The organism is Psychrobacter sp. ANT206, assembly GCF_056880555.1.
The window spans coordinates 1,441,789-1,499,459 of the sequence record NZ_CP096271.1 but is presented as its reverse complement, the minus strand read 5'-3'; the positions used below and the strand labels follow the sequence as shown (position 1 = coordinate 1,499,459).

General features: G+C 41.9%; 49 protein-coding genes (1 of these 49 running past the window's edge). 25 read left to right on the top strand and 24 right to left on the bottom strand.

All coding sequences use genetic code 11. The features are described 5' to 3' along the window. Positions 1 to 555: 555 nt before the first annotated feature. Positions 556 to 1,374, bottom strand: a complete 819-nt coding sequence (locus M0221_RS06300) for a DODA-type extradiol aromatic ring-opening family dioxygenase (RefSeq protein ID WP_483284735.1) — start codon at positions 1,372 to 1,374, stop codon at positions 556 to 558. Positions 1,375 to 1,592: 218 nt separating this feature from the next. Continuing rightward, positions 1,593 to 2,045, bottom strand: coding sequence for a DoxX family protein (locus M0221_RS06295; RefSeq protein WP_483284734.1), 453 nt, complete (start codon positions 2,043 to 2,045; stop codon positions 1,593 to 1,595). Positions 2,046 to 2,218: 173 nt separating this feature from the next. Here M0221_RS06295 and M0221_RS06290 point away from each other — a divergent pair, with 173 nt between their 5' ends. Next, positions 2,219 to 3,130, top strand: a complete 912-nt coding sequence (locus M0221_RS06290) for a LysR family transcriptional regulator (RefSeq protein WP_483284733.1) — start codon at positions 2,219 to 2,221, stop codon at positions 3,128 to 3,130. A 96-nt stretch (positions 3,131 to 3,226) separates the two neighbouring features. Here M0221_RS06290 and M0221_RS06285 read toward each other — a convergent pair whose 3' ends face one another. Continuing rightward, a complete protein-coding gene (locus M0221_RS06285; RefSeq protein ID WP_483284732.1) occupies positions 3,227 to 3,823 on the bottom strand; it encodes a LysR substrate-binding domain-containing protein in 597 nt (198 codons plus the stop codon). Between M0221_RS06285 and M0221_RS06280 the strand changes: the two genes are divergently transcribed. The 7 genes from M0221_RS06280 (at position 3,824) to mtnP (ending at position 9,024) form a co-directional block, all read left to right on the top strand. Then, complete coding sequence (locus M0221_RS06280; RefSeq protein ID WP_483284731.1) at positions 3,824 to 4,462, top strand: IS1595 family transposase; 639 nt, start codon at positions 3,824 to 3,826, stop codon at positions 4,460 to 4,462. It begins immediately after the preceding gene. A 188-nt stretch (positions 4,463 to 4,650) separates the two neighbouring features. Then, on the top strand, positions 4,651 to 4,806 hold the full coding sequence (locus M0221_RS06275) for a hypothetical protein (protein WP_188004043.1): 156 nt from the start codon (positions 4,651 to 4,653) through the stop codon (positions 4,804 to 4,806). A 111-nt stretch (positions 4,807 to 4,917) separates the two neighbouring features. Continuing rightward, positions 4,918 to 5,454 (top strand): peroxiredoxin-like family protein, encoded by a 537-nt coding sequence (locus tag M0221_RS06270; protein WP_263242419.1) that lies wholly within the window; start codon positions 4,918 to 4,920, stop codon positions 5,452 to 5,454. Positions 5,455 to 5,566: 112 nt separating this feature from the next. Then, on the top strand, positions 5,567 to 6,256 hold the full coding sequence (locus M0221_RS06265; RefSeq protein WP_263242420.1) for a glutathione S-transferase family protein: 690 nt from the start codon (positions 5,567 to 5,569) through the stop codon (positions 6,254 to 6,256). Positions 6,257 to 6,446: 190 nt separating this feature from the next. Beyond that, the gene (locus M0221_RS06260; RefSeq protein ID WP_263242421.1) at positions 6,447 to 7,358 is read left to right on the top strand and encodes a haloalkane dehalogenase; all 912 of its coding nucleotides are present in this window, start codon (positions 6,447 to 6,449) and stop codon (positions 7,356 to 7,358) included. Positions 7,359 to 7,609: 251 nt separating this feature from the next. After that, a complete protein-coding gene (locus M0221_RS06255; protein ID WP_483284730.1) occupies positions 7,610 to 8,083 on the top strand; it encodes a GFA family protein in 474 nt (157 codons plus the stop codon). A gap of 47 nt (positions 8,084 to 8,130) precedes the next feature. After that, entirely contained in the window at positions 8,131 to 9,024 is an 894-nt protein-coding gene (gene mtnP, locus M0221_RS06250; RefSeq protein WP_483284729.1) for an S-methyl-5'-thioadenosine phosphorylase, read from the top strand. 132 nt (positions 9,025 to 9,156) lie between these two features. Here mtnP and M0221_RS06245 read toward each other — a convergent pair whose 3' ends face one another. The 5 genes from M0221_RS06245 to arsS form a co-directional block, all read right to left on the bottom strand. Beyond that, on the bottom strand, positions 9,157 to 10,212 hold the full coding sequence (locus M0221_RS06245; protein WP_201551299.1) for a methyltransferase domain-containing protein: 1,056 nt from the start codon (positions 10,210 to 10,212) through the stop codon (positions 9,157 to 9,159). Positions 10,213 to 10,321: 109 nt separating this feature from the next. After that, a complete protein-coding gene (locus M0221_RS06240; protein WP_483284728.1) occupies positions 10,322 to 10,945 on the bottom strand; it encodes a TIGR04282 family arsenosugar biosynthesis glycosyltransferase in 624 nt (207 codons plus the stop codon). Positions 10,946 to 11,047: 102 nt separating this feature from the next. Next, the gene (locus M0221_RS06235) at positions 11,048 to 11,788 is read right to left on the bottom strand and encodes a TIGR04283 family arsenosugar biosynthesis glycosyltransferase (RefSeq protein WP_483284727.1); all 741 of its coding nucleotides are present in this window, start codon (positions 11,786 to 11,788) and stop codon (positions 11,048 to 11,050) included. Positions 11,789 to 11,805: 17 nt separating this feature from the next. Further along, complete coding sequence (locus M0221_RS06230) at positions 11,806 to 12,615, bottom strand: DUF547 domain-containing protein (RefSeq protein WP_149408330.1); 810 nt, start codon at positions 12,613 to 12,615, stop codon at positions 11,806 to 11,808. An 83-nt stretch (positions 12,616 to 12,698) separates the two neighbouring features. Beyond that, on the bottom strand, positions 12,699 to 13,667 hold the full coding sequence (gene arsS / locus M0221_RS06225) for an arsenosugar biosynthesis radical SAM (seleno)protein ArsS (protein WP_483284726.1): 969 nt from the start codon (positions 13,665 to 13,667) through the stop codon (positions 12,699 to 12,701). A 670-nt stretch (positions 13,668 to 14,337) separates the two neighbouring features. On the opposite strand from arsS, the gene M0221_RS06220 reads away from it, so the two are divergent. The 4 genes from M0221_RS06220 (at position 14,338) to M0221_RS06205 (ending at position 18,507) form a co-directional block, all read left to right on the top strand. After that, positions 14,338 to 15,813 (top strand): DUF4331 domain-containing protein, encoded by a 1,476-nt coding sequence (locus tag M0221_RS06220; RefSeq protein WP_483284725.1) that lies wholly within the window; start codon positions 14,338 to 14,340, stop codon positions 15,811 to 15,813. 27 nt (positions 15,814 to 15,840) lie between these two features. After that, positions 15,841 to 16,122, top strand: a complete 282-nt coding sequence (locus tag M0221_RS06215) for a hypothetical protein (protein WP_149408333.1) — start codon at positions 15,841 to 15,843, stop codon at positions 16,120 to 16,122. Between the two features lie 76 nt (positions 16,123 to 16,198). After that, positions 16,199 to 17,365: a tetratricopeptide repeat protein gene (locus M0221_RS06210; protein ID WP_483284724.1), complete on the top strand. Its 1,167-nt coding sequence runs from the start codon at positions 16,199 to 16,201 to the stop codon at positions 17,363 to 17,365. After that, entirely contained in the window at positions 17,362 to 18,507 is a 1,146-nt protein-coding gene (locus tag M0221_RS06205; protein ID WP_483284723.1) for a HupE/UreJ family protein, read from the top strand. Before M0221_RS06210 ends, M0221_RS06205 begins: the two co-directional genes overlap by 4 nt. 199 nt (positions 18,508 to 18,706) lie before the next feature. Here the strand turns inward: M0221_RS06205 and M0221_RS06200 are convergent, their stop codons facing one another. From M0221_RS06200 to M0221_RS06185, 4 genes are all read right to left on the bottom strand, one after another. After that, a complete protein-coding gene (locus M0221_RS06200; RefSeq protein ID WP_483284722.1) occupies positions 18,707 to 19,108 on the bottom strand; it encodes an ExbD/TolR family protein in 402 nt (133 codons plus the stop codon). A gap of 54 nt (positions 19,109 to 19,162) precedes the next feature. Continuing rightward, positions 19,163 to 19,774 carry a MotA/TolQ/ExbB proton channel family protein gene (locus M0221_RS06195; protein ID WP_483284721.1) on the bottom strand — a complete coding sequence of 204 codons (612 nt, stop codon included), beginning with the start codon at positions 19,772 to 19,774 and terminating at the stop codon, positions 19,163 to 19,165. A gap of 112 nt (positions 19,775 to 19,886) precedes the next feature. Continuing rightward, positions 19,887 to 20,960, bottom strand: coding sequence for an energy transducer TonB (locus M0221_RS06190; protein ID WP_483284720.1), 1,074 nt, complete (start codon positions 20,958 to 20,960; stop codon positions 19,887 to 19,889). 439 nt (positions 20,961 to 21,399) lie between these two features. Beyond that, positions 21,400 to 22,395: a phosphatase PAP2 family protein gene (locus M0221_RS06185; RefSeq protein ID WP_483284719.1), complete on the bottom strand. Its 996-nt coding sequence runs from the start codon at positions 22,393 to 22,395 to the stop codon at positions 21,400 to 21,402. A 180-nt stretch (positions 22,396 to 22,575) separates the two neighbouring features. On the opposite strand from M0221_RS06185, the gene M0221_RS06180 reads away from it, so the two are divergent. From M0221_RS06180 to M0221_RS06160, 5 genes are all read left to right on the top strand, one after another. Then, positions 22,576 to 24,294: a phosphoethanolamine transferase gene (locus M0221_RS06180; RefSeq protein ID WP_483284718.1), complete on the top strand. Its 1,719-nt coding sequence runs from the start codon at positions 22,576 to 22,578 to the stop codon at positions 24,292 to 24,294. A gap of 42 nt (positions 24,295 to 24,336) precedes the next feature. Beyond that, the gene (locus M0221_RS06175; RefSeq protein WP_149491567.1) at positions 24,337 to 25,023 is read left to right on the top strand and encodes a response regulator transcription factor; all 687 of its coding nucleotides are present in this window, start codon (positions 24,337 to 24,339) and stop codon (positions 25,021 to 25,023) included. 93 nt (positions 25,024 to 25,116) lie between these two features. Continuing rightward, positions 25,117 to 26,448: a sensor histidine kinase gene (locus M0221_RS06170; RefSeq protein ID WP_483284717.1), complete on the top strand. Its 1,332-nt coding sequence runs from the start codon at positions 25,117 to 25,119 to the stop codon at positions 26,446 to 26,448. Between the two features lie 173 nt (positions 26,449 to 26,621). Continuing rightward, on the top strand, positions 26,622 to 27,065 hold the full coding sequence (locus M0221_RS06165) for a diacylglycerol kinase (protein ID WP_483284716.1): 444 nt from the start codon (positions 26,622 to 26,624) through the stop codon (positions 27,063 to 27,065). A 47-nt stretch (positions 27,066 to 27,112) separates the two neighbouring features. Further along, entirely contained in the window at positions 27,113 to 27,832 is a 720-nt protein-coding gene (locus tag M0221_RS06160; RefSeq protein WP_483284715.1) for a PAP2 family lipid A phosphatase, read from the top strand. A gap of 190 nt (positions 27,833 to 28,022) precedes the next feature. On the opposite strand, the gene M0221_RS06155 is transcribed toward M0221_RS06160, so the two are convergent. The 7 genes from M0221_RS06155 to M0221_RS06125 all read right to left on the bottom strand — a co-directional run bounded on the left by M0221_RS06155 (position 28,023) and on the right by M0221_RS06125 (position 36,702). Next, positions 28,023 to 29,162 carry a M14 family metallopeptidase gene (locus tag M0221_RS06155; protein WP_011513573.1) on the bottom strand — a complete coding sequence of 380 codons (1,140 nt, stop codon included), beginning with the start codon at positions 29,160 to 29,162 and terminating at the stop codon, positions 28,023 to 28,025. Positions 29,163 to 29,497: 335 nt separating this feature from the next. Further along, on the bottom strand, positions 29,498 to 30,529 hold the full coding sequence (locus M0221_RS06150) for a hypothetical protein (RefSeq protein ID WP_483284714.1): 1,032 nt from the start codon (positions 30,527 to 30,529) through the stop codon (positions 29,498 to 29,500). Between the two features lie 116 nt (positions 30,530 to 30,645). After that, on the bottom strand, positions 30,646 to 31,116 hold the full coding sequence (locus M0221_RS06145) for an acyl-CoA thioesterase (protein ID WP_483284713.1): 471 nt from the start codon (positions 31,114 to 31,116) through the stop codon (positions 30,646 to 30,648). Between the two features lie 97 nt (positions 31,117 to 31,213). Continuing rightward, the gene (locus tag M0221_RS06140; protein ID WP_483284712.1) at positions 31,214 to 32,908 is read right to left on the bottom strand and encodes a fatty acid--CoA ligase; all 1,695 of its coding nucleotides are present in this window, start codon (positions 32,906 to 32,908) and stop codon (positions 31,214 to 31,216) included. Positions 32,909 to 32,956: 48 nt separating this feature from the next. Next, the gene (locus tag M0221_RS06135; protein WP_483284711.1) at positions 32,957 to 34,159 is read right to left on the bottom strand and encodes a 3-oxoadipyl-CoA thiolase; all 1,203 of its coding nucleotides are present in this window, start codon (positions 34,157 to 34,159) and stop codon (positions 32,957 to 32,959) included. 81 nt (positions 34,160 to 34,240) lie between these two features. Beyond that, entirely contained in the window at positions 34,241 to 35,836 is a 1,596-nt protein-coding gene (locus tag M0221_RS06130; RefSeq protein ID WP_483284760.1) for a 3-hydroxyacyl-CoA dehydrogenase, read from the bottom strand. 89 nt (positions 35,837 to 35,925) lie between these two features. Further along, on the bottom strand, positions 35,926 to 36,702 hold the full coding sequence (locus tag M0221_RS06125) for an enoyl-CoA hydratase (RefSeq protein ID WP_483284710.1): 777 nt from the start codon (positions 36,700 to 36,702) through the stop codon (positions 35,926 to 35,928). A 313-nt stretch (positions 36,703 to 37,015) separates the two neighbouring features. Between M0221_RS06125 and M0221_RS06120 the strand changes: the two genes are divergently transcribed. From M0221_RS06120 to M0221_RS06105, 4 genes are all read left to right on the top strand, one after another. After that, the gene (locus M0221_RS06120; protein WP_483284709.1) at positions 37,016 to 38,170 is read left to right on the top strand and encodes an acyl-CoA dehydrogenase family protein; all 1,155 of its coding nucleotides are present in this window, start codon (positions 37,016 to 37,018) and stop codon (positions 38,168 to 38,170) included. A 109-nt stretch (positions 38,171 to 38,279) separates the two neighbouring features. Next, positions 38,280 to 39,545, top strand: coding sequence for an MFS transporter (locus M0221_RS06115; protein ID WP_483284708.1), 1,266 nt, complete (start codon positions 38,280 to 38,282; stop codon positions 39,543 to 39,545). Positions 39,546 to 39,742: 197 nt separating this feature from the next. Continuing rightward, the gene (locus M0221_RS06110; RefSeq protein ID WP_011513564.1) at positions 39,743 to 40,588 is read left to right on the top strand and encodes an IclR family transcriptional regulator; all 846 of its coding nucleotides are present in this window, start codon (positions 39,743 to 39,745) and stop codon (positions 40,586 to 40,588) included. A 448-nt stretch (positions 40,589 to 41,036) separates the two neighbouring features. Further along, positions 41,037 to 42,713 (top strand): chromosome condensation regulator RCC1, encoded by a 1,677-nt coding sequence (locus tag M0221_RS06105; RefSeq protein WP_483284707.1) that lies wholly within the window; start codon positions 41,037 to 41,039, stop codon positions 42,711 to 42,713. Positions 42,714 to 42,884: 171 nt separating this feature from the next. Here the strand turns inward: M0221_RS06105 and M0221_RS06100 are convergent, their stop codons facing one another. Next, on the bottom strand, positions 42,885 to 43,811 hold the full coding sequence (locus M0221_RS06100) for a bestrophin family protein (RefSeq protein ID WP_483284706.1): 927 nt from the start codon (positions 43,809 to 43,811) through the stop codon (positions 42,885 to 42,887). 281 nt (positions 43,812 to 44,092) lie between these two features. On the opposite strand from M0221_RS06100, the gene M0221_RS06095 reads away from it, so the two are divergent. Further along, on the top strand, positions 44,093 to 44,797 hold the full coding sequence (locus tag M0221_RS06095; RefSeq protein ID WP_181210487.1) for a hypothetical protein: 705 nt from the start codon (positions 44,093 to 44,095) through the stop codon (positions 44,795 to 44,797). 250 nt (positions 44,798 to 45,047) lie between these two features. Here the strand turns inward: M0221_RS06095 and M0221_RS06090 are convergent, their stop codons facing one another. Continuing rightward, a complete protein-coding gene (locus M0221_RS06090; RefSeq protein ID WP_149491552.1) occupies positions 45,048 to 46,598 on the bottom strand; it encodes an acetyl-CoA hydrolase/transferase family protein in 1,551 nt (516 codons plus the stop codon). Between the two features lie 615 nt (positions 46,599 to 47,213). Between M0221_RS06090 and M0221_RS06085 the strand changes: the two genes are divergently transcribed. Further along, positions 47,214 to 48,077: a universal stress protein gene (locus M0221_RS06085; RefSeq protein WP_483284705.1), complete on the top strand. Its 864-nt coding sequence runs from the start codon at positions 47,214 to 47,216 to the stop codon at positions 48,075 to 48,077. A 156-nt stretch (positions 48,078 to 48,233) separates the two neighbouring features. On the opposite strand, the gene M0221_RS06080 is transcribed toward M0221_RS06085, so the two are convergent. The 3 genes from M0221_RS06080 to M0221_RS06070 form a co-directional block, all read right to left on the bottom strand. Next, positions 48,234 to 53,681, bottom strand: coding sequence for a YadA-like family protein (locus tag M0221_RS06080; protein WP_483284704.1), 5,448 nt, complete (start codon positions 53,679 to 53,681; stop codon positions 48,234 to 48,236). Between the two features lie 312 nt (positions 53,682 to 53,993). Continuing rightward, entirely contained in the window at positions 53,994 to 55,685 is a 1,692-nt protein-coding gene (locus M0221_RS06075) for a sensor histidine kinase (protein ID WP_483284703.1), read from the bottom strand. Further along, a complete protein-coding gene (locus M0221_RS06070; protein WP_483284702.1) occupies positions 55,685 to 56,377 on the bottom strand; it encodes a response regulator transcription factor in 693 nt (230 codons plus the stop codon). The genes M0221_RS06075 and M0221_RS06070 overlap by 1 nt, the downstream gene beginning before the upstream one ends. A gap of 290 nt (positions 56,378 to 56,667) precedes the next feature. Between M0221_RS06070 and M0221_RS06065 the strand changes: the two genes are divergently transcribed. Together M0221_RS06065 and ggt are read left to right on the top strand one after the other, a co-directional pair. Continuing rightward, the gene (locus M0221_RS06065) at positions 56,668 to 57,189 is read left to right on the top strand and encodes a Spy/CpxP family protein refolding chaperone (RefSeq protein WP_483284701.1); all 522 of its coding nucleotides are present in this window, start codon (positions 56,668 to 56,670) and stop codon (positions 57,187 to 57,189) included. 272 nt (positions 57,190 to 57,461) lie between these two features. Further along, positions 57,462 to 57,671 carry the 5' end (the start) of a gamma-glutamyltransferase gene (gene ggt, locus M0221_RS06060; protein ID WP_483284700.1) on the top strand. It continues 1,722 nt past the right edge of the window, so the window shows 210 of its 1,932 coding nt (coding positions 1-210); the start codon lies at positions 57,462 to 57,464; its stop codon lies beyond the right edge, outside the window.

The following is a 57,671-nucleotide window of genomic DNA, read 5'->3' as shown; positions in this document are numbered from 1 at the left end:
AAGTCGTTGAATAGAAACTTATAAATACAAGGAAGCTGATGATGGGCATAAGGCCTATTAAACCTTAACTTTAACCCATCTGCGCTTAAACAATTCTAGACAGGTGATGTCACCTATATTTGTATCAAAGACGGCTAGTGTTATCTAGCCGTCTTTAGGTTTGTATGCCTGTCGTGTGATGGGATTTGCCATGTCAGACTCGCCTGATAGTATGCTGACCACTATAGACTGATTGTTGATTTTTGTGTGCTGAGAACCTCCTAACCATGACACTCATTTGCATTGATTTATGATCGATGCGCTATACAGGTATCGAACTACTCATTTTAGATATGGATTGCATGATTACGAAATCGATAGCATAGGTTATGATTAAGCAGTATGCCTAAAACCTCCCAAGTTGGTTTCTACCTGACTTACAGCGTAGACCACATAGCTGCGTTATGTATAAAAAACCCACTAAGCATCTACTGAGGAATTTTAGCGGGCTCTCATTAATTTTAGAAACATTTAGGTAGCTTGATTGATATTGAGGTTTGATAGAAGAATCTGAGCTTAGCCAAACCGAAAGGCTGATATCTGAGTCTTCATTACTTGCTGAGAATAGACCTTTTGCCCTTGATCTGTTCCTGCTGCGCCCGCGACAACCATCAGCGGGATCAAATGCTCTTCGCTTCCTAATAGATGAGACTCGATAGCATGGGGCGCTTTAGACCAATCACTAAGCGCTGCAAATCGCGCATCTTCATCGGCTGCAACCGTCTTAGTTAACCAATTATCAAATGCCACTGATGGAGCCGTGAATTTTTTATCGCCATAACCGCGCATATTATGAAAACTCATACCGCTGCCCACAATTAGTACCCCTTCATCACGTAATGCCGCAATTGCTTTACCTGCCATTAAATGGGCTTCAGGATCAAGATCCTGACGTAGCGATAACTGCACTACTGGGATATCCGCATTAGGAAAGATGAGTTTCAACGGGATGAATACTCCATGATCAAAGCCTCTTGTAGCATCTTGTGTATTGTTTAAACCTGCATCAGTGAGCATATTACCTATCCGTTCAGCCAATACTGGCGCGCCCACTGCTGGATAAGTCAGCTGATAAGTATGCTCAGGGAACCCATAATAATCATAAATTAGATCAGGTTGCATACTAGTGGTGATACTAAACTCAGGTGCTTGCCAATGTGCGCTGATGATCAAAACAGCTTTGGGACGCCGTGGCAAGCGACTTGAGATATCTTTTAAAAATTCGGCCATTTGATCCCAAGTATCAGTTGGCTGCCACTCCATAAAAAAACAAGGACCTGCACCGTGAGGTATAAATAATACTGGCTGCGTGGCTGAAATAGACTCATTATTCATTAGCTTCACTCCATTATCTTTACTAAATACTGCTAGGATGAACAGGCACAATTCTACTGGAATTCAGTGCTGTTAAATAATAATAAGCCACATGGAAGCATACTAAAGTCACAAGCCAGCGAACATTGCCTTCTTTATCTTATATATGTTGCCAGTTTTTAGTCCAATTGCCATTATTTAAGATGGACACTTACTATTAGCGAGTAAATATTGATTTATTAAACATTATCTAGTTTTTCTGATAAAGCATTATCCATACTGAGATAACCGCCACCTTGTATTGCCAAAGCAATCGAAGCGACCATCAAGGTCAAGGCATATTCGTAGCCACCATCAGCGACAAACAGCCCATTATTTATATGAACAGAAAAAATAGCAACGAGCATAGTGAATGCAGCGACTAATGCAGCTGGTCGTGTCAATAATCCTAATACTAAGGCAAGACCACCAAAGAACTCAGCACTCCCTGCCAATATTGCCATTAGAAAACCAGGTTCCATACCCATACTGCTTAACCACCCAGCCGTGCCAGCCAGCCCATTGCCACCAAACCAGCCAAATAACTTTTGAGCACCATGCGCTGACAAAATCAAACCTACGGGTACACGAAGGATTAAAGCGGCAGCGCCCGCTTTAGATAGCAAAATTCTATTCATTACTGACATTTTCATTGTTATTACTCCATTAGGTTTATTTTAGGAAGGGTATTTAATTCCTGGAATAACCATACTTTACTATCAACACAGTAAAAGAGTAAGATAGATAATATTGAATAATTAACAACATATCATTGATAATTGTTTTGGCGTTGAATTTTGATGATTAAATAGAAATAGGGCAAAATATGGATAGAATCGATGCAATGCGCGCCTTTGTGGCAGTGGTGACCGAAGGCAGCTTTAGTAATGCGGCAAATACCTTGCAGCTGTCACCGCAGTTGGTGAGCAAATATGTCTCTAAGTTGGAGGAGCAGCTAAATACACGCCTGCTTAATCGCACCACTCGTAAAGTCAGCCTTACCGAAGCTGGCAGTCATTACTTCGGACATGCACAACAGATTTTACTTAGCATTGATGATATGGAATCAAAATTAGGTGGTTTACAACAGAATCCCAAAGGCGTCTTAAGAATCAGTGCACCAGTATCGTTTGCCTTAAAACATATAGCTAAGTTAATCACTGACTTTCAGATCCATTATCCATTGATCAAAGTCGACCTACAATTGACTGATCGCAAAGTCGATATTGTCGAGGAGGGTTTCGATGTGGCCTTGCGTATCGGGCAGCTAAAAAGCTCGTCACTGATTGCTAAGAAGGTCGCACCCATTCGTGTGATGTTATGCGCTGCACCTGATTACCTGAACAAACATGGCACGCCTACTCAACCTGAAGATATTGCCGAACACCGCTATTTGCATTACAGCTATATGAATATGGATGGTAAGGACGATATCTACCAATTATTAAAAGCAAAATACCTCAAGCAAGGTAGCGAGCTTCGTAGTAATAATGGCGATGTATTGGTGGACGCGGCTATTGCAGGCGCAGGAATAGTATTACAGCCGACTTTTATTATCAGCGAAGCGCTTAGTAGTGGCAAACTAGTCGTAGTGTTGCCAAAACTTGAGCCTGAGGCTTTGGGCTTATATGCAGTGTATGCCCATAGAAAATTACTGCCACATAAAGTGAGGTGTTTTATTGATTTTGTGGAAGGCTATTATGGCACGCCACCGTACTGGGACGAGTCCATACCTTAGCTTTTATTGGGCTTAACGGCAATGACTCGTTTATTAAACTAGCACTCGTAAATGCTCACGCATAGGTTTATATTCTATATTAACACTATGATGTATTCATATTTTCTCACGCTTATAATCAAACCCTTCTTCATCATAAATCTGATAAGTCACGTCTAACAATGTTTTTAACAATTCTGATTTGTCAAAATGCCTGACACTCATCACAATCGGTGAGGTTAAATGACCATCCTCAAATGGAATATAAGTCACTTCTTGACTACGCAGATGCTCAAGCGTCTTTGGCACAATAGTCAGGCCTTCACCGGCTGCTACTAACCCTAACGCAACATGTAACTCACGTACTTCAGTCAGATAATTGGCTTTTAAGTTACGGGCTTCAAACAATTCCAACACATAATCAATAAAGCTGGGACGCGGCGCTGTTGGATATAACAATAGATTTTCATTGGTTAAATCCATTAGATTGATGCTAGTACGATTCTCCTTTACAAGCACGTGACTGACAGGAACTGCAACAACCAAACTCTCCTCTCTAAGAACCATTCTTCTGATAGAAGCATCTTCAAATAATAGCCTGCCAAATCCTACGTCTATTTTACCATCTACCAATCCTTGCGTTTGCTGCCAAGAGTTTAACTCATATAATTTAAGGGGCTGTCCTAGATAATTAAAACAATCTAGGATAGTCACATGAGAATCAGTAGATTAAGTTGGTACAAAAATACCAAGCTTATCGAACTATTTGTTGCTAGTTCTACCGTAAGAACAGTAGCAAGCTTAGTGGATGTTAATAAAACAACAGCCAGCTATTACTTTCACAGGCTAAGACTACTGATTTATGAAAATAGTCAGGAGCCTGACCTTCTAGAAGGCAAAATAGAAGTTAATGAGAGCTACTTTGGCGGCAGACGCAAAGGCAAACGTGGTCGCGGTACTGGTAACAAAGTTCCTGTTTTTGGACTGCTGAAGCGCAATGGTAGCGTCTATGCTTGTATCATCCCTAATGCCAAAGCCGATACCTTAATCCCTATTATAAGAGAGAAAGTAAAGCCTGATAATATCGTTTATACTGACTCATTCAGAAGTTATAACGCCCTTGATATCAGTAAGTTTACCCACTATCGTATCAATCATTCAAAAGAGTTTGCACAAGACAGTAATCATATTAACGGAATAGAGAACTTTTGGAGTCAAGCAAAGCGTCATATGCGTAAATATAATGGCATTCCAAAAGAACATTTCCATCTGTTTCTAAAAGAATGTGAGTGGCGTTTCAACTACAGTAATCCAAAACGTCAATTACATCAGCTAAAACAATGGGTTAAATAGGAACTGAACTGGTTATCTAGGACAGCCCCTAGCTCTATATTCAATAGTAGCCATCATTCTGACTATGTGTTGTAAGCTGGGCTGCAAGTGGTACAGTAAAGAGGTATAGGCAATAGCTTTAAGGTAGTTTTTAGGATAGAAATTTTAATTCTATTCAAAGGGATTTTATTCAAAGGAGCTGAACACCAATGAGTATAACTAAACAGGCATCCATTCATATTCGTTGTGATGGTGAATCTACCACATTACCTTCTATTTTAAATAATGCCTATCCTATGCGCCCATACTCTTTTACTACACGCTTAGTAAACTGGATATTAGCATCTGTAGATTGGAATGATTAATTAACTTGAGTGATTGCTCAAATATATCTTGAACATTTATTTTAGTCCAGTTAAGATGATCATTGCTATATAAATTACTCCTACTTATAAAACACTTCTAAAGGATAAATCATGCCATCAAATTACGCACAAAAAATTCAAGCCGGTGTCAAATTCCCCGATATAGACGTACAAATGCTAAATGGTGATATAAAGTCACTAGGTACGCCTGATAACGGTCATGACTGGAAATTGGTCGTGATGTATCGAGGTCAACATTGTCCGATATGTACTAAATACCTCAACCAGTTAGAAACCGTAAAATCGTCATTTGCTGATGCGGGTGTCGATATCATTGCAGTATCAGGTGATAGTAAAGAGCAATTAGAGAGTCATTTAGAAAAATTAGATATCGACTTCCCTATTGCCTATGGTCTGACTGTTGAGCAGATGAATACGCTAGGACTTTATATCTCAGAGCCACGTTCAGAGAAAGAGACCGATCATCCCTTTGCAGAGCCTGGTGTATTTGTGATTAATGCTGATGGAGAAATTCAAATCGTTGATATCTCCAACGCACCTTTTGCTAGACCTGAACTTGAAGCCCTTGCGAATGGTTTAGCCTTTATTCGAAAGAATGACTACCCTATTCGCGGTACGCATCGTTAGGCTCACTGTAAAAAATAATCCTTGATGACTGCATGAGTCTTTAAGGATTATTTGTATTTTTCATTGCTTTTATGATTGTCAAACTAAGACCTCCACAGGATAGGATCAGGTTATGCTCAAATTTTATTTTCATCAAACCCCAAACCCGATGAAAGTAGCTGTCTATCTCGAAGAGACTGGCTTGCCATATGAGTTGATCGCTATAGATACCTTAAAAGGCGAACAACATACCTCTGAGTATCGCGCTATTAACCCCAATGGTAAAACCCCGGCCATCGAAGATGATGGCAAACGTGTATTTGACTCTACTGCTATCTTGATGTATCTCTCCGAAAAAACAGGGAAATTAGCCGGTAAACCAGAAGATCGTGGCGAGATGCTGTCATGGTTGATGTTTATAGCGACAGGGTTAGGGCCGTTTTCTGGTCAATCTGTGCATTTTAGACATAAGGCACCAGAGAAAACGCCTTATGCTATCAATCGTTATCTTCGTGAAGCCGAACGTCATTACGAAGTGTTAGAGACCCACATGGAAGGTCGCGAGTATCTGGTTGGCGATGAGTATTCCATCGCTGATATTTCAGCTTGGGGGTGGATTGATAAAGCAACCGTAGTCTTAGGTGAAGAAGGTTTAGACAACTATCCTAATCTAAAGCGCTGGTTTGCAAATATAAGTGCTCGCCCTGCGGTCCAAAAAGCCCGAAATATTCCTAAAGGCATCGAGTTTAAGACCGAGTTTGATGATGTGGCAGCACGCGCGCTATACCCTCAAAACTTTGCTAAACCCGATAAGAATACCTAACAGCCAAAGAACGACTATCAAGTTAGAGGAATAATTGGCATAGGGTAAGAGTACGGAATATGATGCTCACATGATTAAGATTGGTGACAGCGATCCATTCTCATCGGGTTTTGTGGAGATCCACCCTAACTCTAAGATTCCATCAGCTGTGTAAGAATACGCGCTCATTTACCTAACTCAAGGACGAGACATGAAAATCCTCAGAACTCCCGATTCGCGTTTTGCAAACCTACCAGATTACAACTTTGACCCGCACTATCTAATGGTCGACGACAGCGAAGACAATGAGCTGCGTGTGCATTATTTAGACGAAGGACCAAGAGACGCTGATCCAGTGTTACTGTTGCATGGGGAGCCTTCATGGTGTTATCTATATCGTAAAATGATTCCGATACTGACTGCAGCGGGACACCGCGTTATTGCGCCAGACCTCCCCGGTTTTGGGCGCTCAGACAAACCCACATCTCGTACTGACTATACCTACCAACGTCATGTCAACTGGATGCAATCCGTACTCGACCAATTAGATCTGAATAACATCACTCTGTTTTGTCAGGATTGGGGTGGACTGATTGGTTTGCGTTTGGTTGCAGAAAATCCAGACCGATTTGCTCGGGTAGCAGCTGGCAACACCATGCTCCCTACCGGCGACCACGATCTAGGTGAAGGTTTTCGTAAATGGCAGCAATTCTCGCAGGAAACACCTCAATTTCATGTCGGAGGGACCATCAAGAGCGGTACCGTTACCAAGCTGTCACAGGCGGTGATCGACGCCTACAATGCACCATTTCCTGATGAATCCTATAAGGAGGGCGCTAGACAGTTTCCACTGCTTGTACCCTCGACGCCGGATGATCCTGCTTCAGAAAATAACCGCGCTGCATGGATTGAGCTGAGTAAATGGACAAAGCCCTTTATCACGCTGTTCAGCGATTCTGACCCAGTGACTGCTGGTGGCGATCGCATTATGCAAAAAATCATTCCCGGAACCAAAGGTCAAGCACATACGACTATTGCCAACGGCGGACATTTTCTTCAAGAAGACCAAGGTGAAAAAGTGGCTAAGCTTTTGGTCCAATTTATTTATGATAACCCGAGATAATTCATCATCACCCTAAGTGACTTAAAGTAAAAAATATAAAGAACTTTGCGCTATTTTCTATAATTTTTTGACAGCTTTTGCTTTTTGTTAGTCATGCTAAATGCTTCATTAAACCACTAGTTTATCTCTGCATCTTCTTTAGCATAGATCCTATTCGTTCATGATACTGAAAGCGACTACACTAATACGCTAGGATAGTGCTATATTTCAAAACAATAAATATCCACGCCCCTACTATTAAGGACTGACCAATGAGCAGAGAATTTACCCCACAAGAAGGCTCTTGCTCCTGTCATAGCAATACTTATACGATCAATAATCAGCCCATTGGACGCTTTATCTGCCACTGCACTATTTGCCAAGAATTCACTGGCCAAGCTTATAATGATGTGACGATTTTACTTAAACCCGATGTGAGTTCATTAAACCTTATCAGAACCAAATTTCGCCGTTGGAAACTCCCACCAAATATTAGCCGCGGACTTTGTACCCGTTGCAATAAACCCAGTATAGAAATGGCGTTGGGCGGCAATCTAATATTAATACCCACAACAAATTATCCTGATGTGGCGGCACTACCCAAGCCAACTATGCATCTATTTTATAATCGCCGCACCAGCGATATAGAGGATGATTTGCCCAAGTACAACGGCTTTGTGCAAAGTCAGGCGATGATCTTGAAGGCGCTTGCTCAAGGTATGTATAAGAGAGTCAGTAAACGCTAGTAGTATTAGCTCTGATAGACTCTACCAATGATCATTTGGAACCCAATATGACTTCAACCGCAGTAGAAATTACGGTAAAAAACGCTGCCGATATCGCTATTATCGGCGGTAGCGGTCTATATCAAATGCAAGCTTTGTCCAATAAGCGTAGCGTTAAAATTGAGACACCCTATGGTGAGCCATCTGATGACATCGTGCTCGGTGAACTTAATGGCGTCACAGTTGCATTCTTAACGCGACATGGTCAAGGACACAGGTTAACCCCCTCTGAGGTGCCTTATCGTGCCAACATCTATGCCTTAAAGACTTTAGGTGTACGCTATATCGTCTCAGTATCAGCGGTTGGCTCATTGCAAAAAACGCTGAAACCACTAGATATGGTCATCCCCGATCAAATGATTGATATGACTAAGCAGAGAGTAAGCACGTTCTTCGGAGATGGTGCGGTCGCCCATGTGTCAATGGCTGACCCTTTATGCCCTGAAGTAGCAGACATCTTGATGCGAGCTTATGGCAACGCAAATATTGCGGATGGGCAATGCCACGCAAAAGCGACCTATGTGTGTATCGAAGGACCTCAGTTTTCAACTCGCGCAGAATCACACTGGTATCGGCAGATGCAAGCGGACATCATCGGTATGACCAATATGCCAGAAGCTAAGCTGGCACGCGAAGCCAGTATCGCCTATGCCACATTGGCGCTAGTGACAGATTTTGATTGTTGGCATCCAAATGAGCAAGCCGTCAGTGCAGATTATGCTATACAAAATCTAATGAAAAATGCAGATAACGCGCAGCAAGTCATTAAGCAAGCCGTGGCATTAATTGCATCCGAACAGCCGAAATCTATCGCTCATACTGCTTTGACCCAAGCATTAGTCACGCCTGTTGAAGCGATGAGCGAAGAGACTAAGACAAGGCTTGCAGCATTGCTTCTGTAGAGGTTAAAACCTTAGACATCTATAATGTTTTTTCATATAAAAGAGGCCTTCTAACTATTTGAGGGCCTCTTTTATTTTTGACAGATAGATTTTTGGAGAGATAGCTTTTTCAACATCATACAGGTCTTACTTTTAGCAACAGCTTCCTGAATTAACAAACGGCCCAGACACTATATCCGCTTGATGACCAAACGGTAAGATATCACCACAACCTGCAAAAATACCATAGTGGCGACTATCATCGCCAATAAAATCAAAATGCTTAGCAAAGCGTGACTCTTTTAGCATACGAAAAGTATTACCACAGACAGGGAAAACGCGACCTGTCTCAATCGTATGATGTTTATCTAAATTAAAATGATGCGGTAGCTGGTCAATGGTTCCGTAATAAATGACTGCTTGACCGTGGTCTTCACAAGCATCTTCCAGCGTGGCAATCTTGAATAATCGATAAGTAGCGGAAAAAAACTGAATATCGCCAATCTTAGCAGCAAGTAGCGAATCGGTGATTTCAAGCGGACGATCTTCAACCAAACGCGGGTCTAAAAAATCAGCATGTCGTGCTAAGCGCTCAAAATCCTTCCAATATAAGGCACCACTTAAACACTCTCCATAAAGGACAGGATCATTGACTAAATGCTGCGGGATACGGCGGTCTGCATAGACATCAGAGAAATAAAACTCACCGCCAGGCTTGAGCAAACGCTGCACACTGGCCATCACCGCTGCTTTATCAGGCGATAGGTTAATAACACAATTTGAGACAATGATATCGAAGCTATTGGGGTCTAAATTGAGCTCATCTAGCTTTTCGATGTAGCCCTTGAGAAAAGTCACATTGTCGTAGCCAAATTTATCCACATGATAATTTTGATGCTGCTTTGCAATGGCTAGTTGTTCATCCGTCATATCGACACCGACCACATGACCTGTACGTCCAACCAATTGTGCTAATGCATAGACATCACGGCCCGAACCGCAGCCCAAATCTAGGATACGGCAGCCTTCAAGTAGCGCTGGGCAGACCAAGCCACAACCATAATATCGACTTAGAACCTCATCATGAATATTCGCTAATAAAGGCTTTAACCAACTTGGCATATTGCTAATATCACAGCATGCTGACGTTTTTAAATCCTCAGTACTTTGTAGCTGCTTGCCATAATAATCTTGAACAACCTCATGCATAATAACTTCCTTGTTAATAATAAAACGGCTTAAGCAACCTTATTCAGCACCCTATATCAGGGTCATCCTAAAGATAAGAAATATGAATCATATTTAAAGAACCAGCTAATCAAGAGCCTATTTTTTGAAGCCAACCTACGGGCAAATGTTTTAAATCTGCAGGCTCATCAATGTCATGCAGTGGGTCTAATAACGCCAATGTCCAACCCAATGCTGCAATACGTTGTCGAGTCACTGCTGCCACGCTGGCAGTGCTCCACTCAACATCCGAAAATAAACTGGCATCAACTTGCTTAAACCCTAAGAGCACGTAACCGCCATCTGAGGCAGGAATCATGACCGTATCAGACTGCTCTAATTGCTGCACTGCCTCTTGAATACGCACTGGCGTTAAGCTTGGACAATCCGTACCAATCAATACCACTTGTTTAAAAGTATTTAACGCTTGCCTGCTAGCAGCTAACATGCGTAAGCCTAGGTCATCATTTGCTTGCGCTGACCACTGCAATGACTCAGGTAAACCAAGCGTCTGCCAACATAAATCATTTGGCGCTGGACTCACGCACAGCTCGACGCTAAATCCGGTTGCTAGTGCCTGCTCAACGCTATGCAATAACAGCTGTTTTGCTATAAGTGACGCACCCTCAAGACCAAGCGCAGGCTGCAAACGTGTCTTTGCCATACCACGAGCGGGGAACTTGGCGAAGATAATAATAAGCGTGTCTGTTTGCATAGCATCTCTTGGCATAAGTATTTGAATTTTTATTATTACAAGTTGAAATGGTTTGAGCGCACTCTAGGACTCTTTACTGCTAATAAGGGCAATTGTTAGCTACTAAGTCTTATAATAACGCTGCTTAATATTATCAGCAGAGACACCGCGCCAGTAATCAAAACGCAGATGCCACATCAAACCTATCGTGCGCCAAGTTCCATACTGTTGCCAGCGCCGTGCCGAAGTTATCACTTTGCTTCGTAGACAAGCTGGCTTACCAATAGCTTTAAGACGTTTGCAAAGTTCAATATCTTCCATAAGTGGCTGCTGAGGGTAACCACCCAGCTGCTTAAAAAGTGGTTTTTTGATAAATATCGCTTGATCACCCGTTGCAATCCCACTTAATCTGGAACGCCAATTCATCATCTGGCTGACTACCTTAAGCATCCATGCAGGACTGTCTAAACGTACATCAAAACGTCCCCACTCTGCTCGCCTGACGGCTAATGCAATATCAGTAATAGCGTGATTCGGCAGCCGTGTATCAGCATGCAAAAATAACAACACATCACCCGTTGCTAGCTTAGCACCTGCATTCATTTGCAGCGCACGTCCAGCGGTGGACTCTATTATTTGCCAATCAATAACCTGTCTACTAATAACGGATGTACTGCTATCTATCAAACTTTCAATCAGTTCCTTGGCAATGGCAACTGAGTTATCTGTTGAACCGCCATCCACTAGTATGACCTGATAAGGTGCTGGATTCAGATGAGCAAGATGACCCATCAATTTAGGCAAATTATCCGCTTCGTTTAATAACGGTATTACGATAGAGAGTTGGATTGGCACAGCAGTCATTTTTATTAACGCCCAATTTATTTCTTATTCAACCGCCAATCATAATTGGTATAACTGACTTTTATTTTACCCTGCTCTAAGGCCTTCACTTGAGTATTATTCATTCCTAATGCTTGACTATAACGTCCCAAAAATCCTGCAACGTCATTAGTACCGCGCCAACCCATCGTAAAATCTTCTTTATACCACTTAAAAATTGGTGATACCTCAAGCGTATTGCCCTTCAAGCGATTACGGCTGCTGTCTGCCAAAAACTTACTGGTGACTTGCTCTAACTGCTTCTCTAAGCGCTTTCCAGTAAACGCATCGTCTAGGAGCGCAGGACAACCAATACTGGCACAATTAACCGCAAAGTGAATACGCGGGTCATTATAACGCTTGGAGCCGCGAATCAGATTGTGTTCAATATCATCTAGCGAGCGTGTTTTACCCAATAGTGGAATGAAATTCTGCTTCCAAGGTGAGCTTAATACGGATCCAATATCTTTAATTGATTTGATATTTGGATACTTGGTGAGCACCAACTCCACCGTGCCTGCGTTATAGACATTGATTAAAAAGGCTAGCTGCTCATCTTTATTCCAACCGTTAAATTCAGATTGACTGACCTTACTAGTGGCAGCCATATAGCTATCTAACTTACTTTTATCTGACTGCATGCCAACATAATCAACTACCGACGCTTTGCCAGCATTGGTCATGGTTACATGTTTATCTAGCAACGTATCCCAACTGCTGTGATTAAAATCCGCATAGGCGGCTGCGCTTGATAACAAAATAGCGGTGGCAATAGTCGTTTTGACTATTAAGTTATTGAATAATGACATGGTAGTAACTCCGCTTAAATAGATAGGTTTTTGCCTATCCTAATCTCATTTATTCCAGTTTTATCTAATCTACTCTAATAAAGCTATATAGCTGACTCTTCTAAAATACCGCCGCAGCTACTGCCCTGTCCTGCCGTACACCCATAGCAATGGTCCGCAATGGCAATATCATCACCTGCAGGATTTTGTGTTAATAAATCTCGTAGATGACGGCGGGCTTTGTTTGGTACCGGAATCTCAAGCTGCTGGTTGAAATCGCAATCAAATAACTCACCCAGCCAATTTACACTGATAGTCGAGCGACACATCACTTCGGTTAAATTGGAAGCCACATAATTGGCTTTGAGTAAATCCATATAAGGATGGAACTGTTTTTTAGCCAATAGAACCGCACCAAAGCGCTGAATAGGCATATTGGTTAACGCAAATAGCTGATTAAACTCAATATCGAAGTGCGCTTTTAACTCGCGCTTATAATCCGCTTCTAGCTGCTGCTGATTGGGTGGTAGTGTCGCCCCTTGTGGGTTATACACAAGATTCAATGTCAAATTCGAACCAGATTTACCATAACCTAAAGCATTAAGCTTGTGTAGTCCTAAGATACTGTCATCAAACGCCCCTTTGCCGCGCTGCTTGTCTACGTTTTCTAATGAGTAACAGGGAAGCGAAGCAACAACCTCAACCTCATTGTCCGCCAAGAACTGCGCCATATCCTCATAACCTTCTACCATCAGAATCGTCAGATTGCAGCGGTCAATCACTTTGACACCCAGCGCTTGTGCCGCTTTAACCAAGTACTTAAAGTCTTCATGCATTTCAGGCGCGCCACCAGTCAAATCCAGTGTATCTATATTTTGTGCTTGTAAAATTTGTGGAATCAGTTCAACCAGCTCACGTGACATCATCTCCGTACGGTACGGACTGGCGGCAACATGACAATGCACGCAGGACATATTGCACAAGTAGCCCATATTCACTTGTAAGATTTTAAGCTCTCGCCTTTTAATATTAGGAAAATCAGTATCTTCGAGCAATTCAATGGTAGATTTCATAGTGGTGTAGAATCCAGATGTTAGTCTTCTTGATTATAAATGGACATCATTAAATTTTTGGTATAGATAGTGTTTGTCTTATAAATCTACTGCTTATATAAAGCTAATCTAATTAATAATACCTTATTTTTTCTGATGCATTGCCATTAATCTTAGATTATTGAACATTGATAATGTTAGCTATATATAAGGACAAGATGAAGCTGCGATATTTTCAAAACTTTGAACGACTTAAAAGCGTGTGCCATTCTCTCCTGAATAATGAGCCTTTTTTATCAGCTTATTATTCCATTATCCTTGCTTTTCTTGCGCTAATATTCCATTTATTTCCCTTATGTTTTTAAGTAAATACCTTTATAAGTGATTTAAAAACGCTTTTGTAACAGAAAAACAACACTTATCCCAATAAATCCGATGAACGTTACGATAAACCCGATGAGTGCCATAATAAAATTCTTGCTTAAGCATATAGTTTCGTTTAACTTATTCAGAGGATAGTTTAGATATATTTATATATGGATTATATATAATAAAAATTTAAATTGTCTCAGGAACCTCTCGGAAATATTTCAAAATCAACCATTTAGTAATGCAATATCCAAGTATGTACCGTCTATATATTTATGATTTAAATACCCCTTAGCCCTCAAGTTTTTTTACAAGGATTCGTATGAAATATACTATACACGCTCTATTAGCAGCGATGGCTTTATGCGCAAGTGCAAGCGCTGTAGCCTCTAGTCACCGTGAAGCGCCCTCAATCACCAAAACGCCTAAAGTTGATGCCACTGACCTCTATATGTTTAACAGCTATGAGAGTGGCCGAGCAGATTACGTCACCATCATTGCTAACTATTTACCACTGCAAGATGCCTACGGTGGACCTAACTATTTTTCGTTAGATGATGATGCTCTATATGAGATCCACATTGATAACAACGGTGATGCGGTCGAAGACGTCACCTTCCAATTTGACTTCAAACAAACACTAAATAGCATCGAAATACCCTCAGGCGGTCCGTCAAATGTTGCGATACCATTATCTAACGCGGGCGATGCCTCAAACCCAGCTAACGTGCAAACCAGTGAAAGCTATGGTGTGACGATGGTTAAAGGTGATCGCCGTAGCGGCGCGCGTACACCACTGGGGAATTTTAACAAGCCATTTGATTACATCGGCACCAAGTCTTTTGCAGACTATCCAGGCTATGCAAGAGGCTTTATTCAACCGTTAAACTTAGGCACTTGTGGGGCTGGCAAGGTCTTTGTCGGTCAACGCGCTGAAAGCTTTGCTATTGATTTGGGTAGAGTGTTCGATCTGATTAATTTAAATCCATTAGGTCCACGTGACGGCGGGACAAACGTACTAGCAGATAAAAATATTACCTCGATTGCAATGGAGATACCTAAAGCTTGTCTCGTTAATGCAGCCCAAGTAGATTTAGGCAATAATAAGAGAGGTGTAGATCCTGTGATCGGCGCTTGGACGACTGCCAGTGTTCGTCAGGCTACCTTAGTCAATCCTTCACCTGCTTCTGGTATCAGTACCACTGCTAAGAAAGGTGGTGCATGGACTCAAGTTTCAAGATTGGGTATGCCGCTGGTCAATGAGGTCGTCATTGGTCTTAAAGACAAAGACAAATTTAACGCCTCAGAGCCAAAAGATGACGTGGCTAATTTCAAGAATTATGTGTTCTATCCTACGCTACCTGCCTTGATTCAAAAACTATATCCAAGTGCGCCAGCACCTACTAACTTCCCGCGTCAAGATCTAGTAACTGCGTTCCTAACGGGCGTTCCTACTATCAACAAACCAGCTAACAAAGCTTTAGTCCCAGCTGATATGTTACGCTTAAATACCACGACACCTACTGTAGTAGCGGCAAGTCAAAATGACTTAGGTGTGATCGGTGGTGATACCGCAGGTTTCCCAAATGGTAGACGACCTGGTGATGATGTAACTGATGTATCGTTAAGAGTAGCGATGGGCGTCCTATGTCATGCCGGACTACCTCCAGAAGCTACTTGTGTCCCTGCTGATGCGAAAGCTGGTACAGCGCCATTTACTGATGGAGTCGTAAAATCTGCCACTGCTTTTGACTCAGTCTTTCCTTATCTAAAAACCCCTAATGCAGGCAGCCGCTAAGCTGAACCTAACCTAAGGAGAAATACCATGCGCTATGTACTTTTAGCGATATTGGTTACCGGATCGGCTGCTCTTACTGGCTGTTTCGGTGATAACGACAACAAGAACTTTGAGACAGGAAATCAGGGCAATCCCAATGTAGCAGCAGATCAAGCGAAGGCAAATCTAGCAGTCGAGAGAGTCTCTACCGTGATCAACGCCAGTAAGGATGTAAATACCGACGAACCGCAAGATATTGATCGGATTATTCTTCCCGAAGCCAATCTAGCAGAGCCTGTTGCGGTAACAGGTGCCAACGCCTCGTTGTAATCTGACGTGATATAAACCTGACACCTGATCAAACTCTTGATCAGGTGTTTCTTTATGTTTTGAGCTGAGAGATCTTATGAACTGGATTAAGCCCTTTATTGGACTACTACCGTTATTACTTATCAACAGCCCCCTTCTTCATGCTGCACCCTTTATTCCAAAAAGCGACCAACAAATTCTTGAGACCTTACCTACCGATTCACCGCCGCCGCGCTACTCAAACTCAGACAGCTTTTTATCTAGTGCGAGCACAGCCAGTCCTGAGCAAACCAGTCAGCTTTTAGAGCGCGCTTACTTACAGGGCGATCCACGTGCGCTGGGTCAAGCCCGAGCGCAGCTGGATCAAATAAAGGATCCGGATGTAGAAACCCTCATGTTACGAGCACGAGCATTGCAGGCAGATCACAAGTTCTCCGAAGCAAAAGCACAGCTAAAGCAGATATTAAGTAAAGATCCTGCTCACGCAGATGCGCTGTTGACACTCTCTTCTCTGCTTGTCGTACAAGGTCAGTTTGATGAGGCAATGAGCTACTGTACAAAGCTCGATGATGCTTCCCTACGCGTCTATCAATTGGCATGTATGGCTCAAGTGCAGAGCATGACCGGTCAACTGACGCAAGCAAAGCAAACCCTGAATGGGCTCGCCAATCTTGCGCCCGGACTCGATGCATCGACCGCACGCTGGATTTACCTTATTCAAGCAGACGCTGCACTGCGTAGCAAGGATGTTGCGCTTGCTACTCAAGTCTTTAGTGTGATGGACACTCAAACTGTACCCGCACTCATGGCACGCGCTGATTGGCTATTAAAACAAGGAGACTATGAAAAAACGCGGCTATTGCTTCAGGATCATACTGACAAAGACGCGCTGTTGCTAAAGCTCATCACGGCTCAAATTCAACTGGGGGATCCTAAAGCTCAGCAAAACTTAGGACTTATGAAAGAACGCATCGATGTATGGAAGATACGTGAGGAAAATGCCCACATGCGTGAACAGGCTACTTATGCCCTACTTGCTAACCAAATTAACTCAGCGCTGCAATTGGCTCGCGAAAACTGGCAACAACAGCGCGAAACGGCTGACATCGTGATCTATGCGACAGCAGCCATCAAAGCCGGTAGCAAAAAAGACATTGAGCTATTGCGCCAGTTTATGACAGACACACAATTTGAATACCCAGCACTCGAGCGCGATCTACGTTTAGGAAAAATCAGCCGTTCAAGTAAGGAGACACCTTCATGAGCGCATTTATCAGGCTCATTTGGAGTCACACTTATCGTTATCTGACTTTATTCTTATTGGTGCTGACGTCTACGGCACTACAAGCACATGAATCTAGTACGGCTTACTTAAACTTAGAGCCCCTGAGCTCGTCGAGTACAGCAGACACTGCTTATAAGGCTAAGTACGAGCTATCGCTTCGAGACTTAGCTTTGCTGATAGATATAGACTCAAACCAAGACAGTCAAGTAAGTTGGGCAGAGGTCAAATCACAGACGACGCTTATAGAACAGCTTATTTCTGCTCAGGTGACATTATCAGCGGGCGATCAATCCTGCCAAACCACAAACTTTGCGCCACTAGCGATTAATACGCGTGGTGGCTTTAATTACTTACATACCGAATTTGAGTTGGGCTGCGCTGCTGCTATCTCAGAGCTTAACTATCAAGTTCTGGCAGGTATCGATGCTAACCACCGCTTGATACTGACGCAAGCTGGTAGCGAATTACCGGTTCAAGTATTGACCGTTGGACAAACTTCATTAGGTGCTGGGACAGACTCTGGCTGGCTCTCTACGGCGACAAACTTTTTGAAAAGTGGGATACACCACTTGCTGATCGGCTGGGATCATCTATTGTTTTTGTTTGTCCTTTTAATACCAGCAGTTTACGTGCGTAAGCAAAAACAATTGGTTGCCGTTGCCAAACCGCGAGTTGCATTACTTGAGGTATTTTGGATTGCAACGTCTTTTACGCTTGCGCACTCAATTACCTTGAGCTTAGCTGCCCTTGGTATCGTCAGTATACCTGCCCGCTTTATCGAATCTTTAATTGCTCTGTCCATCGCATTCGCTGCGTTAAACAATCTGGTACCAATGTTACGAGTGCGTGCTGTATATTTGGCCTTTGTTTTTGGTCTGATTCACGGGTTTGGCTTTGCCAATGTGCTCGTAGATTTGCCACTAGCAACAAGTGAACGCGTATTAGCATTATTAAGCTTCAATATAGGGATTGAGCTAGGACAACTAGTATTCATTGCCATAGTATTTCCGATCGCGCTGTTATTACGTCATACGCGTTTTTATAAATCGGTTATATTTTATGCTGGCTCTTTTGTCAGTATCGCCATTGCATTGTGGTGGTTTTTTGAACGAATAACGTGATTAAAAAATTAAAATGTATAATAAGTAGCTCAACATAACATCGATACGTTATTGAATAATCTCGACTAGTTTTACAGTGATTCCACTATCCTTACTTTTATCATGAACACAGTTTAAAACATTAAAGAAGGGGCTAAGATTAATAATCTTAGCCCCTTCTTAATTTCAATAGGAAATTTTGTATTCTATAAATGGCTATTTATTCAGTGACAAAAGCAACCTTAGTCAAACCCGCACTATTGGCGGCAGCCAGCACTTGCGCCACCATATCATAACGGGTGTCTTGATCCGCCCGCAAATGAATATACGGATTACTACCGTCTTTTGATGTTTCTTCAAGCCGCAATTGCAATTGCGCTAACGTCAGCGCTTCCTCATCCAAAAATAGACCATTGTCTTTATCAATGCTTATTTGCAATATCTCATCAGGCAAGCCGCTTACTGTGGCATTGGTATCAGGCAGATCCAGTGGTACGGTTGGATTCATCACCGTGGCTGTGACCAAAAAGATAATCATCAGTACCAGCATAATATCAATGAGCGGAATGAGATTCATCTCGCTCATACCTTGGGTCTCTTCATCACCTAGATGGAATGCCATACCTGCCTCCTTATTTTTCTTTATTCGTCAGTTTATCGAATGAATAGCCACTGTCTATACTTTGGCACCAGTTGCTTCAACGAGAGTTGCTTTGCTATTTGTTAGCATACTCGGTCGCATTGACTCGCCTAATAGACCATGCGCAATGTCATTGGCTCTATACAAGATTCGGCGATTCATACGCGTAATGACGTTATAGAAAATCACCGCAGGAATCGCGACCGCAAGACCTAGACCAGTCATAATAAGCGCTTCACCTACTGGGCCCGCTACTTGGGCAAGTCCTGCCTGCCCACTATCACCAATACTACGTAGTGCATGGAATATGCCCCACACTGTCCCAAATAGCCCAATAAAGGGGGCAATAGCAGCAGTCGTACCGAGCAGTGGTAACCCTTGCTCGCTTTGATAACGATATCGACCAATCTGCTGTAATAACATCTGTTCGGTGAGAAGCCTGCGCTCTTCTGGGCTAGCTTGCAAAGTGGGCGGTATCTGACTGTGTATTTGCTGAGCTAAGTCAACGACGACGGTTTTAGCCAACTGATGACTATAGTACAATCGTAAAACCCCTGTCACCCAAGACACAATCGACAAAGCAAATAATGCGAAAAATAAACTCTTAGTAATGATATCCGTATATTGCCAATAATCTGTAAAATCCATATAGACTCCTAAAAGCAGTTAAGTAGCTAGTGAGGCTGACAATACATTTTTTATGAACACATTCTTCATATATTCGGTTTAATCAAAAAAGGAAAACGAGCTATTATTTAGATTAAGGTCGCTCATATATTAATGACATCGGTACAATGCCATTAACAGGTCGCTCATTTTGTTGGAACGGTTTAAGTTGTCCTGCTCTGACTTGAGTCATCGCTGCAATATCAACAATCTTATTACCCGATGATTCGAGCAATTGCACATCCGTAATGTAGCCGTTTTTATCGACATGAAGCTCCAATAATACAGTGAAGATATCGCCTGATTGACTAGTCACTTCACGCCAAATCGCCGACGGTAGGTCTGTTTCAGGTTTCTTCTGATCAAGCCAGCTGGCTTGATTCTCCAAAAAGTCAACTGCCTCATCATTGAGGTTAAGCTGTTTTCGTTTCTCATTACTCTTGCCAGCCTGCGCTTGCAGCAGCTCTCGTCCCGCACGTTTTCTACCTTCTTGCCACTGACGTGCTTGATCACGATTGAATTGTGCTGTCACCGATCGGATTAACGACGCTATATCTATCTCTTCTTCAGCCTTAATCCTAACTGTTTTTCTCTTCTCTTTTATGACCAGCCCTTGCGTTGACATATCTGTTGATTCAGGGCTGACCTGTTCTGTCATCGCTTGAACCAAGGCTACAAGATCCTGTTCTTCTTCCGATTCTTTGGTCGTATTTTTCTGTACCAAGACTGGCAGTTGAGTTTCTTTTGTTATCTTAGTCTTTTCTGGATTTGACTGATTTTTTATTGGATCAGAAATTAAAGGTTTAATAGAATTTAGCGGTTTACTAAAGGTTGGCTCTGATACAGCATTTACTGGCTTAGCTTCTACCTGTTTAGTATCTGATAGTTCAGCGGATTTTTTCTCTGATTGCGGCAGTCGTTGAGGAACAGAGTTAGCTTTTGTAAGGATATTTTCGGCACGACGTTCTGCAGTAGCCGCTGCGGATGATTTTGGCAATGTCACTAGCTCTAATTGGATTGCCTGAGGCTTAGCCGCTTTAGCCTCTAAAATTTCAGGGCTATCCATAGATATCACAGCCCATACAGTAAGACCGTGTAATATAATCACAAAGATAGTTATCCAAGCACTGATAGAGCCGCTGAGACGGGTAAATGGATGTAGTATCATGATGATTTATTAGGCAGCCTATTAGAAATAGCAGTTGAATAATTGTCCATCAACGATAGCAAATATTTGCCTATAAGCGTCAGATTATATAGTAATTTTTATGGAGTGCTGAAGTAGCTTATTGTGCTTACAGTGGTGAATGTATCTATTGCAAGAGCAGGACTGATATTACAGCCGGCTTTCATTATTAGTGAAGCGTTTATGAGTGGTAAACTGGTCGTAGTGTTGCTAAAAATTGCACTGAGGCTTTGGGCTTATATATATAGTTTATGCCCACATTCAACTGCTACCACAGAAGGTAAAACGCTTTATTGATTTTATAGATGGGTATTATGGTACATCACCGTACTGGGACGATCCTACGAATAAAATCTAGCCATCATTATTAATGTTAAATATGAACGATAATATTTTTTTGGCATTAATACCTCGAATTTACTTAGATTAACAATGGCAACTGATAAAATTCAGCATATATCGAGGTGCCGATCAGTACACATACAATATTGAGCCAGACCAGACGAACCTGAGTAACTGACCAACTTATCTGCCAATCAATTTTGTCACGCGTCCTTAGCCACTCTGTCACACTAATCGCTACTGTTAGCCATAATGCGCCTACCAAATAACCTCCCAGTACATCGCTCAAATAATGCTCATTCAGCAAAATCCTGCTTAATCCTACCAACAGTGAGAAAAAGACAGTAATCACAGCTATCCGAACTTGCGTGGCAAAGTTACGACTAAAACGAATGGCCATGTAAGCCAGAAAACCATATAACGCAACCGTAATTGTCGCATGTCCACTGGGAAAAGAATCTGTCTGCTCAAACAATAAAATATCTACTGGTCGCGTGCGATGAAATAATAGCTTGCTGAGGAAAGTAAATATCGTACTTCCTAAAGTGGCTATTAAGAACCCTACCAATATATAGGGTTGGCGAATCACCCAGCATAGGATACAGACTAGTAATACGATTAAACAGGTCGTTGCAGTAGAGGCAAAGCTAGTAATAAAAATAAAAAGCGTCACTACAGGCGACTCACTCAGCATACTCATCTGCTGTGACACAAAAAAATCCGTTGCCACAATAGTATCTGAAGTAACAACATCTTCAACCAAACCAAAAAACAAAGCTAAGATATAACCCATGACTAAAAATAAAACCGTCAGAGGCAATCCATAAAAGTGCTGTACAGTAAGCCTTTGCAACGAAGCATGATACAGTTTTGGATAGTTATTTTTTAAGCGAGTGAGTCGTTTGCTTTTTCCAAAATATTGTTCGAGCACCGTCCAATATGTCGGCACCTGATTCAGTACCTTCTGACCATAGCGAATTATCACAGACTGTAAAACCCATAAAACAACCACCACTAATAGAATAAAGACTCCTAAAAGGAACAACTGCTGATTTTTTTGGATGAGCGTAATCATGAATGAAAAGTCTCTTTTACAGCCGTTTTTGTGAGTATTTTATGAGTTTTTAGAGTATCAGATACAATCTGATCTTCGTTATCTATTATGCATCTAATATAGGCTTCTTAACATCTTCTTAACAGGGTAATTGCTACCTTAGAGAATAAAATTTATCTCACTCTATTAAGAAGTCTGTGTATGTCAAAACACTTAATTACCGATCTAGCCATTGCAGAAACCCATAATATAAGTCTTGCTAAAAATAATAATGCAACCTTCGATAAAAATAAATTTTATCATCGTGAAGTCAATCTTACTTATCTGATTATAGTGGTTACGCTCTATCTCGTTGCTACTGCAAATATTGGCTTTTTTAAACAAGTATTAACGATCTATCCGTTTGCTGATAACATTGGTTTTATTGTTTCTCTTACTGGCTTACTGTTTGGGCTGATGTGGTTGTTGTTTCAACTATTATGTTATCGACCGACAGCAAAAGTAGTGCTTATTGCTATGGTGCTGATTGCGGCAGTATGTGGTTACTTCACCGATACTTATGGAACGATATTTGACACTGGCATGTTGGTTAACAGCTTGCAGACAGACCAAGCAGAAGCGATGGGTTTGATAGCACCAAGCTTTATTGTTCGACTGCTACTATTGGGTGTGCTACCTGCTTTCTTAATTAGTAAGATTCGTATAAAGCGTTTGTCTATAGTTCGCTCAATCGTGCAAAAGACAATCACCTTGATAACGTCTATTGCGATAATAGCGGTTTGCCTATTACCATTTGGAGATCAATACGCCAGCTTTTTCCGCCAGCATAAAATAGTACGTAGTTATACCAATCCCATTACCCCTGTTTATTCTGTTATCAAACTCGGTACCGATTACGTCGATGAGCTACGCCGCCCCGATACCTTGATACTGCATGCGCCAGATGCAAAGCGTACCGCAGCCGTCAGTAGCACAATGAAACCTAAGCTAATGGTTTTCGTAGTCGGTGAAACGGTTCGCGCTGACCATATTGGCTTGAATGGCTATAAACGCGATACGATGCCGTTACTTGCCAGCCAGCCGGATACCTATAGCTACAAGCATGCGACCTCTTGTGGTACGTCAACTGCTTATTCAGTACCTTGCATGTTCAGTTATGCAAACCGAAGTGATTACAACGTTGACACTGCTGAATATAATGAAAACGTGCTTGATACCCTCAACAAACAAGGCGTTAATGTTATCTGGCGGGACAATAACTCTAGCTCTAAAGGCGTGGCAGATCGAGTCACCGTTGAGGACTATAAAACGCCTAAGCTAAATCCTAATTGTGATATTGAATGTCGTGATATTGGCATGTTGGACGGTTTTGATACTTTAGTTAAGTCGGACATAGGGGTCAAGACTGCTGCGAAGCCACAAGATACACTTATTTTATTACATCAAATGGGCAATCACGGTCCTGCTTATTACCAACGTTATCCCAAAGCATTTGAAGAATACAAGCCAGTCTGTATGACCAACGAGTTATCTAAGTGTGATGCTCAATCCGTTATAAATGGTTATGACAATGCGATTCGCTATACCGATTACTTTTTAAATGCCGTTATAGATACGCTAAAACCCTATGAGCAAGACTATGATGTGGTGATGGTATATATTAGTGATCATGGGGAAAGTCTGGGTGAAAACAATGTATATTTACATGGTCTGCCGTACGGTATTGCGCCGAATGCGCAAAAACAGGTGCCAGTCATTATTTGGTCACCTAAAAACAATGGCATCAATCCTAAGAGTCTGTCTAATATGACCAATCAGCCAGTGTCACATGATTTTATTACGCCAACCTTATTGCATTTTTTTGGTATCACTACTCAAGAAGTAGCGTCAGAACCCACCTTTTTTAAGACTACCCATTAAACTTTTTTATTCAATTCACACTTTTTGTAGATAGTAGCCATTATGTATAAGATACTTATTATTGAAGACAATCCTGATATCGTAGCCAATATCTATGCTTTTTTTGAGCCAAAAGGTTTCGAGTTGGACAATGCCCATAATGGTCTGAGTGGCTTAGCACTGGCTTCAAGCAATCGCTACGATGTTATATTGCTCGACGTGATGCTTCCCGGTATGGATGGTACTAAGCTGTGCAAAACGCTTAGAGAAGAGCTGCATGATAAGACGCCCGTATTGATGCTGACCGCGCGTGATACTGTTTTGGATAAGGTTGCAGGGTTTGATAGTGGTGCGGATGATTATTTGGTCAAACCTTTCTCATTGGTTGAATTAGAAGCTCGCATCAAAGCATTAATACGCCGCCATCAAGATGAACATTTTCAGCACAATATAGAAGTTGGCAAGCTGTCTCTAAATACTGAGGAACACAGTATCAAACGAGAAGACAAACCATTAAAACTAACCCCAACAGGATTCAAAATCTTACACACTCTGATGATTGCCTCGCCTCGGGTAGTCAGTAAAACTGAGCTTGAGGAAAAAGTATGGGGACAAGATGTGCCAAGTAGTGATGCGCTTCGCACCCATTTGCATAGTGTGCGTGCGCAAGTTGATAAACCGTTTGATAAAGTCATGATAGTAACAATGGCTGGTGTTGGTTACCAAATTATTGACCCAGACAAAATTTAAAAATTCATAATACAATTTAAAGATTGAAGTTTACTATAAGTAGTTACGCCCGTACTTCCCTATCTATTACCTGACTCTAAATAAGCACCTGCCATGTTCACTATAGAATCCATCGCTAATAAGTTTCGAATCTCCTATTTGTTATTTGCCTTACTGCTTTGCACAACGTTCGTCAGTATTTTTATGTACGCTGAGATGCGAATCGAACGGGACTTAGTGAAAGGGCGTCTTTTACAACAGCTACAACTTAGTCAAGAAAAAGAAGGCGAACAGGCGGCTTATACAGCAAATCCTGGTATCAAAATTTATCGTTATGACAGTGCGCCTGAAAATTTAAAAGCGATAGCAAACGAAACGGTTCAAGAGATGCAGGTAACCGTGAACAATCAAACGGGCGACACTGAAACGGGTAACACTGAAACGAATCTTCATTTTTTTGCCCACCAACAAAATGAGCAAAAATATATTTTGACCTACTTAGAAGGGTCCGAGATGGTGATGGAAAACTATCCTGTTTTAGCCATCTTCGAAGAGTTAGAGGATATATTTGCAGATGCACTAAAAATTGCAGTTATTTTGAGCTTGCTTATTGCAGCGCTATTCTCTTACTTATCCTCTAAGCAAATCATCAAGCCTTTACTAGATTTAAAGCAAGCCGTAGAAACCGATCATCAAAACCTCACTGACTTAACCCATCTACCTTCAGAAGTTGGGGTATTAGCACGCGCTATCGATGAAAAAAATCATAAACTAGAGCAATATCTAAAACGTGAGCAGCTATTTACTGGCGATGTCAGTCATGAATTACGCACACCGTTGACCATTATCATGGGTGCATCGGAGGTACTAGCCTCACAACTTGAAGAAAATAGTCGCCTGAGCGAATTCGCCAACCGTATTAGTACGACCGCCAAAGAAACCTCTGAAATCATCAGCGCTTTATTACTTTTATCGCGCGCGCCTGAACAGCTGGACACACCTCAAACCTCTATCAACACCATCGCCCTTAATGAAGTGACACGCTTAACATATTTGCTCCGCCATAAACCGGTAACTTGTAAAGTAGTCGCTGAGCAAGATTACATAGCAAATGTACGACCTGAGCTGCTAAAAATGGCATTGGGTAATTTAATAAAAAATGCGTTTCAATACACAGATGATGGTGAAGTCATTGTCACTATCGATGCTGAAAAAATTACGGTGACTGATACTGGTCTTGGTATTCCCGAAATTATGATGCCTTTACTCTATGAGAGATTTGAGCGTCTGAATGACATAAATACCAGCGATCAGGTAGAAGGTAGCGGTTTGGGTCTTAGCATTGTGCAACGTATCATGACTCATATGGACTGGGAGCTTATGCACCAAGACAATGCTACAGGTGGTAGTACGTTTAGCATTTATTATAATAAATGCCATATATAAGTCTTCACTGTATTTCATGAATCAACCAATCAATACTGTCTTAACGTTTTCTTAATATCCCCTGTTTTATACTGTTTCCATAAGAACAGTATGCTAATTTTTTGTTTGATTATTTTTTTAATTATTCAAAACATCTAGCGTAACTCAATATTAATGCGTATTAAGAATTCAATATGAATACAATCAACTCCGAATCAAAAAACCAAACGACGGCTACTCAACTGCTTGCACCTAATAGTTATGCCAGTCTTGCCAAAGGTAACAAAGGTCTTTCTCGTATTGTTAAAGCCGCCGGTTATTCTTTAGATGGTTTTAAAGCCGCTTATAAATATGAGGCGGCTTTTAGACAAGTATTCTGGCTTAATAGCGTATTGTTAATGGCAATCATACTTATCCCTTTTGATATCAGCATAAAAATGATGCTGACAATCATCTCTTTTTTATCCATTATCGTTGAGCTGTTTAATACTGGCATTGAAGCCAGTGTTGATCATACCTCAACGAACCAACATCCACTCGCTAAAATAGCTAAAGATGTAGGTTCTGCGGCGCAATTTTTGGCGTTATTGCTTTTGTTTGTCTTATGGGTAATGGCGTTCTGGAACCTTTTATATTAAGTAAGGCTCAGAAATTTTCGACTTAATATAATTTAAAAGGAGACTCAATGACGCTAGTAAAAAACACAACTGATTGGACGTGGCTCAAGCTGCTGTGCTTAACGATTATTGCGACATTGACGTTTGAGCACAGCCAATTTGACGTTCGTATTAGTAATCTTTTTTATACGAATGGACATTGGCTTCTTGAAAAAGGCGCGCAGCCTTATAGATTTATCTTTTATGATTCTCCAAAATTATTATTAATATTATTTGGCGTCTATTTAATAATGGTATTAATTTGGCACTATTGGCAACGTCGATACGCTAATACTGTGAATGCTAAAGTGTTTTTTATTAAACCAATCGCAGCATTGTCTAGCCGAGAAGTAGGTTATTTATTAATCACTATCATCATAGTACCTACGGTTATCGCAACCCTCAAGAACTTTACCCATGTTAGCTGCCCAAATAGTTTATTTCTATTCAATGGTAATTTACCATATCTCAATCTTTGGCAAAACATACTCGCTAAAACGCCTGCGAAGTGCTTTCCAGCAGCACATGCCAGCGCAGGATTTTCTTTATATGGATTGGCATTTTTACCGACAGTACAAAAATATCGCTATAAAATCTTTGTACTCGTCACAGCTTTAGGATGGACGATGGGGCTATATAAAATGGCATTTGGAGATCACTTTTTTAGCCATACTTTAGTCTCGATGTTGTTATCATTGACGCTTGCCTGCGCGCTTGCCAGCCTATTTTTCAGAAGGTCTTTAAAATAATAAACTTAGACAATTTATGAATTGCATGGTGATAATGCCATTGGAAGTTTGTCTTGGGGCTGGCTTGTAATATCTTAGATATAAATATAAAAAAAGGTTGTTATCGCTATATTAAAAATAGTGATCGCAACCTTTTTATGATGGTTTTTCTTATGTACTGTTATAAAATTAGGATTAGAGAAGCTATTAATTAGCGTAAATCATCAACAACCGCTAACATGGCAACTAACGACGCTTCTCCTAATTTAATAGAACGCTCTGGTGACCAACCCGTATCTGCATCAGGTACATTATTGTTATCTATGAACGGCATCTCTAAAGTATTGGCTAGGCAATCAAAACGTTCGGCCACCCAGTGAGTTGCGAGCGTCATATTCGCTGTACCCGGTGCATCAACGTCATAGCCTTCTTCAGTCTGAAAGTCAGCACTGGCCAGCTTTAACACTTCTGCAAATCTATCACGGAGTCGGGCGAGTCGGTCATTATAATTAGGCGTCCCTTGAGAGCCAGCAAGGAACACAAAAGGTATCTCTTCGTCACCATGTACATCATAAAATAGATCAACGCCAGTCGCTTCCATTTTCTTAATAACATGAAACACTTCAGGGCTTTTTTCTAAACTCGGATTTGACCAGGCACGGTTTAGGTTCGTTCCGACGGCATTGGTACGTAGGTGACCACGTACGCTGCCATCGGGGTTCATATTCGGCACAATATAAAAGTTTGCTTTGTCTAATAATAATTTGCCAGTCGCATTATCACCGTCTAATAAGCTATACATGAGACCTTCGACCAGCCATTCAGCCATAGTCTCACCAGGATGCTGACGCGCCGTGATCCAAATGTTGCGCTTACTCTCGTCACTACTGCTATCGCCATCACTAATTTTAACTAAGGTTAAGTCGCGCTTATCAAGCGTTTCACCTAAATGCTCTAACGTCACAAATGGGTGCATTTGTACAGCGGCTAATAAATCTTGATGACGCTCATAGCTATAAGGAGCAAAAAAAGCAATTTGAATGGTTTCACATTCCATGTCTACGTTTATGGTCAGCTTGCCGTCTTTATAAGAGGTGGGCAGGCGGAACCAATACTCACGATCATAGGAAGCAACTGCTTGATAACTCTCCCACCCTCCAGGAAACGCGGCTTCCCCTGCATTTAGGATATTGAGCACATATTGCTCGCCAATTTGACCGGTTATACGAAAGTTAAACCATTGAAAAAACTCGCCACCGACGTCCGGACGAATAGCCAATTGGATGTCTTTTTTATCTTCTAAACTAATAACTTCAATATTGCCCGCGTCAAAATTCGCCGTGATATGCATAACCTGTCCTTAATCAGTTTTTATGGTAGTGCTTTAAAGAATATGTTGGAGTGTCAGATAGTGTAATAGTGTAGCAGTCAACGCAAAAATGAGCTATGCCGAAAAACGCTAAAGCTTAAATTTGGCATAGCCGTATATAAAAATCCCATTGCACCTGCTTGCAGTCACGCTAACAACCTTTTATCCTTTTGCTTTTTACTACCATAAGTCACAATCTTTATGCGCCTTTCTCCTAACTTGCGATACAAGCAATAACTGCATAATCATGATTTAGACAATGGCATATAACTTCAAACGACATACTATTCCGCTATTCGGCTGAGAAATTATTTAGCTTAGAAGCTATATTTGGCCATGATTTCGACTTGCTGACCTTTCTTTACTTTCGATAACGTCTTATCGCTTCGATCTCGCCATTCAATACCAAAATCGAGATCTGGTAAATAATTATAGACAAGGTTTATACTTTTTACATTGACGGAAGTATCAGCCGCATCATCTACATTAATCTCACCATAACGCATGTTACTAAGAAGTTTTTCTGAAAATTTATGTCTATATCCTACCGTAAAGCCTGTTTGCGACACAAGTTCGCCATTTTCAGCATCACAATCTAAAGCTCCAGTTACCCCAAGCGCTTTTCCGACACATACTGTCGAATAGGCACCCATCCCTTTACCATTGAATACGCTCGCATGTAATGAGTCATTACCCAGTTTGAGTTTACCAGCCAAAGAAGCACCGAGGCCTACATCTGAATCGTTTCCATTTTTAGCCTCACGCGCAGTGACCGCTAAGTTATAGCTAAGATCAGATATGTTATTTTTATAGCTGACCACCATATCAGGCAGGTTAGCGTCCTCATAAACAGGTTGTTGAGCGGTAAAACGAAGCCCTTTATGAGTATAATGCACCGTTAGATCTGGACGGATATCAGCGCCCCCACCCGAGATGGTTCCTAATCCCGTACCTCGAAAGTCGAGCTGTTCAGTCAAAAGCGGGTAGACTGCTAAGAACTGCCCGTTCCATGTCTTACCTACGGTCAAATCATTGACCTGAACATAAGCATGGCGAAGTCGCAAGTCTGAACCGCCATTTGCGGCATTGCCATAAAAATCCCCTTCAATAAAACCCGTTAATTTTTTATCCTCTACCTTCTTAGTGGTTTTCAGATTAATCCGAGATTGCCGTGCATTGCCTTTGAACTCTGACTCGCCTTCATCTGGAGAATAAAATATACCCTCGGCTTTAACATAACCACCGATACTTAGAGTAGTATCTGCATTTGTGACAAGATCTATGGCTTGTGCTTGTGCACATACCCCAAGAACCATCAAACCAAAAGACAACTTTTTGATATAAAGCATGATCTATACATTCCTTGTATTGTTTGAAAATTCCTTTAAATGCCTATCGCTACTGTATTTTGTTACTTCATAAATACCAGTACTATCTCCTTGTACAAAAACACTTGTCTCCTACTCTATTGAACCCTTTCAAAATCGCTAATAGCGGCTTTTTTTGTCTCGTCGATATTTTTCTTATGTCCAGTGGCTTTATCAAGATATACCAGTACTGACTCACCGCTAGCGACAATAGTATTCATAGCGGTACTATAATAGGTGTACTCATGAATCAAGCTGGCATTGCCAATTTTCTTAATTCGAACCCCAATCCATAAGGTATCGGGGTAGACCACTGGTTTGAAGTATTGGCAGGATGATGCTGCCATGACTGAAAAAGTCTTCTCATTAAATAGATTTAATTGACTGTTATAGTGGATACGAGCATTTTGGGCATAAGTGTAATAGACCACATTATTGACATGACCAAAAGAATCCATATCGCCCCACTCTACTTGTTGAGAGTAAATGACTGCAAAACCATGCATAGGATGGTTATTGTCTTTATTAAGCATTTCTTGTATTTCTGGTAATTTTGCTAAAGCTTTCATAGTTATCTCGTCTAGTCGCGCCAATGAACATACCTATTCAAATTATCAGTAAGCTGCATTAACTGTTTTTTTGCAGTCACTAATAAAGATGTTTGGATCAGATTAATTTTTCTGCGTACATCATCCGCATCTTTTTCTTATCAAGCTTACCCACACTGGTCTTCGGCATTTCTACTAAGAATTTTATTTCACTTGGCACGCCATACTTTGGTAAATAGCCTTTTTCAACTGCTTGATGACCCAATGCTAAAATATCCTCGGCTTTAATATCGGTATGATCAGGTTTCAGGACCACTAACGCTAGAGGACGTTCGCCCCATTTTTCATCCGCTACGCCAATGACGGCCACTTCAGCAACGCAAGGATGGAATGATAAAATATTTTCGACTTCAAGCGAGGATACCCATTCGCCACCTGACTTGATGACGTCTTTGAGCCTATCCGTAATTTTTAGAGTACCATCAGCGGTAATGCAGGCAATATCTTGGGTATGCATCCAGCCACCACGCCATAACTCATCGCCAGCATCTGGATTCTTAAAATAGCTTTGGGTCAGCCAAGGCGCTCGAACAACGAGCTCGCCGGTCGACTCACCATCCATCGGTAAAGATTTGCCGTTCGCATCCCAAAGCTCCATCGATACCAGCATAATGGGTGAGCCAGAAAGACAACGATAGTTGATCTGCTCTGTCGTTGTCATAGCACTTGTCTGATCACCGAATGCCATTCTGGCGAGTACAGGACAGGACTCTGACATTCCAAACCCCGAGATAAACTCTATGCCACTTTCAATAGCGGCTTCAGCTAGAGCTTCGTTTAATTTGGAGCCACCTACTGACAATTTAAGACCGTTAAACTTGCGTCCTCGGGTGGCCATTTCTTTGATTAACATTTGTAAAATGGTTGGGACACCATGTGATAGCGTTACCTTATGGTGTTCAATCAAGTCAACCAATACTTCGGATACATAACGCCCTGGATACACTTGTTTTAGCCCTATCATGGTTGCCCCATACGGCCAACACCAAGCATGCACATGAAATAATGGCGTCATCGGCATATAAACATCATTGTAGCGAGCACCTTGACCTTCGGCGCTGAGTGCAGAGGCAAGCGTACTCGATAGCGTCTGCAATACGATCTGTCGATGGGTAAAGAAAACCCCTTTTGGGTCACCCGTCGTACCACTGGTATAAAATGTGGTAGCGATGGTATTTTCATCAAAATCTGGAAAATCAAACTCATCACTGGCCGCAGCTAGCATTGCCTCATACTCACCTTCGACATAATCTGGCATATTGGCTTGCTCAGTTTTTGTATCGTTTGCACCATACTGAGCGTCATCCAGCCAAATAATTTTCTCAATAGAAGGGGCTTCATGACGATAGTTTTTAGCCATTGGCTCAAACTCAGCATTAAGTAACAAGGCTTTTGGCTTAGAATGATTGATGGTATACAGCACTTTATCTTCAGCCAAGCGTACATTGACCGTTTGCAAAATCATTCCAGACATAGGCACAGCAAAGTACGCTTCAAGGTAACGATGACTGTCCCAATCCATAACAGCAACCACATCACCTGCTTGCAAACCCATGTTTTTAAGTACGTTTGCCAAGCGATTAACACGCTTAAAAAATTCAGCGTACGTATAAGTAACCTTATCCGCATAACTAATGGTTTGATCTTTAGAGGCGATTTTTGCACGGTTTAGTAGCTGTTTGATAATCAAAGGAAAACCATAGGCTTCTTGAGCTTGCTGGTAATCCTCATGTTGGTTAAGTATCGTAGTCATTATGGTCATCCTTGAAATTAAAAATATATGGCAAAAGTATTGAAAGGGTTAGACTCGTTCAATCACCATGGCAAGCCCTTGCCCAATGCCAATGCATAAACTGACCACCGCGTATTTTTCGCCCGTACGCTGTAGCTCACGCGCCGTACTTAACGCAAGTCTTGCGCCTGATGCACCCAGCGGATGACCGACGGCAATTGCTCCGCCGTTAGGGTTGACGCGTTTGTCATCAAAGTCAATATCTAAACCTTTCAAGCAGCCGAGTACTTGCGAGGCAAACGCTTCATTAATTTCAATGATGGACATATCATCAAGGGTCAAATTTGCACGTTTCAATGCCAGTTTAATCGCCTCAACAGGGCCTACGCCCATAATATTAGGCTCAACACCCATAGCACCGGACGAAAGAATCTTAGCGATAGGCTTAAAGCCTAACGTTTCCTCTGCTCGCTTTGACCCAATAATCAGCGCAGCTGCACCATCATTGATACCTGACGCATTGCCTGCTGTGACGATACCTTCATTATTTAAAGGTTTTAGCTTTTGTAGTGCCTCAACAGTAGAGCTGGCACGAGGATGCTCATCTTCTACTATTGCTTTTTCGGGTAACTTTTTACCTTGCGATACCATAACTGGTGTTATTTCATCGTTGAAGAACCCAGCTTGTTTTGCCGCTTGGTATTTAGCTTGCGAGGCTGCTGCAAATTTGTCTGCTTCTTCACGAGTGATACCATATTTGCGAGCGACGTTATCGCCCGTTTGCGGCATGCTATCGCTGCCAAACTGTTTTTCGATAATAGGATTGGGGAACCGGCTGCCAATAGTCGTATCAAATACCTTAAATTCACGACTAAAAGGCTGCTCAGTCTTAGCAAAGACAAAAGGTGCGCGGGTCATGGACTCAACCCCCCCTGCTAAAAATATATCCCCCTCATGACAAGTAATACTACGAGCGGCATCAATAATGGTCGATAGTCCTGAAGCGCATAAGCGATTGACGGTTTGACCGGGTGTTTTGACATCTAATCCTGCCAATAACGCAGCATTGCGGGCGATATTGCGTGAGTCCTCACCAGCTTGATTGGTATTACCGATCAGCACTTCATCAAAGACATCATTAGGTAATTGATGCTTTTCGACCAAAGCTTTCATTACTGTCGCAATCATGTCATCAGGACGAACGGTGGCTAATGCGCCTCCATGGCGACCAAAAGGGCTTCTTAATCCGTCATAAATATAGGCATCTAACATAACTTTTCCTTGTTGTGTTTTGAGAGTTTGTCTTATTAAGATATATGGTTTAGCAAGATTGCTAGGTTGTTGCTATTAATATTAATAATTAGTTTGCTGAGTAAATAGTGAAATACCTAGCGTGGCGCGGCGTTGTAACCACGGGCTTGGACGATAACGTTGATCACCTGTTAACCCATAAATACGCTCTAAGATAAGTAAGATTCTCTGAGCCCCAAGCTCGTCCCCCCATGAAATAGGACCATAGGGATACCCTAATCCAAGCTTGACGGCATTATCGATATCTTCAGGAGACGCAATACCTTGCATCGCAATATCACAGCCTAAATTAATCACCATAGCCACGACTCGCTGCGCCACAAACCCAGTGCTTTCAGTGATCAGTGTGGCATCAACAGCAACCTGTGTAATGGCTTTGTCCTCAACTAAACGGTTATCTGTTTTTCTACCAAATAAAGCATAAGCTTGTGCAATAAAGTTATCTTGCGTGACGATACTTGGCATCAAGGTACGATGCTTAGATAAGTCAGTCAGCATATCAATAGCGACTGCTTGGTTAGGATTGACTTGATAGCGGATAGCAGCATTGGTGGTATCCTCGCCATAGATTGCCAGCAATACTAAACTGTCAAAATTTGGCTTATCATTATCGTCGATAGTAATATCGCTCGCATTTAGATAGTCAACCAGCTGTTGCTTATCTTCTGCTAGATCTGCACCAATCCAAACTGAGATGTTTGAGGTATTGGAATCTGTCTTATAAGGTGGTTGTTGATTGGTATTTGATGTCGATTTTTGATCATTTTGTTTTTTATTTTCTGTGTAGTGATAAAAGCCTTCACCAACTTTACGACCAAGCTTTTTTCCTATCAGCATCTGACGCGTTAACGGATGCGGACGATAGCGGTCTTCATGATAGAACTGGTTATAGATTGACTCCATAACAGGATGCGACACATCGATACCTGTAAGATCAAGCAGCTCAAACGGTCCCATGCGAAAGCCCGCGCCGTCACGTAAAATACGATCAATACCCTCAAAACTAGCGATCCCCTCGCCTAGTATTTTTAAGGCTTCTGTACCGTAAGCTCTACCGCCATGATTGACAATAAATCCTGGGGTATCTTTTGCCACTACCCCTAAATGTCCCATGCGTTTGGCTAAAGACGTAAGCGTCTCAACCACTGAAGGTTTGGTAGAGATGCCCGGAATCACTTCAACGATTTTCATTAAAGGTACTGGATTAAAAAAGTGAAATCCTGCCACGCGCTCTGGGTGCTCGCAATTAGAAGCAATCGCGGTCACCGCTAGCGAGGAGGTATTGGTTGCCAAAATCGTCTCGGCAGGAACAATGCTTTCTAACTGTTTAAAAAGCTGTTGTTTTATTTCTAAATTTTCAATAATTGCTTCAATAACGACATCAGCCTCGGCAATTTTGGCTATATCTTCAATCACGATCAGATTTTTCAAAGTAGATTGCAGCTGCTCATCGGTGAATTTACCTTTGGCGGCTAGTTTTTCGAGGGTAGATTGAAGGGATTGGCGTCCATGCTCAGCAGCTCCTGCCTTGGCATCAAATAAAAGTACCTGAATGCCTACTTGGGCGGCGATTTGCGCAATACCCATACCCATAATACCGGTGCCGATAATGGCCAATGATTTAACAGTCATAATAATCCTTTATATGGTCTTGTTACTTTATGCGCTCTTGTTAAATAGTCTCGTTTTCAGGGTTGCTTAGCTATGCCTATCTATGATTCAACAAGCTACTGTCCTTTATATTCAGCACGACGCTTTTCTAAGAAGGCCTTTGCCCCTTCTTTTTGATCTTCGGTATCAAATAAAATCTGAAAAGCCTTACGCTCTAAAGCCAATGCGGCTTGTAGTGGCATATCTATCCCTAAATTAGCAACTTCTTTGATTTGGGTTAAGGCAATAGGCGAATAACTCGCTAGTTGCTCCGCAATTTCGATAGCACGTTTGATAGTTGCCTCATCTTCAACTACTTCAGAGACTAGCCCCATTTGATCTGCTTTATCAGCGCTTATCATGTCGCCCGTTAATATCAGCTTCATGGCTTTATGTTTGCCAATTACGCGAAATAGCCGCTGCGTACCCCCTGCCCCTGGCATCAGCCCTATTTTGATTTCTGGTTGGCCAAACTTAGCAGACTTGCCAGCGACAATGATGTCGGCATGCATAGCAAGCTCACAGCCGCCGCCAAGGGCATAGCCATTGACTGCTGCAATAATCGGCTTGCGACAATTGGTGATGGCATCCCAATAGCGTTCGCTATGACGCAAATACACATCGACTGTTTTCGCGGTTGAAAAATCATTGATATCAGCACCGGCTGCGAACACCTTATCGCCACCTGTCAGCACAATAACCTTGGTATTCACATCGTCATTTAATTTGATGAAAATCTCTGCCATTTGTTCGCGTAGTTCAGTGTTTAAAGCATTGCGAACTTTAGGACGATTAAGTCTTATCACACTAACGCCATTTTCTAATGTTTCACAAATAATGATTGGCTCTTCCATGATGCTGTCCCTTAAACAGTGTCCTTAGGTAAAGTACATCAACCCTTAAAAAACACTAGTAATTATGATAATTAATACCGCATAGCGATATTTAAGACCAATATATACTGTTTATTTTCCTTTGTGAAGGGTAAATCTCAGTTAAATTGAGAAATAAACCAATCATTTAAACTTTAATTTTTTAATAAATACCGCATTGCGGTTATTTAAACCAAAACTATTGTAATTTCATAAACTATCAATTATGCTGTTTATTCAAGGCAATTATGAAGCCGCTCTCAATTTAAATATCAATTAAACAAGGAAGAATCACATGATCCGAGATAAGGACGTTCTTAACCAAATCACCGACACTATCCGCCAATTTGTTAATAACCAATTAATACCGATGGAACACTGGGTAGCAGAAAACGACCGTCTGCCAGACGATATCATCAATCAAATGCGCGAGTTAGGGCTGTTTGGACTGACTATTCCTGAAGAGTTTGGCGGGCTTGGCGTTACGATGGAAGAAGAGGTCACACTGGCATTTGAATTAGGGCGCACCTCTCCTGCTTTTCGCTCACTAATAGGGACAAATAACGGTATCGGCTCATCTGGCCTTGTCATCGATGGTACTGAAGCGCAAAAACAGAAATATCTACCTAGACTTGCCAGCGGTGAAATCATCGGCTCATTTTGTTTGACCGAGCCGGATTCTGGTTCAGATGCCGCTTCATTAAAGACCACTGCCATCAAAGATGGTGATACCTATGTTATTAACGGTACTAAACGCTATATTACCAACGCCCCTGAAGCCGGCGTATTTACCGTAATGGCACGTACTGACCCACAAAATAAAAGATCGGGTGGTATTTCAGCCTTTATCGTTGAGAGTAATACCCCTGGTATTACTTTGGGTAAAATTGACAAAAAAATGGGGCAAAAAGGTGCTCATACCTGTGACGTCATCTTTGATAATTGTGTCGTGCCTGCTGATGCTTTGATTGGTGGTGTCGAAGGTGTAGGTTTCAAAACCGCGATGAAAGTACTTGATAAAGGGCGCCTACATATTGCTGCAGCGAGTACCGGAGCCGCGACTCGCATGTTGGATGATGCATTACATTATGCCGTTGAGCGTAAGCAGTTTGGGCAGCCCATTGCCAATTTTCAGCTTATTCAAGCGATGCTCGCTGATTCAAAAGCAGAAATCTATGCGGCTAAATCTATGGTATTAGACGCCTCACGCCTGCGCGATGAAGGTAAAGATGTCGTCACTGAGTCCTCCTGTGCCAAGATGTTTGCCACTGAAATGTGTGGCCGCGTTGCTGATAGAGCCGTACAAATTCATGGCGGTGCGGGTTACATTGCTGATTATGGCATTGAGCGTTTTTATCGCGATGTGCGCTTGTATCGTTTATATGAAGGTACGACTCAGATTCAGCAGATTATCATCGCCCGTAATATGATTAAAGAAGTAAGTGAATAGTAGTTTGTTTGATGAGCTAGGCGATACCGGTATTTGCTAGGACGTGAATACCGTCATAAAGACACTATCAAAATAGTTTTTTATTCTCACAACGATAAGGATATGTATTGTGAAAAGTGCGGCTATAACTTCGAATCCAAGCTTACATTCTGCCCAGAAGCAACCTTGGAAACTGGCCTTTGTATTTTGTTTTTTAGTCTTGTTATGTGATGGGGCTGATATCGGTATTCTTGCCTTTACGCTTTCAAGTTTAAAACAAGAATTTGGATTGACCAATGTACAAGCAGGTGCTTTAGGCAGTTGGTCATTATTTGGCATGGCAATCGGCGGGTTCTTTGGCGGCTGGGCCTGTGATCGTTTTGGACGGGTACGGGTTATCGTGATTGCGACCGCACTCTTCTCTGTATTATCAGGTTTTAGTGGATTTGCGCAGAGCTACGAACATTTTGTAGCATTACGATTCACCGCATGTTTGGGTCTTGGTAGCTTATACATTGCGACCAATACGTTGATGTCTGAGATGGTCCCTACCAAACATCGAACGACGGTGCTTGCGATGTTGATGACAGGGTTTACTTTAGGCTCTCTCGTTATTACGAGCTTGTCTGCTTGGATTATTCCTAGCTATGGTTGGCGCACCCTATACCTCTTAACCTTCATACCTATTATTCTGTCAGTATTGATGTATTTTCTAGTGTCTGAGCCCCAGTCTTGGAAAGAGTCACGTGCCCTTAAACTTAGTGGCGCAAAGAACTCACTTCAAAAACCTGAAAACCCTTATAAAGCCATATTTGAGAATCCAAAGCATCGCATCATGTTTATTTTATGGTCTATGAGTTCAGGGCTTTTATTATTTGGTTATTTTGGCGTAAGCAACTGGTTACCGTCTTATCTAGAAACTGAATTAGGTATCAAGTTTAAAGAGATGGCTATCTATATGGCAGGTACTTATCTGACTATGATGTTTGCCAAATTAGTCGCAGGTATCGTGGCTGATAAGATAGGTCGCAAAATAGTATTTGCTTTCGGTACCATGGGTACGGCACTATTTATACCAGTATTGGTCTACATGCATACGCCAGAAAACATCGGTTGGTTGATGATAACCTTTGGCTTCTTATATGGTATTCCTTATGCGATTAACGCCACCTATTTGACCGAAAGCTTTCCGACTGCTATTCGAGGTACTGCTATCGGTGGTGCATTCAATATCGGACGACTGGGCTCAGTTATTGCACCCGTCGCTATTGGTTATATGGCGATGCAAAATTCGATCGGTGCAGGTTTATTACTGATGGCAGGTGCGTACTTCTTATGTGGTCTTATTCCGACGTTGTTTATTAAAGAACAGCAGTATGACCCACAAAAAGCATAATATTATTCAATATATAAACCGCATAGCGAAATAGCTTATAATAGCTGTGCTAAGTATTTTAAATGCACCTTTAAGATAATATGGTTAAAGGTGCATACTATTATTAGCCCAAAGTAATTTACTCTGATAATAAAGTACGATAAGCAATTTCTTTACCATGACATTCGTATTAACTTAATTGAGAATAAAAATAATATATGACAACTAAAAACCTTATTACTGAAGGCTCGGCTAACACCACACATATCGAACTGCTAGAGCCGATTGCAGAGATGCGCGATAAGAATGATCGGCAGTTCGTCACCGCGTTGGCGCGAGGGCTAGAGCTACTTCGTTGTTTTACCCCGCAGCGTCCTTATCTTGGTAATCAAGACTTAAGTCAATTAACAGGACTGCCTAAAGGCACGATTACGCGTCTTACATATACCTTGGTTAAGCTCGGCTATTTAAAGCAATCAATAAATAGTAGTAAATATCAATTGTCTGCTGGTGTCTTAGGGTTCGGCTATACGATGATGGCGAACATCTCTATCAACAATCTAGTAACGCCATACATGGAAGAGTTAGCAGAGTATGCAAATAGTGCGGTTGCCATGGCCACTCGCGATCGACTAACAATGGTATATTTGAATGTGGTGCAAGGTGATGGTACTACGACTATGCGCCGTAATGTCGGCTCATACTTGCCTATTCACTTAAGTTCGATGGGCAGAGCCTGTCTAGCAAGTATGCCGCAGGCTGAGCAAGAATTTATCCTTGATGCCATTCGAACTAAGTACAAAGAGGATTGGATAAAGATTAGAAGGGGACTGGATAAAGCTTTTAAAGATTATGAAGATTATGGCTACTGCTTTTCAATTAGCGAATGGCAAAAAGATGTCAATGCGGTTGCCACTGCTTTAATGCACCCTACTGAGGGTCTACTGACTTTTAATTGTGGCGCGCCAAATTTCGTTTTGAGCCGTACAAAACTAGAGGAAGATGTTGCCCCTCGTCTACTGCATATGAAAAATAGTATTGAGAGCAATCTTTACATTAGCTAGATCATGTCATTAATGATAGAGATCGCATAATTATTAACACTATAAGTGAGTATGCGATTTTATTATGAACTCAGTATCATGGAAACATACATATAATGCAGTGGCATGATCCGCGCTTTTACCATACTTCCAGATAGTCGCCTAGTCGCTATCTTTACCACCATATCATAAAGTCTTATTAAAGCTCTCTTCGCTACAGCCCTATATAAATACTGATGGCAAATCCCTATAGGCAGCACCTCATCTGTACGCCGCCATTATCATATTTGCTGCTCTGATCCGTAACATAGCATATCTAATATACTGCCATTCTAATTTACATATTGATAATAGTTATCGTTTGTAATATTATTCGCTTAAATTATTACAGTCACTTTACTAAGTGCCCCTATCTTAGGATTGGCACCGCTACCCCTTTTATTTTTATTGATCACTGATTGAGACATTTATGCGTTTATCCACTCTGACCCAAGCAGTCGCTTTGATTACCGCTACTTTGATGTTGACTGCTTGCGGCGATGATTCTGATGTCAGTACAGAAATCATTGATGGGACACCGCCACTTTTGACAACGGATAGCAACTTTTCGAGTGGTTATAGCGCAGTTGCGGCCGTATTTGTCTCAGGTCAAGTGCAAGATAGCGGTGGCATAAAGTCTGTGACTTATACATTGAACGGTAGAGCACCTCAATCACTAACTATTGACAAAAATGGTTATTTTAACGATCGCATCTTGTTAGATTTAGGCGAAAACAGCATTGCCTTAGCCGCCACTGACAATGCAGGTAATATCATGCGCTCAACCAAAAATATGTATCTGGGTGATACGGTGGCAGCTGGTGGCTCACATACCGCAGCCCTTCATGATGGGCAGCTCTATGGTTGGGGTCGTAATAACTATGGGCAAACAGGCACCGCATATATCTCGACATTCACTGATACTATGGGACATCCAGAGTTACCGACACTCATGAATAATGCCCCAAAAAACCTAATATCTATTAAATTTAATCAAAACCACTCGCTTGCTATCGACGATAAAGGTCAAGTTTATAGCTGGGGTAATGATGCTCATGGACAATTAGGACGTGGTCAGTCAAATCGTCATTCTTGTGTTAAATCCGCTGATTGTCGTCTTGATATCAGCGCGATTGCCGGTATTAATAATGCGGTTATGTTAGCGGCTGGTTATAATCATAATTTGGTATTGACCAAAGACGGCAGCGTTTGGGCATTTGGCGCTAATGCTCAAGGGCAGCTCGCTAATAACACCGCTATAGACAGCAGCACACCAGTCAAAGTGGACTTTTCGGCGTCAGAGGGAGTCGGTCATATCATACAAGTCGTAGCCAGTAGCAATAGCTCATATGCCTTAGATGATAAAGGTCAGGTATGGGGTTGGGGCAGCGACGCGAGCGCCAATCTTGGGCGCGGTCAAGCATGTGATAAAGCCAACAATTGCATCAATATTACTAATAAACCGTTACGTATCAACGTCATTGCACATGATTTGGCTGATAGTACTGCTCAAAAGGTAGAAAAAGAAATAGTCACTCAGCTTGCGGCTGGTAAAGATCATGTTTTAGCACTGACCAACAAAGACTCTGTCTATGGTTGGGGGCTAAATGCTAGCAGCCAAATAGGCTACAACGGAATTGGCTTTAAAAATACTGTCAACGCTTGGGCAAGCACCATAACTGCGCCAACCAAATTGCCTTGGTTTGCCGGTCAAGAGGTTCGCCGTGTCTACGCCAATGGCAATGCCAGCTATGTGCTGTTGGACAATGTTGCAGCAAATAACAGTAACACCCAAGCGTCAGATGGCATCCTTTATGCTTGGGGCATGTTTGGTGAAACAGACGGCAAAGGCAAAACAAGTTATGAAAACTTAGATGAACCAACAAACAAGCTTGCCAGCTTAAAAAACATCGATAATATGGCGATGGGTACAATGCATTTGATTGTACATGAAAAACCACGCAATCAAAACAATGGCATACCTTTTAAAAATGGCAATCTGTTTACGTGGGGCTGGAGCTTTGAGGGTTCATTAGGCAATGAAAACACCTCACATACTTGGATGTATAACTACCCTATCCCTGTAAAAATTCCTAGCCAGCTATAAGCAGTAATTATTGAGCGGCGCTCATAAAAGCGATACACAATGACCTAGTACGCAAAAAGAGAAATTATTGAGGTTTTTAAAAGGTATTTAAGGCTAATAAGCAATCAAAGTGACATACAAACATAGAAAGACCGCTCCAATTGAGCGGTCTTTTATTATCTTACTCATTATTTATGGTAAGTAGCCCTTTATAGGGCTGATATCAGCTGGCAAATCAGTTTCACCCAAGGCCTCTAACAAGTTGATTTCAATCGTGCGCGATAAAGCCGTTAATGGCAGCTGATTGTCCGCCAAGCCAAATGGTGATTCTAACTCCTCACTCAGCGCATCTAGTCCAAAAAAGGTATAGGCAATCACGCTGCAGATTAAGGGTGTCACCCAGCCTAAAGAAGATACCAAACCAAACGGCAGCATAAAGCAATAAAGATAAGTGGTTCGATGTACAAGCAAAGTATAAGCAAATGGCAATGGTGTATTATGAATACGTTCACACGCTGCCAGTACCACCGTCATAGAATTCAGGCGCTCATCCATATTTTGTACCATCTGCTCTGATAGCAAATGCTGCTTCCGACAGTGTCCAAGCTCCTTACCCATCAAGCGCATCAGATAATCAGGCAGATTTTTTGCCTGCCGCATTTTGCTATGATATTTCGGATCAACAAAGCGCTCGATATCCTCCCAAGGCGAGGTGTTTCGCAGTCGATGACGCACCGCATGAGTAAAAGCAATACTCAGATAAATCAGACGGCGCTGAGTATCTCGCCCTATTGGATTGTCTTCGTCGATATAAGAAAGCGCTTGACGGCATAGGCTGCACGCATCATAAACCAATTGTCCCCATAGCCCCCTTGCTTCCCACCAACGCTGATAGCTGGCATTATTACGAAAGCCCAAAAACAACGATAAGGCAATCCCAAGCAAGGTGAAAGGCGCCACGCTATAAGAAGAAAAAGAGCTTGGAAAGCCGTGCTGAATATTGGTAATAAGCGCACTGATAAGACCAATCAGCAAAATTTGAGGATATACTTTGGGAAGAATTGAGCCACGCAAGGTAAAGAATAGTTTGATGGCGCTTGGGTTTTGCTTGACGATCATATTGCCTTCCTAACGCTGATACTTTTGCAGAGCGAAATGATAACAGACTCGCCATAATGAGGTATAAAAAGATGCTTATCATTGAACTGTGAATAAGTATTTATCGTAAAAATACACCACTATTTTTATCACCTTGTTATGCAATAGATGTCTAACAAATCATTGGTTGTTATAGTGATGTAATGATAGCAAGGACAAAGGTAGATAGCAGATGCCATCGCACAAAAATTCGATTATAGTAGACATAGATATGCTCATATAAACAAAATAAGGAATAAATGATGAAAAAATTAGGATTATGCGCCGCAGTGGCACTGAGCTTGAGCGCATGTGCTGGCGGGATAAACGGTGGCACCATTGGCAATAACAACCAAAATACTATCGTCACTCAATATCCTGTTGAAGCAGCGATGCTCAACATTTATACCAAAGCTCGTAGTCAAAGCTTGGTAGCGACCGTCGGCAATCAAACTGCCTCAGCTGATATTACAATTACCCCAAAAGGTAGTATGGTATTCAATAATAAACAAGTACAAGCTGCCGAAGTAAATACTATTAATAAAGTAAATAATCAAATCACTGATCAATCTGTTGCCATCAATTACTTTACGTTAAATCCATTGGTCTTCCATGGTTATACTGATAGCTCAGGCAAATACTCACTAGCGACCCAGAGCACGACGCTTCCTAAGCTGGCAACCGTTGGCTCCTCTAGTCAATTGATTGCAGAGGACGTATACGCCGATAGAAGTATGCGCAAAAAGATAGGTAGCTACAGACAAGGCTGGTCATTGACCAGAGACACCAATAACACTGCATGGTTTTGTGTCGACACCTCAGCCAATCTACTCGTCGCAAATGATCCCAATGGTGTCTCATCAGAATGCTATAAAATCAATGCGCGCGGTGATATCTTAGATAGTAAAGTGACGATTAGCCAACCGACCAACAACGGTACGAAAGCGATTGTATTTACCAGCCGTTAAATAATTCGTCACTAAATCATTTAACGTTGCACAAAAAAGCGCCCCTTATTCATAAAATAAGGGGCGCTTTTTTGAAATTTGTTTATGATGATATAGTCAATTCACTATAAATCAAACACAGTGCTACTGAAATAAGTTTTGCGCCGCCTATGTCTACGCAGGCACAGCAAGCAAGAAAAATTTATACCAGTAGCACATTATAATATGTGTACTTATTTTATTTAGGACTGATTATATAAGATCTATCGTCTTAAACGGCAATTTTATAAGCTGATTTTTTGATACGCATATCACCCGTTTCAACATAACGCTGATGCCATGATAATGCTTCGTCCAAGATATGCGGCGTTTGCATACCAGCCGTATCTGAAGCACGATCAAAATAATCTTGCAGCATTGGGCGATAGTCAGGATGGGCACAGTTATCGATAATTGCTTTTGCACGTTGACGCGGCGATAAACCACGCAAATCTGCCAATCCTTGTTCGGTGACAATAACCATCACATCATGCTCAGTATGGTCGTGATGCGAGACCATCGGCGTGATACAAGAGATAGCACCATCCTTTGCCACTGATGGCGATACAAAGAATGACGTATAAGCGTTACGAGCGAAATCACCTGAGCCGCCCAAGCCATTCATCATATTGGTGCCCATGACGTGGGTTGAGTTGACGTTACCATACAGGTCACATTCAATCATGGCATTAATGGCCAATACACCTAAGCGACGCGCAACTTCAGGATGGTTGGTGATTTCTTGTGGACGCAATACAATACGCGCACGCAGCTCTTCGATATTGGCATTAAAACGCTCTAGCGCATCTGGGCTTAATGACAGTGCAGTTGCAGATGCCATGGTCATTTTGCCAGACATAATTAGGTCTAACATACCGTCCTGCAATACTTCAGTGTAGCCGGTTAAATTCTCAAACGGGCTGTTTTGTAGTCCTGCCAATACGGCATTGGCTACGTTACCTACACCAGACTGGATCGGTAATAAATTTTCTGGCATGCGACCTTTTTTGACTTCATCATGGAAGAAATCAATGATATGGCTGGCTATTTTGTTTGAACATTCATCAGGATCAGCAAACTTGCTGTTGCGATCAGGCGAGTTCGTTAAGACAACGCCAACCACTTTATCCAAGTCACAATGTAGATACGGCACACCAATGCGTCCGCCTGGGGTCACAAGTGGAATCGGCTTGCGGTTTGGCGGCATACCGATATCATTATAGACATCATGCATACCTTCTAACATCAAGCTTTGCTGCGCGTTCACTTCTAAGATGATTTTGTCTGCATTTTCTAACCAGGCATTGTTGTTACCGATAGAAGTCGATGGAATCAGGCGACCATCTGGCAAAATACCAGACACTTCAACGACCGCTATATGCATCTTGCCATAGAAACCGATGGTGCTCTGCTGCGCTACATGCGATAAATGCATATCGAAATAATGCGCTTCACCTGCGTTGATTTGTTTACGTAAAGCAGGCTCTGATTGATATGGCGTGCGCCACTTGATGCCGTTCGCTTCTGCCAATACGCCATCACATTCGGTTGCGGTAGAGGCACCGGTTAATAAACCAATTTGAAAGTCTTCACCGCGAGCATGAGCCGCTTCCATATGTTTGGCAAGCGCAGCGGGTATCGCTTTTGGGTAACCTGCACCAGTAAAGCCACTCATACCGACATTCATATCGTTTTTGATGAACGCTGCTGCTTGATCAGCAGACATGATTTTTTTGCTTAGACCGTCGTGAAGCACGCGACCTTCGTGATTTAATGATGTCATACCTTTTTTCCTAGTAACTTCCATATTAAAATCAAACCACTTCGCGATGAAGCGTTTGATACGAAACCAACAATAAAATGCATTGCTGCATATTAGCAACTTTCCCGCAAAAAACAAGTTGAATGACTTAAATTTACCTGTAGAGATTTTATCTGTCTCATATAAACTAACATTAGTTCGTTTTTTAATATCGTTTATATAACGTTCTTTTTCTCTTTAAATTGCAGTCAGATCTATTTTTATTTATCTCAAAGAGATATGCTTACCGTAAGGTATGATGGTTAAAAATCCTTATTATTTATTTTTCTCAGATAGGTATCAACGCATTTAAAAACTATACTTTGAAATATAGAATGGGATATTTTTGATTAATAGAAAAATATTAACGATAATATTTCTGATTTTTTGTCTATAGACCCAAAAAAATTATAGTAAGATTATCAGTGTCATATTTTTAAAAGGACTCCACGCATGTTATATTTTAGAAACTGGCAAAATTTTTTAACTAAAGGTTATACTGATAAAAACTGGTGCTAAATTTGATATGAAAGCAGTTCATTATTAGCTGATTGACATAAAGTTGGTAGCGAAAAAATAAGCATTTAAGGATGAATGATGACAACTCAACAGCACGTTTTGGCTTGTATTGACGGCTCAGCAGTGACAGAGTCTGTTTGTGACTATGCAGCATGGTATGCAAGGCGACTCAATATTTCGGTAGGACTGTTGCATGTCAGTGATGTGGCAGCGTCTATTAGAAGAGACTTGTCTGGGGCGATTGGCATCAATAGCCGTCAATTCTTGCTAGATGAATTGTCTCAGCTGGACGAGCAAAGAGCCAAGGTAGTCAATAGCTATAGTAACGCCTTGGTGCAAGATGCCAAAAGCCATATCAAAAATCAGTTTGATGACGTAGATGTCCATGTTTATCAGCGCCGTGGCAAGCTACTGCCTGCTATTGAGCATTTTACAGCGCATAATCGTGCCATCGTTATGGGACGCCGCGGTGAAGACCATAAACATAGTCGCATCAACATCGGCAGCCAAATCGAGACAGTTGCACGAGCGTCAAGCATACCTGTGCTCATTTGCTCAGAGAAATTCAAAGAACCTCACTCATACATGGTAGCCTTTGACGCTAGTAAAACAGCGATTAAAGCTATAACTATGCTGTCAGAGAGCAAATTATTAAAAGGCATGCAAGGTCATATCGTGATGATCGGTAACGATAATGAAACCGCCAAACGAAGCCTTACTGATGCCCGCGAGCAGATGGCAGCAGCAGGATTTTCAGTAGAGACTCATCAGCTCCAAAAGCTTGACGCGGTCAATGGATTGTTAGCTTTTCAAATGGAGCATGCAATCGATATTATTGTGGTGGGTGCTTATGGCAGCTCAAAATTACAGCATCTGTTTCTTGGCAGCACTACGACAGAGATTATCGCCAGTACGCTGTCACCAGTTATTTTGGTACGCTAATAGTTAACGAGCGTGATTATATTTTTAATCTGTTCTGTCGGTTTTTATATGTTGAGAAATATTCATTAAAAAAGCAAGGCATCTGATGCCTTGCTTCTTTCATCTAACTAATGATTATGATTGTCATTTCGCTTAGATGTTCAGTCAAATAGGTGTTTAGTCAAAATGGAAACCTGCACCTATGGCTGCACCTACGTTGCCTTGAGTATCTGCAGTACCATTTAGCTTCATGACCCAACGTCCATCAGCGGACAGTTTCGAAAAGCCGATAGCAACGGCACTCTCACCGTTATACGTTGCGATACCACCACCTATCATAGACTTACCGATGATGTAAGCTTGAGGCAATGAAGACATCGCCATGGCTGCTGAGATACCAGCGTTGGCATCGTCCTCAACCTCGCCAATTCTATAACCCAGCTCATTGATGCTGTTGCCTAGGTTTCTATTGACTGCATCCAATTGACCGAAGTTCACAGCGTCTCTAGGTTGCATACCGTCAGCAACATTGGTTATCTTAGTGCCAGCAGCATTAATACCGGCTGCTGTCATACTAGGAGCAGTTTCACCATTACCGGCATATATACCGGCTTTAGTGACACTAGGACCACCTGCAATGACGACTCCGTTTGTGCTGACGGTTGTATCACCAGTCGTCACGCTGTCAACATTGATGTTGCCGTTTAAGTCAAACTTAATGCTACTGCCTGCTGATGTCGTGGTGATATTATTGCCACCTTTAAACGTAAGTGGAGCAGAACCTGCTTTTTTGTTGATAACAGGACCACTATCTGCATCGAAGTTAAGTCCAGCGCCCATCTCAGCTATCACAGCTGTCTGTGTATTGATGCTAGATAAAACTTCAAATAACTGTCCACCATTGACGGCATCCTTACTCGCTACCTCAATGAAACCATTAGCGACGTTGGTAATCTTGTTACCACCAGCATCAACACTGGTTTTAGTAAGTTTAGGACCGCCTACGATAGTTAGACCACTGTTATTCATCGTGGCATCACCCGTTTGCACACTATCTACGGCGATATCCCTACTTAAATTAAAGGTAACATTATTACTCTCTGCTGTTTTAGAGACGGTTATATTGTTATCTGTGTTGTTTAAGTCAACTGTATCGCTTGGTTTCACTGTACTTATAGTGCTCTCATTGCTTTGAGCACTGAGGTTCCAGCCTTTGTTGGCATCAGCTGCACTTTGTTTGACTTCGTTTAACTGTCCAACATTCACAGCGTCAGTATTTGCTTCACCTCGTGCAACATTGGTAATAACATTACCGCCGTTGTTAAGACCAGTGCTTGTTAAGCTGACAGTTTTAGCTGGAACAATATTAGTGATAGTGAAACCAGTACTGTTTAATTTTACTCCACTATTAATGAAACTAACACCGCCATTATCCATCACAGTATTACCAGTAGTAACGGATGTTACATCTAAAGCATCAGCCATCTGAATCTCTAACTGACCGTTGTTTTCTACCGTTCGGATATTTTTTGCAGATGCTGTTTTAAGAGGATTTAAACTGCCTACGATTTTAAGTTGCGTACCAAGATCCTTATGGATGTTGATATTATCATTACCAGCGAAGTTTAGACCTTTAGTTACAATAGTAGTGTTTTGACCATTAAGCTGATCAACATTCACTGCATCAGTACCAGCAGCACCTGCTACAACATTGTGAACCTGATTACCACCCATGCTGACGTTGGTGCCCAGAGCCACACTGACTTTATCGTCCTCGACAACAAAACGACCAGCATTAACATTAAGGGCTTTGCTGCTAATCGTACCTCTGTTAATAAAGGTTTGATTACTTGGGTCAGAACCCACAGTAACTGTGTCAAGATCCGTTAGGTTCTTAGCCATCACGACGTTCAGTTTGCCATTGAGGCTGTCAACACGTAGGTTTGCACCCGATGCATCAGCAGCATTCGCCAGCTTACCTTCGATGCTCAACGTTTCGTTCAACTTCTTATTAATGGTAGTGCCAGTGTTACCCGCAAACTTCAGGCCGTCTTCCATCGTGGCAACTTGGATATCGTCGATAACGATACGTGTGATACCATCACCACCATTAACACCTGGTACGCCGTTAATGACACCAATGGTACCTGATACACCAGTAGGACCAGTTAGACCGATTGTGCCGTTCGAACCATTGATAGCAACACCGGATACACCATCTTTACCATTAACGCCGATAAAGCCGTCTTTGCCATCGATACCTGAAGTACCAACACTAATGTCATCACTCAATGCAACAATAAGGTCATTACCTACATTGGTAACGCTAATATTCTTATTGTCACCGTTGATAGTGACTACATCGTCTGGTTTAACATTGCTCTTTGCACCATCACCAGAGTCGGTCCGTACGAACCATCCTTTGTTGGCCGTGTCGTTAACTTCTTCAATGGACTGATTGGTTGCATACAACTGGCTACCATTGATAGCATCAGTGCTGTTCTCGTTGACAGCACCTGCAGCGACATTGATAATCTGACGTTCCCCGTTAACGAAACCAACGCTCACCACACCTTTTGCAGCAGAACCTTGACCTGCATAAGTGTAATATCTTGTATTAATAATAACCCCAGTCTCAGTCGTAGCAGCACGATCAGTAGATAAGTTACCTAACACAACACTGTTGTTTTGCGTTGTCGAAACATTATTACCGAGAACAAACGAATTATCATTTTCAACAGTATTATCATTACCAACTGAATAGCTACTGTTGCCAGAAACACTGTCAATGTCATCTGGTGGAAGCTGACTACCAAAGGCTCCAGATCGTGTACCACTGACCTTATTGCGGACACCCACAGCGATTGAGTTAGCGCCGTTCACTGTATTTCCTTTACCTATCGCTATTGACTCTTTACCACTCACTATACTTCGATCACCTAGAGCAACAGAACTGAGGCCATTTGCTTCTGAAACAAAGCCCATAGCCGTTGACCATTGTTTAGTTGCTTTAGAACCAACACCAACTGCGGTGCTTTGTATTCCAGTAGCGCGCGTACGTGAACCGATAGCAGTACCTGTAAGAGTAGTAGCTTGCGCACCTTCACCTATAGCCACTGAACGCTCACCTAAGGCTTTTGCATTTACGCCAATCGCTGTTGCATTTTTATTAGTAGCTTCAGCATTAAAGCCAACAGCTGATGCATTTTCACCTACGGCTTCAGAGAAACCACCTAAAGCCATGGCACCAGCACCGTCTGCTTTAGAGCGACGACCTAGCGCTACACTATCTTCGCCTCTAGCGTTTGCAGTAGGACCAACAGCTGTGGCACCTAAACCTTCCGCACTACTCCTGACACCTAGAGCAACTGATTCGCCACTTTTAGCTTTAGCTTCAAAACCTGATGCCAAACTGCTACGGGCTGTTGCTTCTGCACCTGCACCAAAGGCACTAGCCTGAATACCAATAGCCTTAGCATTCTCTCCAACAGCAGTTGAGCGGTCACCATTTGCTATAGCATTAGAGCCAACAGCAAGAGCATCAGTACCTGTTACTGACGTGGTGTATGGTTTTGCATTGCTAGAGCGGATAGGGAAATCAATGCCAGCAACGATAGTATCTAACGCTCTTAGCTGAGATACATTGACCGCATCACTATCATCTCTACCAGCTGCGACATTAACTATCTGACGGTTGCCGTCGATATTATTGCCTACAGAGACAGCACCAAGTACAGTACTTCTAGTAGATTCAATAGCTAATCCACTTGCTGATGTTGGGACAAACACTGTACCTAAGCCAGTAGCAGTACGGTTAGCTACTGATTTAAATCCTAAAGCCACGCCATTATCAACATTAACTATAGAGCCATTACCTATAGCAGTTCCTTTGATAACAGTAGGAGTAGCAGACATTATGGTGCCTCCTGCATCAGCGTTATCACCGTATGCTGCACCACCATTCCCTGCACGTGATCCTACACCAATAGCTTGTGACCCTGTAGCTAGCGAATTTTTCCCAATCGCAATAGCATTTTCACCACTGGCCTCAGCTCTATCACCGACAGCAATAGTACCTGTTGCTGAGGCGATAGATTGAACACCAATACCAATAGCATTAATTCCAGCAGAAACAGACCCACGTCCAAGCGCCATGCTACTGTGACCTTGAGCTGAAGAGTTAGTACCTACTGATATGCTGTTTTTACCGATCTGTCCGTTCTGGAAATTGCCAGCATTATTACCGATAGCTACTGTTAAATCATTAGTAATACCTGCACCAGCTTCATTACCGATCGCAACGTTTCTTATTCCACTGACGTTTTTACCAGCTTCAGTACCCAACGCTACGTTACGGTCACCTCTGACATTTGCACCAGCGAAGTTACCAATCGCTGTGTTATAGTCGCCACTGACAATAACGCCTGTATTCGGACCCATAGCAATGTTAGCGCTACCTTTCACATTGTTACCTGAAAAAGACCCGATAGCTGTATTTGCATTACCATCAACAACACGACCCGATCGCTCACCCAATGCTGAGTTGTAATTACCTGCTATGTCTCTACCAGCATCAGCCCCTATTGCAACGTTTTGTCCTTTAATAACAGGAAAGGGATTTATAGCAGATGTAGTTATAGATGTTATATTTGAGCCTGCACCTCTACCTATACCTACGTTACCCGATGATAGTACATTTTGACCTGATGCATTACCTACAGATACTCCCTGTTCAGTACCTGCAGTTGATCCAGAACCGGAGTTTAAACCTATGGCTACTGTAGTCTGTCCAACTGCAGAAGCATTCTTACCAATTGCAATTGCGTCTACACCTTGAGCACCTAGGTTATCTTCATTAGTACCACCTGTTGAGTTGATACTGACGTATTTTATCTGGTTGGCTACAATATCACCAATGGTTGCAGCGTTATGTTGATTATTGGGATCTGTTAGTAAACCCCCACTAGCGACGTTCGTGATTTGATTACCGCCGTTGTTAAGACCAGCACTGGTTAAGCTGACAATTTTAGCTGGAACAGTATTAGTGATCGTGATACCTGAGTTATCAACCAAAGTATCCCCCATCGTTACACTTCCATCAGCGTCAAGGTCAATATCTTTAGCAAGCTTGATCATTAAGATATCGCCATCTGCGACAACACCGATATTATCATTATTGGATAAATTGTTTGCATCAGTCTCACCACCTAAAATATGAAGTGTTTCACCCTGTTTGAGTGCAATAGGATCACCAATATCACCTTCAAATTCTAGAATTATTGAAGTATCCGAATTATCACCTTCTTTCTTATGACTATTGTTAGTAGTATGAGTATGTTCACCAAGACCATGGGTATGAGTAAAAGGATAATCGATATTGTGATTACTCGAGTTACCATTATTTGGAATAGCACTCGCTTGTATACAAAAACCAGCCGCCATTAGACCCAGCCCAATAGCCGTGAGTTTAAAAGCACTGGTAGATGAAAGATTGTCTGTCGTGTTGATGGTAGCGTTTGCACTCACGCTAGATTTGGAAGATTTGCCACGTGCCTTTGCGTATTCACCAACTGCAGTGAAACAGTTTAAGGCTTCATTCCATATTACCTTATAGATGCGGTTCATGATGTATACTCCCTTATAGATTTGTCTGATTTAAAAAATCGAAGTTAAAATCCATTTTGTAGAGAGTTGATGTAACAAAAGAAAACAGTTATGAGGCAATAGGATTAGAAGTTAGGGTTAAAAAATTACTTAGATGATTATTTGAGACATAAAGCGTCTTATTTTGTAAATCATTATAACTCTCTGTATATTATTATTAACGAATATACAGAGAGTCTCAATACCACACATCGGTAATTTACTACCGTTCATCTGTTATATTCTTATTAGTGAATATATGTTGATGAAATACGTTCTCATTTGAGGTTGTTTCTACTTAATAGGTAATATTACTTTTATCACAAGCCCTAATATGCCATCTTGGCGATTATGGACAGTGATCTGACCTCTATGTGCCATCACTACGGCATGAACGATTGCCAACCCCAGTCCATAACCGCCCGTTTCGCGATGGCGCGCCGTATCAAGCCTAACGAAAGGCTGAAAAATACGCTCCAGATCCTTTTCAGCAACACCGCCGCCCTCGTCAGTGATGCTTATTTCAATAGCTGACATTTTATTATTCATCTTCACTGCTTGTATCTCAGCCATCACTGCCGAATCAAAAGCAGTGTGCATAAAGGCATTACGGATGATGTTTTCAAGGGCACTATGCAACTGTTCTTGATTGCCCATTACTGTGCAAGAATCTGGCAATAAAGACGGATTCGCATGCCATTGCCAATATATATTTTTATGCTGAAACTCAAAACAGACATCTTGACCAATCTCATTGATAATTTCACAGATGTCTACTGCCTCATCTTCTAGAGTGTCGATAGTATATTGCTGCATTTGCAACGATTGAATACGGATAATTTGCTCAATCAGCTCATTCATCCGCGTTGACTCTTTATCGATACGGTCAAGATAACGACTGGCGTTGGGCGCAAAATCTCGTGTCAGCTCAGTCGCTACATCGAGACGGGCCAGCGGCGAGCGCAGCTCATGGGAGATATCACTTAACATCTGCTTGCGTGCCAGCTCACTGTCAGCGAGCCGCGTTGATAGTAAAGCGACATCTTTTGCTAATAACCCCAATTCGTCAGAACCCAGACTTGATAACTGCGGATTGACTTCATAGTTGCCATCTATCATCCGGTGTACGGTATCCTGCACACGCCCAATACGCCGAGTCAACGTACGACTGAGCCAAAAGCACACCAACACGCTAAAGAGTATAATCAACAAAAGCCGCAGCATAAAATTGCCCCGCTGTAGCTCTAACACATCCTTAAATAATAGGTGCGGACGCAGCTGTACGATAACGCTGTCATTATTTGGCATAACCACTGTAACCTCAGCTAACTCAGGTCGGCTATCAATGTCAGCAATGGCTTTATGAGACGGTATTGGTTTTAAAATATCATCGAGGCTAAAAGGTTTATCATTCGGGCGCTCGCTTTTGACGCCATCCTTATCAAAGGAATACGCCCTATAAGGGTTCTTATCGACACGGTCTTTATCACTAAGTTCACTGTAATCAGATGTTTTATTGTCAGTACTGCTACTCACAGAATTGGACATATTCGGTGGTACAGATGATTGCTCACCTTTTATCTGCAAGTCTATTGCCTTTATACTTGCCACGTCACGTGCTGGACGCCGCTTGACTCGATTTTCTCGAAACCGATATCTTGGAAATATAATAGCGCCCTGCTCATCGTATATCCTGATTTGGCTCATGAGTCTTCGATCTTCATTATAAATCTGCTTTACAGCAGATAAATCACCCGCCTTCAAGGATATGACCAGCCGCTCACGCTGAATAAGCAGCTTATCAATTTGAGAATCCATACGAGTAGCAAGCTCTCGCTCATTAAGCCAGCGCTCTACTGCTATAGATAAGATAGAAGTGATCAGAATCATAGATAGCAAACTCAAAAACAGTCGCCAAAATAGCGACACAGGTATGCTCAGCTTCGGTTTGTTTATCGCTGTAGGATTTTGGGTAGCTTCTGTCATTAGAGTACCAACTGATAGCCTTTACCACGAATCGCCTTGATTGGCTCATCATGGAAAGGTTGAAGTTTTTTACGCAGGCGCGAGACATGAACATCAAGGCTACGATCAAAAGGCTGTAATTCTCGCTGCAAGACGTGCTGGGATAGCCACGATTTACTGACTACCTCGCCTTTTTGTCGTAATAAAGCCAGCAATAAATCAAACTCTGTACCTGTTAACTGCAGCTCAACGCCATCTATCTGGCAAAGCCTTTGCTGTTGGTCAAGATATAAGCGACTACTCGGCAGCGGTAATTGCTCGGCAAAACTGACCGCAATACTGGTGCGCTTGATCACCGCATTGATGCGTGCCAGCAGCTCACGTGGATTACAAGGCTTGGTAATATAATCATCAGCGCCAAGCTCAAGCCCGATGATACGGTCTATCTCCTCCCCTTTTGCGGTAAGCATAATGACAGGGATATCACTAATAGCAGGCAGCTGACGTAACACACTGAGCCCGTCTATTTTTGGCATCATGATATCGAGCACCAACAAATCATAAGGCGAATTATCTTGCATCGTCGTCTTTAATCGCTCTATGACCGCTTCGCCATCATGCACGCAGTCACAATGAACACCGTGATTATGCAGATACTCTTGCAGTAATTGAGTCAACTCTTCGTCATCGTCACCCAATAAAATATTTGACATCGTTATCACCTTATTATTGTACCTCTCAATCATCTTATGGCTCATATTATCAAGCAAGCGCTACCTATGCGCTATAAACGTTACCTTTCTTAATGTTTCATAAATGTTCGTAACCTCTGGCTGTCGTATGATAGCGGTTATCAAAAACAAGTTGATGCTAATTTACAATGTCGAGCAATGATTCATATTAGTGATTTATAGTAGTGATCCATAGTGACTATCTGGGACGCTCGATCAAGACTAGAATTATCAGATATACCCTCACTTTTACAAAAATTAAGGTAACTCTTATGCAAATGACGCAAATGAAAAAATTATTGATGGGTTCAGTATTAGCGATGTCTAGCGTATTGACCGTGACTGCCTGCAGCAGTGTCAATGCCTCTACTGAGGCGACGCCAACAACAAGCAAAATGCAGCATAAAGGCATGAAAGACGGCATGAGAGGTCCAATGGCACAGCTAAATCTAACAGCGACGCAGCAGGCACAAATCAAAGCCATCATGCAAGAAAAACAGGGCGATCGCAAAAATGACCGTGCAAAACATCAAGCAGAACGTATGCAAATACAGCAGCAGATGCAGGCATTGACGAACGCTAATACCTTGGATAACGCTGCCATCAATCGTCTTGCAGACCAGCAAGCAGCTAAAAACAAGCAGCGCTTTATTGAACGCGTTCAAACCCAACATGCCATTTCGCAAGTACTCACAGCTGAGCAGCGTGCAAAAATGGCACAGTTAAAATCAGAAAGAACAACCAAAGGTCATCATGGTTCAAAACAGCGTAAGATGCATAACCAAGCGCAGTAAGATATAAGCCATGGAATTAAAAAGCATTAGTTAGATAAAGTAAGAACATTTAAAGAAGCGTATCGGCTTACCGATGCGCTTTTTTTCCTCTGTATTTTACATTTCCTAAATTCAATTACCTCATAACCGTTTTCTTATCTGAAAACGAAAGATGTCAAAGTCCTTTCTACTACTCGCAATATTCGTTACTATTTAACCTTATCAGTTAATCTTATTGATTCATCCTGTATTTTTAGCCCAATTTCTTTCATCCTCGTAAAAAGGACTTTGCGATGTCAGCTCCATATTCTCATCAGACACAAGCGCCCACTTATAAGACTTTAAAATCTGCAGCGTTAATTATTGGCAGCACGCTATTATTTTCTGTATCTGCCCATGCGGTAGACACAAATACTGCTGTCGCCTCAAAAACCATTAATCCAACCTCGATTAATACCAGTGCGATTAATCTAACGGTTATGACGGAAAATCCCACGGTATTG

Excerpts from the sequence above, each read along its gene's own strand:
- M0221_RS06105 (WP_483284707.1), top strand. The coding sequence starts at position 41,037 with ATGCGTTTATCCACTCTGACCCAAGCAGTCGCTTTGATTACCGCTACT.
- M0221_RS06295 (WP_483284734.1), bottom strand. The coding sequence starts at position 2,045 with ATGAAAATGTCAGTAATGAATAGAATTTTGCTATCTAAAGCGGGCGCT.
- M0221_RS06210 (WP_483284724.1), top strand. The coding sequence starts at position 16,199 with ATGAACTGGATTAAGCCCTTTATTGGACTACTACCGTTATTACTTATC.
- M0221_RS06080 (WP_483284704.1), bottom strand. The coding sequence starts at position 53,681 with ATGAACCGCATCTATAAGGTAATATGGAATGAAGCCTTAAACTGTTTC.
- M0221_RS06245 (WP_201551299.1), bottom strand. The coding sequence starts at position 10,212 with ATGCATGAGGTTGTTCAAGATTATTATGGCAAGCAGCTACAAAGTACT.
- M0221_RS06070 (WP_483284702.1), bottom strand. The coding sequence starts at position 56,377 with ATGTCAAATATTTTATTGGGTGACGATGACGAAGAGTTGACTCAATTA.
- M0221_RS06175 (WP_149491567.1), top strand. The coding sequence starts at position 24,337 with ATGTATAAGATACTTATTATTGAAGACAATCCTGATATCGTAGCCAAT.
- M0221_RS06150 (WP_483284714.1), bottom strand. The coding sequence starts at position 30,529 with ATGCTTTATATCAAAAAGTTGTCTTTTGGTTTGATGGTTCTTGGGGTA.
- mtnP (WP_483284729.1), top strand. The coding sequence starts at position 8,131 with ATGACTTCAACCGCAGTAGAAATTACGGTAAAAAACGCTGCCGATATC.
- arsS (WP_483284726.1), bottom strand. The coding sequence starts at position 13,667 with ATGAAATCTACCATTGAATTGCTCGAAGATACTGATTTTCCTAATATT.
- M0221_RS06125 (WP_483284710.1), bottom strand. The coding sequence starts at position 36,702 with ATGGAAGAGCCAATCATTATTTGTGAAACATTAGAAAATGGCGTTAGT.
- M0221_RS06185 (WP_483284719.1), bottom strand. The coding sequence starts at position 22,395 with ATGATTACGCTCATCCAAAAAAATCAGCAGTTGTTCCTTTTAGGAGTC.
- M0221_RS06090 (WP_149491552.1), bottom strand. The coding sequence starts at position 46,598 with ATGACATCATTAAATCACGAAGGTCGCGTGCTTCACGACGGTCTAAGC.
- M0221_RS06075 (WP_483284703.1), bottom strand. The coding sequence starts at position 55,685 with ATGACAGAAGCTACCCAAAATCCTACAGCGATAAACAAACCGAAGCTG.
- M0221_RS06190 (WP_483284720.1), bottom strand. The coding sequence starts at position 20,960 with ATGATACTACATCCATTTACCCGTCTCAGCGGCTCTATCAGTGCTTGG.
- M0221_RS06170 (WP_483284717.1), top strand. The coding sequence starts at position 25,117 with ATGTTCACTATAGAATCCATCGCTAATAAGTTTCGAATCTCCTATTTG.
- M0221_RS06270 (WP_263242419.1), top strand. The coding sequence starts at position 4,918 with ATGCCATCAAATTACGCACAAAAAATTCAAGCCGGTGTCAAATTCCCC.
- M0221_RS06145 (WP_483284713.1), bottom strand. The coding sequence starts at position 31,116 with ATGAAAGCTTTAGCAAAATTACCAGAAATACAAGAAATGCTTAATAAA.
- M0221_RS06275 (WP_188004043.1), top strand. The coding sequence starts at position 4,651 with ATGAGTATAACTAAACAGGCATCCATTCATATTCGTTGTGATGGTGAA.
- M0221_RS06120 (WP_483284709.1), top strand. The coding sequence starts at position 37,016 with ATGATCCGAGATAAGGACGTTCTTAACCAAATCACCGACACTATCCGC.
- M0221_RS06160 (WP_483284715.1), top strand. The coding sequence starts at position 27,113 with ATGACGCTAGTAAAAAACACAACTGATTGGACGTGGCTCAAGCTGCTG.
- M0221_RS06265 (WP_263242420.1), top strand. The coding sequence starts at position 5,567 with ATGCTCAAATTTTATTTTCATCAAACCCCAAACCCGATGAAAGTAGCT.
- M0221_RS06195 (WP_483284721.1), bottom strand. The coding sequence starts at position 19,774 with ATGGATTTTACAGATTATTGGCAATATACGGATATCATTACTAAGAGT.
- M0221_RS06100 (WP_483284706.1), bottom strand. The coding sequence starts at position 43,811 with ATGATCGTCAAGCAAAACCCAAGCGCCATCAAACTATTCTTTACCTTG.
- M0221_RS06215 (WP_149408333.1), top strand. The coding sequence starts at position 15,841 with ATGCGCTATGTACTTTTAGCGATATTGGTTACCGGATCGGCTGCTCTT.
- M0221_RS06260 (WP_263242421.1), top strand. The coding sequence starts at position 6,447 with ATGAAAATCCTCAGAACTCCCGATTCGCGTTTTGCAAACCTACCAGAT.
- M0221_RS06165 (WP_483284716.1), top strand. The coding sequence starts at position 26,622 with ATGAATACAATCAACTCCGAATCAAAAAACCAAACGACGGCTACTCAA.
- M0221_RS06110 (WP_011513564.1), top strand. The coding sequence starts at position 39,743 with ATGACAACTAAAAACCTTATTACTGAAGGCTCGGCTAACACCACACAT.
- M0221_RS06155 (WP_011513573.1), bottom strand. The coding sequence starts at position 29,162 with ATGCATATCACGGCGAATTTTGACGCGGGCAATATTGAAGTTATTAGT.
- M0221_RS06280 (WP_483284731.1), top strand. The coding sequence starts at position 3,824 with ATGAGAATCAGTAGATTAAGTTGGTACAAAAATACCAAGCTTATCGAA.
- M0221_RS06290 (WP_483284733.1), top strand. The coding sequence starts at position 2,219 with ATGGATAGAATCGATGCAATGCGCGCCTTTGTGGCAGTGGTGACCGAA.
- M0221_RS06095 (WP_181210487.1), top strand. The coding sequence starts at position 44,093 with ATGAAAAAATTAGGATTATGCGCCGCAGTGGCACTGAGCTTGAGCGCA.
- M0221_RS06240 (WP_483284728.1), bottom strand. The coding sequence starts at position 10,945 with ATGCAAACAGACACGCTTATTATTATCTTCGCCAAGTTCCCCGCTCGT.
- M0221_RS06200 (WP_483284722.1), bottom strand. The coding sequence starts at position 19,108 with ATGGCATTCCATCTAGGTGATGAAGAGACCCAAGGTATGAGCGAGATG.
- M0221_RS06230 (WP_149408330.1), bottom strand. The coding sequence starts at position 12,615 with ATGTCATTATTCAATAACTTAATAGTCAAAACGACTATTGCCACCGCT.
- M0221_RS06065 (WP_483284701.1), top strand. The coding sequence starts at position 56,668 with ATGCAAATGACGCAAATGAAAAAATTATTGATGGGTTCAGTATTAGCG.
- M0221_RS06180 (WP_483284718.1), top strand. The coding sequence starts at position 22,576 with ATGTCAAAACACTTAATTACCGATCTAGCCATTGCAGAAACCCATAAT.
- M0221_RS06220 (WP_483284725.1), top strand. The coding sequence starts at position 14,338 with ATGAAATATACTATACACGCTCTATTAGCAGCGATGGCTTTATGCGCA.
- M0221_RS06300 (WP_483284735.1), bottom strand. The coding sequence starts at position 1,374 with ATGAATAATGAGTCTATTTCAGCCACGCAGCCAGTATTATTTATACCT.
- M0221_RS06135 (WP_483284711.1), bottom strand. The coding sequence starts at position 34,159 with ATGTTAGATGCCTATATTTATGACGGATTAAGAAGCCCTTTTGGTCGC.
- M0221_RS06255 (WP_483284730.1), top strand. The coding sequence starts at position 7,610 with ATGAGCAGAGAATTTACCCCACAAGAAGGCTCTTGCTCCTGTCATAGC.
- M0221_RS06085 (WP_483284705.1), top strand. The coding sequence starts at position 47,214 with ATGACAACTCAACAGCACGTTTTGGCTTGTATTGACGGCTCAGCAGTG.
- M0221_RS06235 (WP_483284727.1), bottom strand. The coding sequence starts at position 11,788 with ATGACTGCTGTGCCAATCCAACTCTCTATCGTAATACCGTTATTAAAC.
- M0221_RS06205 (WP_483284723.1), top strand. The coding sequence starts at position 17,362 with ATGAGCGCATTTATCAGGCTCATTTGGAGTCACACTTATCGTTATCTG.
- M0221_RS06140 (WP_483284712.1), bottom strand. The coding sequence starts at position 32,908 with ATGACTACGATACTTAACCAACATGAGGATTACCAGCAAGCTCAAGAA.